We start from the raw sequence: 55322 nt of genomic DNA, 5'->3' as shown, positions 1-55322 counted from the left end.
CCACCCATCCGGACACCCAGCATGAGTAGCTGACATGGGCGCCGGCCGGGACGGAAGGCATGCTCTTCAAACAGCTGGACACCCATGACAAGCCGTCCACGCACGGATCGCGGAAATACAAGGTGCGCGAGACGACCGAGGCCAGCGTCGGCGCGATCACCGGCCCCCTGGCCGCTCCCAGCAGTCTGCTGCTCGGCAGGTACGACGACGGCGGCCGCCTGCAGTACACCGCCCGCACCACCACCCTCGCCCGGACGGCCAGCCCATCGGTCGCCGGGCTACTCGCCCCGGCGCGGCGCGGTCATCCGTGGACGGGCCGGTCGTTGGCCGCCGGGTGGGGCAGCCGGGAAACGCTGAACGTCACGCTGGTGGAACCTGAGCTGGTGGAAGTCGGCGTCGACGTCGCACTCGATGTCTCCGGCCGGCGGCGCTGGCCCGCACGCCTGCACCGTGCCCCCACCCCGACCTCCCCCACCTCACGTCACCGCCGCACTCACGCCTCTCGGCTACACCCGAGTGACGGCAGGGTCGCGGCGTCGTTGTGAGAACGGCGACAGATCGGGATCTGCGCCATCCAAACGCACCACTGTCCAGACATCCCGCCGTCCCGGCGGGGGATGGCCCTGGCCGCGCCCCGCTACCCCGTCGAACTGCGCTGGGAGGGTCCCCGCTGGAACCAGAAGGTGGCCGAACACCTCCGGCGGCCGTGCGCTGCCTGCATCACCGCAGGGTTCGCCGAGCAGAGGACGCCCCGTAGGCGCGGACGCTGTCCAACTCGGCGTGCTCTAGGCGAGGACGATCGCAAGTCCGAAGAGGAACACGGCTGCCGCGAGTTGGTAGTTCAGTGCGGCCCTGCCGTTCATCAGCGCAACCCACTTTGGCATCAATTCTCGGTCCGAATCCCACAGTTCCCGGCGGGACCAGGTGTTGAGAGCCAAAACCAGGTTGCACACCCCGACGAGAACAAGGCCGACGACCGCGTTACCGCTGGACAAAGTCGCTTTCCCCTCGTCGGCGAACAGCACGTCGAGCAAGTATGCCCCGCTCAGGACGTAAGCCGCAGCGGCCGTCCACTCTCCGCGTCTGCTCCAGCGCGCGTCCATCAGAGCCCTGAAACGACGCGGTCCGGCGCCGGGGCAGGCAGGAGACCAGTGATATGACACGACGACGGACCGGCCCCACCGACTTGGCGAAGGCCCTCATCCACGACCGGGACGACGACGCCTGCGTGCGCTGCAGGACATGGCAGGACCTGACCGTCCACCACCGGGTGAACAAGGGCATGGGAAGGGCGCGTGAGCCGTGGATCAACCAGGCTCACAACCTGCTGACTGCCTGCCCGACGGAAGTTGCCGTGTGCGGCGTGTCGGTCGGCGAAGGCGATGTCGTCGGGGTCGACGTCGGCCCAGACGGGCTGGGACAGGGGGATGGCCTCGAGCCCCTCGCTGGTGGTGAGGCGAGGGAAGTGCTGCCAGACAAAGATGCGCGAGGACGGCATCGGCTCGCGGCGCAGCACGGTGGTGCAGCCCTCCCCGCAGACGAAAATGACCCCGAGCTGGGCGGCTGGTTCGCCCACAGGTAGCGGAAGTATCCAAACGCCTCCCCGCTGAGCCACTGAGCCTCGCCGATGAGGAAGGTGCGGGGGCGTATGGCCAGGGCGGTCTTCAGCAGGCGGTCGAACTCGCTGGGGTGGCGCGGTGGTTCACCGGCCAGGTCGAGGGCGGTGAACAGCTCGCAGCGCACCGCGCGGGCGGTGGGCCGGGCCCGGAAGGTGATCTTGCGGACGTCCTCGCCGGGTTCGAGTGCCGCGCAGGCAGATGTGGACAGCGAGCGTCTTGCCGAAGCCGGCGCCGCCGTGGATGCACATCATGGCCCGCGCGGCGACCGTGTCGGAGATGTTCTCCCGGGCGGTGAGCAGGGCACGAGTGGTGACCACGGACGCATCGGGCCGGTCGACGTACTGGTAGGTGGCCGCGATCACGAGGCATCTCCGTCTTCAGCGGGGTCGGGGGCGGTGATGCGGGCGGTGCTTGAAGGGCCGGATGGCGGTGGGGAGCCGGCAGTGAAGGGGCGTTGCTCAAACTCGCAGACGTCGCGCTGCAAGTCGCCGAGCACACGTCGTTCTTCTCGACCTTGATCGGCCTACCAGGTGACCGGAAGTTCACGCACGCCGTAGACCGTCATGGCCGACCGCAGTGGCACTTCCTCGGGCGCGACAGTGAGACGAAGTGCCGGGAAGCGGCGAAGCAGTGCGGGGAGGGCGATGCGCATTTCGGCGCGGGCCAGTCGCTGCCCGAGGCACCGGTGGAGGCCGTGACCGAACGCGAGGTGTCCGGCCGTGGAGCGGGTGAGGTCAAGCGCGTCCGGGTCGGCGAAATGGTCAGCATCCCGGTTCGCCGCGGAAAGTGCGACAGTGACGGAATCGCCAGCCCTGATCAGGCAGCCGTGGAGCTCGCTGTCCTCGAGCGCGACGCGGACCACGTGAGGGATGATCGTGAGGTAACGCAGCAGCTCCTCGACCACTGCAGGGGCGTCTTCCTCCTTGCCGCGGACCTCAGCCAACTGTGCGGGGTTGGCCAGCAGAGCGAAGGTGCCCAGCGCAAGCATGTTCGCCGTCGTCTCATGCCCCGCGATCAGGAGCAGGAGCGCCAGTCCGGCCCTCTCGTCCGCAGCAAGTCCCTCGTGCGCAGCGAGCCCGCTGAGCACATCTTCCTCTGGCCAGGAACGCTTGTGGCGCAGCAGGTCCCGTAGATATGCCATGAGCTCCCTGACCGCCTCTTGCCGGCGTTCCGGTGTGAGGTCGACGTTCAAGAGCGTGGCGGCGTTCCGCTGGAACCCCTGCCTGTCGGAGTAGGGCACCCCGAGCAGTTCGCCGATCACTTGTGACGGGATCGGCAGCGCGAATGCCTTGAACAAGTCGGCCGGGCCCCCGGCGAGCTCCATCGCGTTCAACTGGTCATTGACGATCGCTTCGATCTCCGGTTCGAGGAGCTTTATCCGGCGCACCGTGAAGTCACCGGTGAGTAACCGCCGATAGTGGTCGTGCTCGGGCGGGTCCATGCGGAGGAAGAATCCCGGCGGCACGGGCGCCGTTGCCGGCTGGGCAATCGGTGAGCTCATGTGGTCCGGGCGGACGCTGAATCGAGGATCCGCCAGGATCGCCTGCGCCGCGGCCAAGCTGGTCACCAACCACCCCTGACCACCGTCGGCGTAGGTCATCCGATGGATCGGGCCGAGCCCCTGCCGGCGGCGCAGTTCCTCGGGCGGATCGAACGGGTTCTGGCGGGCCGTGGGCATGACTACTGCCGGGGACGTGCTCTCCATCAGCCGCTCCTCGGTCGGTCTACGGACCTCCCGATAAAACAGCACTCAATGCAAAACGTCAATGAATGCAAAATTACATCGCATGCGGTAAGCGGTAAGGTGCTGTCGTGACCAGCGAACCAGGGCTGCGCCAGCGGAAGAAGATGCGCACGAGGCAAGCGCTCATCGAAGGCGCCCTGCGATTGTTCGCCGAGAAGGGTTACGACCAGACAACCGTGGCGGAGATCGCGGCCACCGCAGACATCGCGACACGGACCTTCTTCAGCTACTTCGACAGCAAGGACGACATCGTCTTCTTCGACGACAGGTCGCGGCTGGAGCGCGCGGTCGAGATCATCGGAGAACGGCAGCCCGGCGAACCGGTGGCCGACCTGCTGCGGCGCGTCATCGACCAGAGTGTTTTCGCGGACACGGACTCGGAGCTGGCGCGGAAGGTCGGCCCGGCTCGGAGACGGCTGATCGCGTCGGTCCCGGCACTTCAGGCGCGCGAACTGCACCTGCTGTTCGACATCCAGCTACAGCTGACCGAAGCGCTCCACCTCGCTTGCCCCGAGCTGGACCTCGTCGAGGCCGCCGCGGCGGTGGGCTCGCTGGTCGGGGCGATCAAGGTCGTCGTCGCCGCATGCCAAAAGCGGGGAGACCGGCCGGAGCAGACCTACAAAGCCGTTCAAAGGGCCACCGACATCGCGATCGACGGCCTCAACTCGCTCCCCCGCCCGGCTTAGCGTGTTCAGCGCACGCGCACTCGGTCGTGGCACGGATAGCGGTGAACGCAGTCGCTGGCCGGTTTTTGAGGCTCGGACGGGTCAGCCTGAGGCTGCGCTCTGCGCCCGGGCGGCCCTGGCGCTGGCGAGCCGGTAGGGGTCAGTGCCGGTTTCGATGATGTTCCCGCCGAAGGTGAGGCGGTCGACGATGGCCGCGCAAAGCCGTGGATCGGTGAATGTTTTTGTCCACCCCCCTTCGTTGGAGGCGATGGCGACGCTGTTCTTCTCCTCACGCTCCGTCAGCACCTGGAACAGCAGCTCAGCGCCGCGACGGTCCAGCTCCATGTAGCCAAGTTCGTCTATGCAAAGGAGATCGACGCGTCCGTAGCGGGCGATGGTCTTGGTCAGGACCTTCTCGTCCGCCGCCTCGACCAGCTCGTTGACCAGCTTGGTGGCGAGTGTGTAGCGGACCCGGAAGCCGGCCATGGCGGCCTCGGTGCCGAGCGCGATCAACAGGTGGGACTTGCCAGTGCCGGAGTCGCCGATCAAGCAGAGCGGCAAGCCCTTCTTGACCCACTCGCAGGTCGCCAGGGTGTGAATGACGGCTGCGTCGACGTTCCCGTTGGCCTCGAAATCGAAGGCCCGCAGGGACTTCTCCCGCGGGAACTGTGCCGCCTTGATGCGCCGTTCGGAGCGGCGGCGGGCCCGGTCGTCGCACTCGGCCATCAGCAGTTCGGCGAGGAACCCCCGATACGACATCTGGTCCCGGGCGGCGGCTTCGGCCAGTTCGGGGAACTGGGCCCGGATAGTGGGCAGCCGGAGCATGCGGCATGCCTGGTCGACGGCGGCGGTCGCGGCCTGTTCGGTCAGCCCGCGATGGCGTTTGAGTGTCACGGCATCTCTTTCTGGATGGCGGGGCGGTCGGCCGACTGCCGTGCTCGCAGCAGCTGGTCGTAGGCCGCGAGCGAGGGCAGCGGCCGGGTGTCGGGGGGCAGCTGGGCCAGCCGCCGTTCGGCCAGCGAGGTCACGTTCGTCCGGCCTGGCTCCGTGCTCCGAAACACCGACCGTTTCAGCGACCGCACGCACATGCCGCGTCGACAGCTCCCCGTCTGCTGCCGCTCCAGCAGACGACGCACCACCAACACCCTCGGCAGCATCCCCCCGGCCGGCTCCTACACCTCATGACCATGCCGGTCCCGCCCCAACACCCCACTGACCAGCATCGCCACAGCGCAGCACCAGACCAGCACCACCGACCCTCACCACCACCAACACCAAACCGACAGCCCACACCCCCTTGCATGTTCTATGCCATACCCCATAAGTTACCGGCAGGTAGCCTGCTCGGCGGGCCACATCGTCGTCGGAAGGGTGTGGGCAGGTGAGTCCGCGCAAGAGTGACAGCCGCGACCGAATGATCCTCAGTGCCGCTGCTCTGCTGCGTGAGTACGGGGCGAGCGCGACCAGCGTGGATCGGGTGCTCGCGCACAGCGGAGCCCCTCGGGGCTCGGTGTATCACCACTTCCCCGGCGGGCGGACGCAGCTCATCGACGAGGCGGTGGCACTGGCGGGGGACTTCATCGCGGGGCTGATCGACGCCGCCATGCAGGTGGATGATCCGGTGGAGGCCGTCGACGCGTTCTTCGCGCTGTGGCGTGACCGGCTCGTGGAGAGCGGCTTCAGGGCCGGGTGCCCGATCGTGGCGGTGGCCGTCGAGACCAACGACGACGCTCCCCAGCTCGCCCGCTCGGCCGCCGCCGTCTTCGCCCGCTGGCAGGAGGCCCTCGCGGGCCTGTTCGTCCGGCACGGCCTGGCCGAGGAACGCAGCCGCAGGCTGGGCGCCTTCATCATCGCCGCGGTCGAAGGCGCGGTGATCATGTGCCGGGCCGAGCAGAGCACCGCCCCGATCGAGGCCGCCGCCACCGAGATCCACGACCTGCTCCGTTACGCCCTGCGCGACAGCCCCGGTGGCGGATCCGGGCCCCGGTCGTAGTCCACAGCCACTTCACCCAGTCAGCTCAGCCCGAAGGAGTCGCCATGCCCACGCTCGACCGTCAGGACAACGTCTTCGTCCTCGACCTCGGGGACGGAGAGAACCGTTTCCACCCCGACTGGCTCACCGCCGTCAGTGCCGCACTCGACGAAGTGGAGAAGGCGGAAGGCCCCCGCGCCCTGGTCACCGCCGCCACCGGCAAGTTCTACTCCAACGGCCTCGACCTGGACTGGCTGTTTGCCCACACCGACCAGCACCAGGACTACGTCGTCTCCGTCCATGAGCTGTTCGCGCGGATGCTGTCCCTGCCGGTCATCACGGTGGCCGCGCTCCAGGGGCACACCTTCGCCGCCGGCGCGATGTTCTCCCTCGCCCACGACTTCCGCGTGATGCGCGCCGACCGTGGCTACTGGTGCCTGCCCGAAGCGGACATCAACATCCCCTTCGCCCCCGGCATGGCCGCCCTCATCCAGTCCCGGCTGGCCCCGCGGACCGCGCACGAGGCCATGCTCACCGCCCGCCGCTACGGCGGTTCCGACGCCCAGGGCGCCGGCATCGTCGACCATGCGGTCACCGAGGACGCCGTGCGCTCCACCGCCGTCGAGATCGCCCAGGCACAGGTGAACAAGGCCGGCGACACCCTCGGCACCATCAAGGCCCGCATGTACGCACCGGCCCTGGCCACCCTGCGCGACACCGCCAACCCGCTCGGCTGACCAGCACCTCACCCACCGCACCAAACCGTGCCCCGGGCGCTTTCCCCAAGGAGCATGTCGCCACCGCCGGCTACACCTGCAACAAGGCCCTGCGGCTGGACCACTACCAAAACGGCGGAGTCCGGCTGACGACACCGCTGCGCCGGGAGGCGGACGGCACCTTGACCCCGATCGACTGGGGCACCGCCACCCGCGAGATCACCGCCCGGCTGAAGACAGTGCGCGACACCCACGGCGGCGAATCGATCTTCTTCTACGGGGGCGGTGGACAGGGCAACCACCTCGGCGGCGCCTACAGCGGCGCCTTGCTGCGCGCCCTCGGTGCCCGCTACCGCTCCAACCCGCTCGCCCAGGAGAAGACCGGCGAGGGCTTCGTCGACGCCCACCTCACCGGCGGACATACCACCGGAGACTTCCAGAACGCCGAAGTCTCCCTCTTCCTCGGCAAGAACCCCTGGCAGTCCCACGGCGTCCCGCGCGCCCGCACCGTGCTCAAGGACATCGCCAAAGACCCCACCCGCACCATGATCGTCATCGACCCGGTGCGCACCGAGACCGCCGACCTCGCCGACATCCACCTCCAGGTCAAACCCGGCACCGACGCCTGGTGCCTGGCCGGCCTCCTCGGCATCCTGGTCCAGGAAGACCTCCTCGACCACGCCTTCCTCACCGCCCGCACCACCGGCGCCGGCACGGTGATCAAGCAGCTCAGAGAGGTGGACATCGCCCGCTGCGCGCAGACCTGCGGCGTGGACGAGGACCTGCTGCGCCAGACGGCACGCAGGATCGGCACCGCCTCCAGCGTCGCGACGTACGAAGACCTGGGCGTGCAGCAGGGCCCCAACAGCACGCTGGTGTCCTACCTCAACAAGCTGACCTGGTTGCTGACCGGGAACTTCGCCAAGCCCGGCGCCATGCAGCCGCACTCGTGGATCGCCCCGCTGGCCCGCTACACCACCCGCCCGCACCGCACCCCCGTCACCGGCGCGCGGATGCCCGGCGGCCTGGTGCCCTGCAACATCATCGCCGAAGAGATCCTCACCGACCAACCCGACCGCTTCCGGGCGATGATCATCGAGTCCTCGAACCCGGCGCACTCCCTGGCCGACTCCGCCGCCTTCGCCAAAGCGCTCGCCGCGCTCGACCTGGTCGTCGTCATCGACATCGCCATGACCGAGACCGGCCGCCAAGCCGACTACGTACTGCCGGCCGCCTCACAGTTCGAGAAGTGGGAAGCGACCTTCTTCACCTTCGAGTTCCCGCACAACACCTTCCACCTGCGCGCCCCGGTCCTCGACCCGCTGCCCGGCACCCTGCCCGAACCCGAGATCTACGCCCGCCTCATCCGCGAACTGGGCGCCGTCCCCCGCAGCAGGCTGACCCTGCTGCGCGCCGCCGCCCGCCTGGGCCGCACCCCGTACAAGCTCGCCTTCGCCGCCCTGGCCGCTCTCGACAAGTCCACCTTCGCCATGGCCCCGTACCTGCTGTACGAGACCCTCGGCCTCAGCCTTCCCGGCGGCGCCCGCGCCGGCGCCGTACTGTGGGCGCTCGCCCAGCGCATCGCCAAGGAGTACCCAGCCGCCATGCGCCGCGCCGGACACCCTGACGCCGACGCCCTGTTCGACGCCATGCTGGGCGGCCGCTCCGGCATCACCTTCACCCAGGACGAGTACGACGACGCCTGGAACTACGTGCCCCACCCCGGCCACCGCATCCCGCTGCCCATCCCCGAACTCCTCGGCCTCCTCGCCGACCTGGACACCACCCCCGCCGTCCACACCAGCGACGACTTCCCCATCGTCCTGGCCGCCGGTCAGCGCCGGGCCTTCACCGCGAACACCATCTTCCGCGACAACACCTGGCGCAAACGCGACCAACAAGGCGCCCTGCGCATCAGCCCCCACGACGCCGAACAACTCGGCCTGTCCGACGGCGCCCTCGCCCAGATCACCACGACCCGCGGCACCGCCCAGGCGATCGTCGAGATCGACGACCGCCTGCAACCCGGGCACGCGGCCCTGCCCAACGGCTTCGGCCTCGACCTGCCCACCCAGGACGGCGACACCGAACGCACCGGCGTGGCCCTGAACACCCTCACCGACCTGTCCTGGCGCGACCCCATCGCCGGCACGCCCTGGCACAAACACGTCCCGGCCCGCATCCAGCCCCTTCCCGCCTGACAACACCCCACCGCGTGCGGCAGCGACACCACCGCATCAGGCGCGAAGACCCATCCTCGGCTGACCTGGTCCATGCCCGAGCCGGGGCTGACTATGGCCATGGACAACTCCGCGCAGCCCCCTGAGCGGGCAGCGGAGCCTTAAGGTGCACGACGACGCCTCGCCCACCCGGAGACCGCCGCGGCGATCACCGGGAACACGTCCCCGGCAGCTCGGCGGGAGCCATCGCCGACCGGTCTCAGCGACTCTCGTGTCGGTTGGGCTCTGTGGCTGACGGCTGTGTCGCTGCCCAACTGGCGAGGAGCTTGAGCCGTTCTTCGGAAGAGCTGCCCGGCTCGGCGCTGTAGATGGTCAGGTCGTACACCGCATGGTCGGACAGAGGCAGGTCCATGGATTGGTACACCAGTTCCAGGCGGCCGACGTCGGGGTGCTGCAGTCGCTTGCTGCCGTAGTGGTGGATGCGGACGTGGTGTGCGGCCCACTGGGTGCGGAACTGGGTGCTGAGCGTGGACAGTTCACCGATGAGCTCGCGCAGGGCCCGGTCGCGAGGTTCGCGACCGGCTTCGGCGCGCATCAGCGCGACGGTGGTCACGGCGGCGGCCTGCCAGTCAACGAACAAATCGGCTGAGCTCGGATCGCGGAAGAGGTAGCGGGCGATGTTCGGACGGCCGCGCCGGTCGACGGTGTCGCTGTCGAACATCGGTGCGTGCAGAGCACGGAACAGCGCGTTGTGGGCGATGACCTCCATACGGCCGTTGCGTACGAAGGCCGACGACTGCGTCATGGAGTCGAGCATCCACTGGACTGGGGGCGGCACGTCGACATCCCTGCGGCGGCGAGGTGCACGCCGGGCGGGACCGGCTGCTCGGGCCAGGTCGAACAGGTATCTGCGCTCGTCCTCGTCCAGTTGCAGGGCCCGGGCGACCGCTTCCAGGACGGGGACGGACGCCTGCATGCGCCCCTGCTCGACCCGGGTGTAGTAGTCGGTGCTGATGGAAGCCAGCAGCGCGACCTCCTCGCGCCGCAGCCCGGGCACTCGGCGTGGTCCGCTGGTGGGCAGTCCGACCTGCTCCGGGGTGATCCTGGCTCGTCGGCTTGTGAGGAAGTCCCGGATGTCGGCGCGGTGGGCGGGGTGGTCGGGGCCGGGGTCCCGGCGACCTGCGCCAATGGCGGCACGCCGCCCGGAAGAGCTCGGCGATGCAGCAGGAGGGCGGCCCGGGATGTCGGTCGGCCCGGGGCCGGCTTCACCAGGCATACGCCTGCGGGGCTTCCCCCGGCCCCGGCCAGATGCGGTCGAGGCGTTCCATGACCTGGTCGTCGAGTTGCACGGACAGTGCGCCGAGGTTGGACAGCAGTTGCTCGCTCGTCGTCGCTCCGGTGACCGTGGTGGAGACGGCAGGGTTGTGCAGCACCCAGGCCAGCGCCACGTGCGCCGGCTTGGCGCCCAGCTCCCGGCACAGCTCTTCGTATGCTTCGAGTTGGCCGCGGTGCGCGTCGATGCGCTCCAGCATCGACTCATCCCGGATGTCTCCCTCGGCGGCGGACTCGAGTGCGCCGGTGAGCAGGCCGGCGTGTAGCGGGCTGTAGGGGATCAGCCCGATCCCGAGGTGGCGCAGTGCGGGGATGAGTTCGAGTTCCGCGGCTCGTACGGCGAGGTTGTACAGGCTCTGTTCGGAGGTCAGGCCGAGGAAGTGCCGTGCGGTGGCGGCTGACTGGGCGAGGGCCACGTCCCAGCTGGCGAAGTTGCTGCTGCCGACGTAGCTGATCTTGCCTTCGCGTACGAGCTGTTCCATCGCCTGCCAGACTTCCTCCCAGGGTGTGTCCCGGTCGATGTGGTGCATCTGGTAGAGGTCGATGTGGTCCGTCTGGAGCCGCCGCAGGCTCGCCTCGCACGCGCGCCGGACATGGTAAGCGGACAGCCGGCGGTCGTTCGGGCCCAGGCTCATCGGCTGGTAGACCTTCGTGGCCAGGACGATGTCGTCGCGGCGCCCGCCGCGCCTCAGCCACCTGCCGATGGTCTCCTCCGAGACGCCGTAGCCCTTGGTCATGTCCGCCGACTGCGGGCCGCCGTAGACGTCGGCGGTGTCGAAGAGGTTGATACCCGCCTCGATCGCGGTGTCCATGACCGCGAAACTGGTCGATTCGTCCACCGTGTAGCCGAAGTCCATCGTGCCGAGGCCGATCCGGCTGACCAGCAGCCCGGAGCGGCCCAAGTGCGCGTACCTCATCTCGTCACTCATGCACCTACCGTCCTTTCGCCAGGGATGCGCCCGGTCCGCGGTTCGGACGAGCAAGGGATGCGCACCAGGACGGCTCGGGGCGTCGCAGGTCGTTACCGTGGCTGCGGATGCTCTGGGGTGTGGTGGCTGGTCAGGGGTTGAGCAGGACCTTGATGGCGCGGCGTTCGTCCATCGCCCGGTAGGCGTCGGCGGCCTGGTCGAGGGGGAGGGTGAGGTCGAAGACCTTGCCCGGGTCGATCTGCCTCGTCCAGATGAGGTCGATCAGCTGCGGCAGGTACTGGCGGACCGGGGCCGGGCCGCCGTGCAGGTGCGCGTGGGAGAAGAACAGCTCCTGGCCGTCGAGCGTGACGTCGTGGGAGACGCCGACGTAGCCGACATGGCCGCCGGGGCGGGTGGCGCGGATCGCCTGGAGCACGGACTCCTGGGTGCCGACCGCTTCGATCACCGAGTGTGCGCCGAAGCCGCCGGTCAGTTCCTTGATCTTCTCGACGCCCTCGTCGCCGCGCTCGGTGACGATGTCGGTGGCGCCGAACTCCAGGGCCAGCTTCTGCCGGGAGGTGTGCCGGCTCATGGCGATGACGCGCTCCGCGCCGAGTTGCCGGGCGGCCAGCACGCCGAGCAGGCCGACCGCGCCATCGCCGACCACGGCGACGCTTTTGCCGGGTCCGGCCTGGGCGGCGACGGCGGCGAACCAGCCGGTTCCGAGCACGTCGGAGGCGGTCAGCAGGCTCGGGATCAGGTCCTCGTCCGGGGTGCTCGGGGTGGCCACCAGAGTGCCGTCGGCGAGCGGGACGCGCAGCCGCTCCGCCTGGGCGCCCATCTCGTTCATCCACTCGCGCCGCACGCAGGAGGTCTGGTACCCGGCGCGGCAGTTCTCGCAGGTGTTGTCCGAGGTGGAGAAGCCGCCGACGACGAACTGGCCGGGCTTGACCGTGGTGACGGCGCTGCCGACCTCCTCCACCACGCCCACGTACTCGTGACCGATCGGGGAGCGTGCCTCGAAGGGCTCGGCCCCACGATAGGGCCACAAGTCCGAGCCACACACACAGGCCGCCGCGACGCGGATGATCGCGTCCGTGGGCTTCAGGATCGTCGGGTCTTCGCGCTCCTCCACCCGGAAGTCACCGGGGGCGTGCATCACGACACCGCGCATGGGGGTTGCTCCTTGCGTACGGGGGGGGGACGGGCCGCGTCGGACGGCCGGACGGGCTGAGTGCCACGTCATCCAGGGAACGCTCGTTTCGCGCGGGCAACCAGTGGCTGTTGAACCATGCACTGGCAGTACATCCCTACGGCCGAGCGGTCGGCGTACGGTCGGAGGCGTGGACAACCGTGACGAAGTCCGTGAGTTCCTCACCTCGCGGAGAGCCAAGATCACCCCGGAGCAGGCCGGGCTGCCGTCCGGCAGCCGACGCCGAGTCCCGGGACTGCGCAGGAGCGAGGTCGCCACGCTGGCCGACGTCAGCGTCGACTACTACGGCAAGCTGGAACGCGGCAACCTGGCCGGCGTCTCCCCCGCGGTGCTCGAATCGGTGGCCCGCGCACTCCAGTTGGACGAGGTCGAACGAGCGCACCTGCTCCACCTGGCCCAGGCTCAAGAAGGCTCCGACACACTCGCCCGCCCCCGGTCACGTTCCAGCCGGCAGCGGGCCCTGCCCATGAACCTGCAGTGGACCCTGGACGCCGTCACCGCCGGGCCCGCGTTCGTGACGAACGGCCGTCTGGACCTGCTCGCCGCCAACCCGCTCGCCCGCGCCTTCTTCGCCGACCTCTACGACAGCGGCACGACACCGCCGAACATGGCCCGCTTCCAGTTCCTGGACCCGGCGGCCCGCCGCTTCTACCCGGACTGGGACCTCATCGCCGACATGACCGTGGACGTGCTGCGCACCGAGGCCGGCCGCAACCCGCACGACAAGGACCTCCACGATCTGGTGGGCGAGCTGTCCACGCGCAGCGACGCCTTCCGCACTCGATGGGGATCCCACAACGTGCGCCGTCACGGCACCGGTGTCAAACGCTTCCACCACGCGGTCGTCGGCGAGCTCACGCTGGCCTGGCACGGCTCGGCCGTGGACGACGAACCCGGTCTCACCCTCCTCATCTACACCGCCGAACCCGGCTCGCCCTCCGAAGAAGCCCTGCGCCTGCTGGCCTCGTGGACGGGTTCCCGGGACGGTGCCGCCCCTACCGATCCTCTGGCGCGGTAGCCGGCCTCACTGGAGGCGCTGCCAGAGCGTTCCCCGATCATCGCGAGGGCCTGGTCGCGGGCAGCGTCCACGGCCTGGTGCTCGGTGTGGTGCCGCCGGCATGCCTTTCCCAGACTGGCCCCTGGAACGAGTGCGCCGCGGCGAGGCGGCGGTCGCCGATCAGGTCTCAGGGGCAGGCGTGGTCCGAGAAGATCTCGATCTTCAGGCCGGCTGCGCGCCGGTGCTGATCTGTTGGGTGAGCTTGAGCAGTTCTTCGACGTGGTAGATCTCGGTGATCTTGCCTTCAACAACGCGGACGATGTCGGTGCCGGTGATGTCGACCGGGTTGATGAAGGCATCGGCGGCGGGGCGGTCGGCGGTTCCTGTCCGCTGTGGCGCCCGGCTGATCTTCCCCGACCAGACGCTCCTGGTCGCCTTCGCCCTGTTCACCACCGGGCTCCTCGCCCGCCACCTCGCCGCCGGCAGGAAGCACCGCCATGCCTGACGCCCGCTACGCCATCGTCGCGGTCCTCGTCGCCGCCACCGTCACCTGGGCCCTGCGAGCCCTGCCCTTCGCCGCCCTCGCCCCCCTGCGCGAAAGCGCACCGTCCAGTACCTCAGCACCCGCATGCCCGCCGGCGTCATGGTGATCCTGGTCGTCTACTGCCTGCACGACCTGCCCGTCACCGAAGCCCGCGCCGCGGCCACGCTCGCCGCACTCGCCGTCACCGTCGCCCTGCACCTGTGGCGGCGCAACGCCCTGCTGAGCATCCTGGGCGGCACCGCCGTCCACGTGACGCTGGCCAGCGCCGCCTTCACTCGCTGAGAAGGACAACCTATTGAGCACTGGCAGCTACTCGAGCCCATCGACGAACGCCGCTACAAGCCCACCGCACACGCGAGCGGGGCATGAGACCCGACGACCAGCACTTCCGCCCGCTGGGCGGCCTGATCGTCCACGCCATCGACCGGTACCTGGCCGGGCGAGCGGACAACGAGCTGGTCGTGTCCCGGATCAGCTTCGACATCCTCGGCCGCCTCGCCCTCGATGAGTGTGAGATCCAGGTCGCAGCCCTTGAAGCGTGTGGGGAATGTGGGGAGTGAAGAGCGCGTGTGAGGGCCCAGCGACCGAAGGTCGCCGGGCCTGGTGATCTCGCGAACTCTGCCGGCGATGGTGGGACGGGCCGCTTCCGGGGTGGCCAGCAGGGCGACGATGGTGACGGGCTGATCGCAGTGCGGGCAGTTCCGGCCAGCTCCGCGCCTGCCGGCGCCGGCCTTGCGGCCGTCCGGACCGGCGGACGGGGCGGCGTCACGCAGGGACGCCGAGCGGCGGGTGCTCGAGCACGCGGGGCTTGTACTCGACCAGTTGGATGCGGCCGTCGAAGGTGCGGTGCTCGATCATCTCGAGGGCAACGTCCGGATAGCCGTCGTAGATGCGTTCCTCGCCCGTGGCCCCGGTGATCACCGGGAACATCACGACCCGGAAGCGGTCGACGAGTCCGGCTCTCAGCAGGGACCGGCACAGGCTGAGGCTGCCGATCGTGCTGAGGAGCCCCGAGCCACTCGACTTCATGGCGCGGACCGCCTCGACGGCGTCGTCGCGGACGAGCGTGGAGTTGGCCCACGTCAGTGGCTCCTCGAGTGAGGAGGAGAACACCACCTTGGACGCTTGCGTGAGCTCGTCGACGGACGCCTCTTCTTCAGGCCTGAACTCGTCTTGGCCATTCGGGACCTCGCCTGCGGCGAAGCCCGACATCAAGCGGTAGGTGTTCGCTCCCATCAGGTAGGTGGCCTCGGGCTGCTCACCGAGCCATGCGAGGTACTCCGGGCCCTCGAGGCCCCAGAACCCGGGCCATCCCTCTCCCGATGCGTGGCCGTCGAGGGAAGTGATGAAGTCGACGAGAAGCTCCGACATGGCGGTGTCCTTTCCTGGGGTGTCACGAGCTTGGACCGGCCGGGAGCCACAAACTCATCGGCCGCGCCGTGGAGTAGCGAGAAAACCCATGACTGCAGCCGATCAGGTCGGTGGAGCGGCACTGATTCGGAAGGCCGGAGACCCACGTGATTGCACTATGCACGCAGTCGGGTAATGATCTCCACGCGATTGAGAACGGCGGTTTGCGTTCTGTCAAAACCCCAACTCAGCCCCACCCGCGAACGGCCCACCACGCTCTACTGGGTGATCGGTGCGGCTTCGCTGCCCGACGTCGACAGCGGGTACTTCATCCACTCACCTGCGACGGCGGCGGAGCACTTCCGGGAGTACGGCCCCGCTCCGATCGACGGCGAACCGATCGCGCTGGTCTTCGCCGGCGACGGCGGGGGTCATCTGTTCGCGCTCGGAGCCAGCGGACGAGTCCGGAAGTCCACCACGGCCTCCTGGTTCGACGACTTCGAGGTCACCGCCTCCAGCTTGCAGGAGTTCGTCGAACAGCTCGGCCGCCGGATCGCAAACCAGACCTGATCATCGGCAGAGGACAAACGGGCCCTGCCCGAGGAGGTCATTCCACAGCTGGGGAATCGCGAGCAGGTGTGGGGACACCCCTGAGCAGGGGGCGGCCAATAGCAAAGAGCGCCATCAGCGTGCCCAGTCCAGCCGCTGGTTCTGACCGGTGTCCGGTTGAGGTCGGTCGCCCGAGCTGGCCAGTGTCTGCCTGGGCATGGCCGGGCGGGTCGTCGCCGGCGGCCTCCGCGGTCGCGATACGGCGGGCACGCTTCGGGCGGTGGTGGGATATGGGCGTCTTTGCATAAGGCCCGTTCACCGGCCCGTTGGAGTTGCCGGCTGCGTCGGCTCATCGACCGGATCACCCTGCCGCGGGCCGGACGGACCCGGGTGTTCCCCACCCAGTACGGGGTGCAGGTCGCCTGCGAGTGGCTGGAGCTGCGGGAGCGGCGGCCGCCGACGGTCGTCGTGGGGTGGGAGGACGGATCGACCGGCCGGCCGTTGCCCGCCCCCCAGGGGAATCCGTTCGCGCAGCCGTTGTGGGAGCAGGGTCACCAGCGCCTCGGACGCGTTCGGCTCTCGGCCGGATGTATTAAGGCAACCCGGCGGACAGGCGCCGCAGCAGCGCGTCTGAGCTGCGGCTGGCACTACTACTCGGCGAGGCCGCCGCTGGAGGGCTGTCAGGGGTGTCCGCCGCAGCCGCAGCCCGTCATGGTTGCCCCCTCACGGGGCGGCGGGGTCTGTGCGGCGGCCTCTTCCACCGCCGCGAGCAGCCGCCGGCGTTCCTCCGGCGGGATCCACCTGCCGTCGACGACCACGCCGTGGATGCGGCGGGTGTTGCGGATGTCACGCAGCGGGTCGGCGTCGAGGACGAGCAGATCGGCAGCCTGTCCGCGGGCCACGGTGCCCACGGCGGGCAGGCCGAGGGTGCGGGCCGCGTCCCGCGTGGCCGCGCGCAGGGCCTCAGCCGGAGTGAGGCCGGCCGCTACGAGCAGCGCCAGCTCGTCGTGGAGGGCGAAGCCCGGGACGAGGTATCCCGTACCGGTGTCGGTGCCCGCCGCCAGCCGCACCCGCGCGCCGTGCAGCTCGCTCACCAGTTGGAGCCGGTGCGCGAAGATCCGGCGGATCTGCCGGTCCTGCTCGGGGGTGCGCCCACCGGTCAGGGCCGCCAGCTGGTCCGGCCAGCTCTCCACCTGCCAGGCGGGCAGGTACTTCCACTCCTCGACCCGGGACGGAACGTCGTCGGGCAGCTCCAGCGTGCGGTGCACGCTGAGCGTGGGGACGATGGCGGTCCCGTCAGCCGCCAGACTCCGGAAGAGGGCGTCCGCCCGGTCCCGGTCGTAGCCCTGCACCGCCCGCCATTCGAGGGGATGCACCTGTTGGAACCAGCTGTGGTAGCGGGACAAACTGCTGGGGTCGCGCGGGTCGATCCGTACGGCGGCCAGGCGGCGCCGTATCTCTTTCTCGTGCCGTGAGGTGGCCAGGAGCAGCGCGTGCAGGTGTTCGATGGTGCGGTGGCCGGTTGCGCTCGCCTCCGCGATCCGTACGGTGTCGGGGCAGTGCCCGAGGTGAGGGATGCCCTGGCGCCGGGCCTCGTCCGCGATAGCGAAGTAGGCCTCGCGGGACAGGCGGGAGTACACCTTGACGAAGTCCGCGCCCTCGCGCTTGACCCGCCGTACGGCGCGCCGGGCCTCGGCCGCGTCGCGCACCTCGATGGTTGGGCCCACGTCGGCCGCCCACAGTGAGGGCGCACCGTCGACGATGGGGCTGCCGACCACCCAGCGGGGGCCGAGCAGTGCACCGCTGCGGATCTTCTCGCGCCACTCGTGGTGGACCGGCTGGCCCCGCATCTCCCGGACCGTGGTGACGCCGGCGAGGGCGTACAGCGCCGGGATCACTGTCTCCGGGCCGTCGCTGTGGGTGTGCGCCTCGATCAGTCCCGGGATCAGGTACTTGCCGGTCAGGTCGACCGTGCGGGTGTCCGGGTGAAGCCGGGTGCGCGCGCTCGGGGCGAGGCCGGTGATGCGGCCGCCCTCGACGACGACCGTCATGCCGGGGGCCGGCGGTGCTCCCGATCCGTCGATCACGGTGACGTGGGTGAGCGCTAACGGGCCGCTGTCGGCGCCGATTCCGGCCCTCGTCCCGGCCGCGCGTGCCGTGTCGGCGGGCGCCGTGCTTGTCAGTGCCGCACCCGTCACGACGGCGGCCCCGGCCAGGAACCCTCGTCGGTCCAGGCCGCGATGTGCCCCAACTGTTGCTTCGGACATGCTGTTTCCCCTCCTGCTTGTGACCCCGTCGGCCGTGTCCGCCGACCCCCACGACTCTGGCGGACACAGGGCGATAGGACAGTGCGGCCAGACGGTGTGTATGAGGGTGTTGCTGGGACCACCGGGGGCCTCCCCGGCGGGGGCCGACGAGCCCGGCGTGGTGCGGACGCGATACAGAAGCTGCCGCCGTGGCCGTCCTCCTCGGCAGGGGCTCGTGCGGCGCCTCGAGCAGACACTTTGGATCCCCAACGAGGGCGTCTGGCAGCGGATCCTCTTTGCGCGTGAACTGCAGCCGCCGTCGGGTCAGTTGATGTTCAGCGAGAGTGGGGAGCTTGCCCCACGGGATGGGGGCCGTGACAGCAGGCCAGTGGTTGCGACCGTGCCTACTTGCGCACGTGGAAGCGCAGCATGGTGACCCCGCCCGACTGGACGTTGCTGAACGGTTCCAGGTCGATCCGGTCGAGGCCCGGCGGCGCGAAGCGGACGCCGTCGCCGAGCAGCACCGGCAGCACGTACACCAGGATCTCGTCGACGAGGCCGTGCTGCAGGCACTGGGCGGCCACGTCGGCGCCGAGGATCTCCAGGTTCTTGTCGCCGGCGGCGCGGCGTGCCGTGGCCACGGCTTCCTGAATGTCGCAGGTGAGGAAGGTGACGTTGGGGTCCGGCTCGTCGGGCGGGCGGTGGGTGAGGACGAACTGCGCCCCGCCGTCGTAGTCGGTGTTCTCGTCGGACATGTGCTTGCCGACCTCGTACGTGCCCCGGCCGATGAGCATGGCACCCGTGGCCGCCATGACCTCCGGGAACGTCGCCGACGTCATGTGCTCGAAGATCCAGTCCATGGTGTGGCCGGGACCGGCGATGAACCCATCGAGGGACATCACCCTGTTCACGACCACTTTGCCGGTGCTCGCATCCGTCATGCGTCTTCTCCAAGCAGGTGGAGGGCCGGGATCGCATCATAGGTCGGTGAGCAACATCTTCTCCGGCGGTAGCCACGACCTGGACCTGTCCAATGGCGCCACCGCGGTGTTCATCGACGTGCTGATGCTGGCCGTGTCCGATCTCGCCACCGAGGACTGGGACTTCCGCTTCGCGGCGCTGCTGACGCTGCAGGACCAGAACGTCATGGGGCGCGGTGCCGTCGGGTTCGACCTGGCGGAGTTCGACTGGGGTGCGACGGAGCGGGAACGCGCCCGCGCGAAGGACTTCGTGCTGCGTGCCACGGCACTCGCGGCGAGCGGACATCGCTGGAGCGAGCTGGGCTACCACCCGCCCCGCGTGCATGACTACCTGCACCGCTTCACGACCATGGTGGAGTCCTGCACCCCGCCCGCCGGCAGCAGCGCCGCACGCGGCTTCCCCGGCCCGGACGAGGCCGCGATGGCCTCGTGCGTGCGCCACCGCGTCCTCAGCGCGCTCCCGCTCTGGGAGGGCTGCTTCCTCTGCAATCGGCCGCACTACTAGCCCGGCTCGATTCCACATAAGGCGAGCCCTGCCTGCGGACTTCCCGCCCTGGCGCACGGTCTGGGGATTCATGACCCGCTGGGCAGCCGCCGGCATCATCGGCCAGATCCGGGATTAGCTGGCGGGGCGGATCCGCCGAAACATGGGCAGAGGCCCCGACCGGTGGCCACCGTGATCGACTCCCAGAGCGTGAAGGCCGCAGAGACCGTCTCCAAGGCCACCCGCGGCTACGACGCGGGCAAAAAGATCAATGGCCGCAAGCGCCACCTGGTCGTCGACACCCGCGGCTTGCCCCTCATGGTCATCCTCACCCCGGCCGACCTGTACGACGCCGCAGCCGCAAGGGAAGTCCTCTTCCGCCTGCGCCTGGCGCCGTAGGCGCAGCACAGGGCGAGGAAGCGGCGGTTGCGCAGCAGCATGCGTGTGCCGCTCCACTGCCGGGTGCGCACTCGGCCGGGGATGTGCTGCGGCATCAGCCATACGTGTCCGGCCAGGACGAGGACGAAAGCGGCGGCTCCGGCGAGGCAGGCGGCGCGGAAGTCCACGGCGAGCAGCAGGACGCCGAGCAGCGGGCCGACGAAGGCCCCGGCCTGTCCGGCCGCGCTCAGCAGAGCCAGCACCCGAGTGCGTGAACCGTGGCCCTCCTCCTCCCAGATCACTGCCTGCCGGGCCACTTCGGACTCTGCCGGGGCGAACAGCGCGGTGGCGAAGCCGATGAGGAGCACCGCGCCGATCACCGTCCAGGTGGGTGGTGGTTACCTGGTCTTGAACCGGTCCGGACGCACGAAGTCCAGGCCTTCGATGGTCTGCTTGCCGAGCGCCTCGTGTGCGGCGATGTGGCCATAGCCGGTGGCCATTTTGAAGCCTTTTCCGGAGAATCCGGTGGCGCAGTAGATCCTGCTGTTCTCGTCCAGCCAGCCGAGGAGAGGGTGCCTGTCGTCGGTGAAGAGGTCGGGGAAGGCGTCGGAGCGCACGATGGTGGGGGTGAGGCCGGGGAAGAATTCGGTGACGATATCGGTGACCCTTGCGATTTCTTCCCGGGTGAGTTCCCTGGGCACGGAGTCCGGGTCGGGGGTCGCCCTTGCACGCCCGGACAGCGGTCCGTCCACCGATGCCTTGACCGTCACGCCGTCGACGGCGGGTGCGCCGTACATGGAGCGATCCTCGTACCACCGGCTGAAGATGGGGAAGTTCTCCGGCGAGAACTGCGTGCCGTCCTGGGCGATGAACCAGGTCAGGACGATCCGATGGGTTTCCGTGACGGCCTTGAGGTGGTCGGGCATGAGCCTTCGGGACCAGCCGCCGGAGGCGACGATGACCTTCTCGAACGTCCAGGTTCTGTCGCCCGAGGTGACGACCACGCCGTGGTCGGTTCCGGTGATGCTGTCCACGGGTGTGTTCTGAAGGACGGTGGCGCCGCCTGCCTGGGCCGCCGCGACAGCGGCGCTGACGGCGCGGTCGGTGCGCAGAACGCCGGCGTGGGGGTCGAAGATGGCACAGTCGTCGGGGCGGAGGTTGTGCTGGGGGTAGCGTTCCGCCAACTCCTCCCGGCTGAGGACGCAGTGCTCGGCTCCGGTGACGCGTGTGGCCTCGAGGAGGCTGTTGATGTAGCTGCCGTTCGCGGTCCCGATGGACAGGCCCCCGGTAGTGGTGAGGATGTCCTGCCCGGTTTCCGCTTCGAGCTCGGCCCACAGGTCGCGGGAGCGTTCGATGATGGGATAGTAATCGGGTCTGCCGAGGTAGATCATGCGGAACAGGCGGGTGTCTCCGCCCACGGCACTGCGGCCGTGGGCGGGGGTGGCGGCCTCGAAGCCCACTACCGAGTCGGACAGCCGGGAGGCCTGCCACAGGGCCATGCTTCCGATGCTGCCCAGGCCGATGACTGCGAGTTTGGCGTCCATGAGAGCAGTTTCCTTTTCGCTACTCGTGAAGTCCGGCGAGCCTGCTGCCGAATCTGGCCAGGAGTGAGGTCTTGCTGGAGCCCCTGCGCTCTTCCCACTGGTCGGCGATACCGAAGAGCCGGTACATGGCGTGAACGCCCAGCCAGCGTATGGGTTCCGGTTCCCACTTCCGTGCCTGGTAGCCGACCCAGGGAAGGGTGGTCCGTTCGGTTTCCTTCTCGAAGGCGAGCTCCACGAGAGTCCTGCCGCCGACGTAGGCCGAGGTGACACCGTGTCCGGCGTAGCCGGTGGACGACCCGATCCCGGACGCCGGGTCCCAGTGCACGCCGCCGTTCCAGTCCCGCGTGACGCCCAGGACTCCCGACCAGGCGTGTTCCACCTCGAAGGGGATTCCCGGGAAGAAGGAACTGAGCTTCTGCGAGATCAGGTCGACGGTGGATCGGGCGGTCGCACCGTCTCCCCCTGTGCCGGACCCGAAGCGGTAGGGGACACCGCGGCCCCCCATGGCGATACGGCCGTCCGACGTCCGTTGGGCGTAGATGAACGTGTGCGCGGAGTCGTTGAGGCACTGGGGCCCGTCCCAGCCGATCTGTTGCCATGCCTCCTCCGGCAGAGGCTTGGTCACGATCATCGAGGAATTGACCGGGATCAGGCTCCGGCTGCCCAGCAACCGTCCCGAATAGCCTTCGGTGCAGATGAACGTCCTGGCCGCGGTGACACGGCCGTTGGCCAGGGTGAGGGTCTTGTCCGCGACGCTGTCCACGCGGCTGCCCTCGTAGATCCTGACCCCCATGGAGGTCAGGGTCTCGGCGAGGCCGTAGACGAGCTTCGCGGGATGGAACCGCGCGCAGTGCTTGTAGAAGAGCCCGCCGTGGACGGTGGAGATGTTGATCCGGGACCGGAACTCGTCCCGGTCGAGCATATGGACTTCGTCGTCGGTCAGCCCGTACTTCAGGTCGGCATCACGCCTGGTGACCAGCCGGCCCAGCCCCGCCTGAGTGTGGGCGGCGACGAGCGCGCCGCCCTTGTGCTGATCGGCGTCGATACCTTCGGCCTGGAGGATGTCCAGGACCGCGTCGACGCCGGCGACGAACTCCTGCTGCAGGGCCCGGCTCGCCTCCAGCCCTCCCCCGGCGCGGGCGAAGGTGGCACGGTTTCCCGGAGGCATTGCCGAGAGCCAGCCGCCGTTGCGTCCTGATGCGCCGTAGCCCAACTGTTCGGCCTCGAAGACGGCGACCGAGAGCGACGGTTCGAGCTTCTTGGCGAAGTACGCCGCCCAGAGGCCGGTGTAGCCGCCGCCGACAATGGCCACGTCGACGGAGTCCTGGCCAGTGAAGCGGGGGAACGAGGGCCTCTTGTCGGCCAGTTGGGCCACCCAGAAGCCGAGCTCTCCGTTTCGGGGTGGTGCCGCAAGGGCGTTCATGGTGTGTCCTTCATCTGTCTCTGGAAATCGCGTGGGCCGCTGCTGGAAGGCGGTGTGGCCGCCGTCGACGGGGTGCGTTGCCCCGGTGTGATGTACGAGGACTCCGACGACGCGAGGAACAGGACGGCGTCGGCGATCTCCTCGGGAGTGGCGAGGCGCTGGAGCGGGATCTGCCCCTCACGCTCACGGCGGGTGGCCTCTGGGTCGTACCTGCGCCGGAAGGACGCCTCGATGACTCGGCCGACGCTGTCTTGCATCGCGTCGGCCAGCAGGATCTGCACCGGGGTGTCGATCGTGCTGGCCGAGGGCGTCGCGTGCGTCTTGAAGCCGGGCCACCGCCGCACTGCTCATGATTGGCCCGCCGCTACACAGCGGTGCAGATGACCTGGATCTCGACAGGGGTGTTGAGAGGCAGCCCGGCGACACCGATCGCGGTGCGGGCGTGGCGTCCGTTCTCACCCAGTACCTCGATGAGCAGTTCACTGGCCGCGTTGGCGACCTGCGACTGCTCACCGAAGTCCGGCGTGCTGGCCACGAAGACCAGCATCTGCACGATCCGGACCCGGTCAAGGTCGCCCACCGCCTGCACGGCGGCGGCGAGCGCGTTGAGCGCGGCATGGCGTGCGAGCTCCTGCGCGGTCTCCAGCTCCACGTCCCGGCCGACAACGCCCTGACTCAGCAGCTCGCCGTCCTTGAACGGGAGTTGGCCGGAGAGGTGGATGGCGGAGCCCACCGCCCGGTGGGGCACGAGGTACATGGTGCCGGCGAGGACGGGTAGCTTCAGCCCCAGGGCCTGGAGCCTTTCTGAAGCCGAGTCACCCTTGACGGTTCGAGGCAGGGGCTGGCTCATGCCGCCACCGCCTTGCTGAGGATCATTTTTCTCGGTTCTCCGCTCGGGCGTCAGGGGCGCGGCAGGCCGAAGAGGACCGGGAGGTCGGCGATGTCGGTGATCCGCTCGTAGCCGAGCCAGTGCTCGTCGTGCTCGAAGCCGCGGTCGACGTACACCTTGTTCTTGATGCCCATGATGGCCGCGGAGCGATGGTCGTACATCGGGCTCGCGGAGACGTGCACGAGCTCGTCGGGTGTCACGCCGAGCTTGTCAAACATGTACTCGAACGCGCGGAGTCGCGGCTTGTAGACGCCCATCTCCTCGGCGCTGATGATGACCTCGAACGGGGCCTTGAGGTTCTCGGCGAGGCGCACGGCATGGGCGGTGTCGCTGTTCGTGATGATGACCAGCGGGACCGCCTCGGCCAGGCGGTTCAGCGCCTCGGTGACACCGGGGTACGGGCCCCAGGTGGGGATGCGCTCGTACACCGCCCGCGCCTCGTCCTCGCGGTACTCGAGACCGACGCTGCGCGAGGCGCGTTCCATGGAACGAGCGACGACCTGGTGGAACGGCTGGTACGCGCCCGTGCACTCGTCGATCCGGTACGCCTTGCAGATCCGCAGGTACTCATCGGCGAGCTCGGCCGGCAGTCGGTCGCCCAGGACCTCACGCATCGTGTCGTTGATGCTGAACTTGATCAGCGTTCCGTTCATGTCGAACGTCACGAACTTGGGCTTGACGTCGAATACCACTGGTCCTCCTAGTGCTTCAGTGGAGCAGCCTGGCGCTCTGGTCGAATGTCGACCGGGTTGGTCGATTGTCGACTAAATCAGGCTCGAGTGTCAACAGCGTCAGAGGAGTGCATCGGACAGAGCCGGCGCTGATCCACTTCCGCGTGAACGAGGTGATCCGCCGGGTCGGGCGCAATCGGCTCTCGGCCGAGGTCGCCTCCGAGTTCATGCGGACCGGCAACCAGTACCGGATCGACGAGCGCCTCGGCGAGTGCAAGCCGTGCCACCAGGTCGTGGTCCACTCGCTGGAACGGACCATGCGCAGGTTCGGCGTGGAGTACCCGGAGAGCGAGGGTCCGGCGGTGTACGAGGGGATTCCCATGTGAGGGGGCGTACCCCGGTGTCAGCGTAGGTGCGTAGGTACTGGAGACGCTTGGCCGAGGAGTGCCCCTTGGTGATCGTGATGAACGCCGACGACGCGCATGCGATCGCCGACGTTGCCGATCTCCCCGTCACGTTGCGCAGGACTCGGGACCACGGCTTGGAGTGACACCGGACCTTGAAGAAGGCGATCCCGCGACCCACCAGGGCAAGGTGTACAAGCGCCGGGTGCGGCTCATCGAGCAGGCCGCGACAACGTGACCGGCCAGCCAGGTGCTCGGCTTCTCAGTAAGAACCTGGTACCGACTGGACGAAGAAGGCCGAAGAGTCGGCGTCCGGAGACGCGAAGGTGCTGTGTCGCGCGTCCTGGGACGCCGATCCCCGGACCGCCGCGCTCCTTGGCCGGCCGCATCCCGCTGCAGGTCCACAAGCACCCGCGTCCGGACCGGCATCGGCCTGACAGTCAAACGGCACCCCTCGAGACGCCGACCTGTCGCCGCGACCCGTGAGCCGGATGGGGCACCGCTGTGCATTCAGTGAGCTCCGTGCCAGATAACCAACTTGAGGTGTGGACGCAAAACCAGCGGGGGTATAGTCGACAAACGACCACATGGGTCGACAAGACTGTGGGAGGGCGCCGGGGTGGACCACAAGTTCGAGTGGCAGGAGCAGCGGATGACGACGCCGGACGGCGTCTACCGCACACTGCGTGCCGCCATCCTCGATGGGACCGTACCTCCTGGTGGCCAGCTGCGGGAGGCGCACATCGCCGCGGATCTCGGGATCAGCCGGTCCCCGCTGCGCGAGGCGCTGACCAAGCTGGAGGAGGAAGGGCTCGTCGTAAAATTCCCCTACCGTGGGGCGTTCGTCGTAGAGGTGAGCGCTCGCGAGGTCGCCGAGATCGACTCGGTCCGGCTACGTGTCGAACCGTACGCCGCGGAGCTCTCGGCCGAAGCACTGCGCGGTCCTGAGCGGCCGCAGTTGCTGCAAACCGTGGAGGATCTCCGCCGGGCGATGGAGAAGGACGACATCCCGGCCAGCATCGACGCGCACCTTCGATTCCACAGGCTCTTCTACGATCTCTCGGGGCACGGCGTTCTGCAGAGTCTCTGGAACGGCTGGGAGACCAAGCTGCGCCTCCACCTCAGCGTCGATCACCGCACTTACAGCGACGATCCCCATCAATTGGTCGTCGAGCACGAGAGGCTGGCCGCGGTTGCCCTGGAAGGCGACACCGACGCGTTCCGCCAGGAACTTGCTGCCCACTTCCCCATGGGGCTGGGGGCCCAGACGGGAGAGCCAGGGGGACGCGCGCCCCGGCATGCATGAGGCCATGCCGACGTGCGTGAAGTGTCCAAGCCCGCTCGCCGCCGTGACGTTGTAGACCAATGCCCGAAGCAAGCATCAAACTCGCACCGTTCACGCGTTCTTTTAGCGGATCTTGACTGAGGGTTGCCAGCCACCGGCACGGTGGAGCGGGTAGGGAGTGGGCGTTTACGGCTGCGCGGTCAGCTGCGCTGGCGGGTCCGTTCTCAAGGAGAGGGCGGGTCGTGCGGCCTTCTGTCATACGCGCGGCTTCTCCCGCGGAGCAGGTGGCGTCGACTCCCGTGCGCCGATCACCCCGGGAAAACCTTCAGCTGAGTGTCGTCGGCAGGCGTGGATCTCCGGCTCCATGCCGCGTGGGCCGCGTGAGTGCAGGAACCGGTCTGCACAGCGCCGGCTGGTGACGACGTCTCGCCGGGTCCCTCCGTCGATTCAATCTCCCACCCGCGCGCGCACCAGACCGCCGTCTCCCGTCCGGGAAAGGCAACCTCATTCAGCGAAGTGGACGCGAAGCGATACAGCTCGGTGCGACTGGTGCCGTTCAGGCATGTCACCGCCATCACCGGTTCTGCCCCTGGCTTCGGCCCGCTGGGCGAAGCGCCGGAATCCGCAGGTCGGCGGCGGTGGCTCCGTGACCAGGCGGCTCAACTAGCCCCACCGGGGCTCCTCGTGCACCGCCGACTCGGCGAAGATCATCTGGATCCTCGTACCGGAACGCGTAACGCTTGATCCCTACACCACGACGCGGACGCGACCCCCGCTCCCTGGATCTTGCGGTTCCCGGCACGCCGTCGGCCACTGCCCTGAGGACGCTTCACCTCCCTCGGCGCGGCGCTGCGTCCGTCCGTATCGCGGCACGCAGGGTGGTATGCCACACCTGCGATATGGCCAAGACGGCGAACTGACCGCGTGGTGCGCTTGTCGCACCCGCATCACCGGTCGCCGAATGCGCACTGTCCGTACGAGTATGCGTTCTTGGCCTGCCCGGACGCCGCCCTCTGATCGCTGCCGCAGCGTCCGGGCCTCAGCACATGCTCGTCCATGCCGAACCGGATGAGACCGGTGAGCCGGGTCGCGCGTCGACCTTCGCTTCCAGCCGCACGTGGTGTCCGAGGTCGCATCGAGGCTGAGTTTGTATTGACAGTACTCAACAGCCCCTCATATGGTCGACAAACGACAAGGGTGGCGGTTTTAAGCCACCGTGCGGCGTTATGTCGCCACTGTTACTCGAGAGGAGAGCCGAGTACAGATGATCAAGATTCAGACGAAGCGGGTTCTCGTGGACAACTGCGTGGGCATGTGTCCCGTTCCGTCCACGGAGGCGGCGCGATGAGCCGGTCCGTGGCTTCGGCAGCGGACACCGGCTCGGCCTCCGACCGGCTCCAGGCCTTGGGTCTGGCCCTTCCCGAGCTCCGTGAGAACCCGTACTACGTGCACCACCGGAGTGTGGACTCCAGCATCTACATCTCGGGCCAACTGCCTTACCAGGACGGCTGGTTGCTGGGTCAGGGCATTGTCGGCCGGAACGTCGAGCTGGAGACGGCGCGGGAGTTCGCGCGCCATGCCGCGCTCAACTGCCTCGCCGCCGCTGTGCAGGCGGTGGGTGATCTGGAGCGGGTCCGGATCGTGCAGATGTTGGTCTTCGTAGCCAGCACACCGGACTTCGGTGAGCAGTCGCAGGTCGCCAACGCGGCCAGTGAGCTCCTCATCGAGGTGCTGGGTGAGAACGGACGGCACGCGCGCACGGCGATCGGCGTCGCCGGGCTGCCGGTCAACAGCCCGGTCGAGATCCAGATGGTCTGCACCGCGGTGTAGGGCGGGACTGACGGCGGTGTACGCAAGCGCGTGATGTCGCGGGTCGCGCGTGTTCGCAGCAGAGGGGAACCAGCACCCGCGCCCCCTCCCCGATCATTCAGGCACAACCACAAGGAGGGCAGCGTGAACCGGCTGCAACGAGCGCTCGACGCTCTTGTCGAGCGGATCGACACCCCCGCTCCGATCGTCCTGGTCGACGTCATGCAGGGCAACATCGACCGCATTCAGGGCTTCGCCGACCAGCACAACCTCAAGGTCAGGCCGCACGTCAAGACACACAAGTGCGTGGAGATCGGCCGACGCCAGATCGAGGCCGGTGCGGTCGGGATCACCGCGGGCAATGTCGGTGAGGCGGAGGTCTTCGCCGCGGCCGGCTTCGACGACATCTTCCTCGCCTACCCGATCTGGGCCGCGGGATCGAAGAAGCCCCGGATTCGCCGGCTCGCCGAGTCCGCCCGGCTGCGGGTCGGCGTCGACAACGTCGCGGCGATCGAGGCCCTCGCCGACGCGATGGGAGACGAACCGGACCGGCTGCAGGTCGTGGTCGAGGTCGACTGCGGCGCTCGTCGTTCCGGGGCGCCGCCCGAGCTCGCGGGCGACCTCGCGCTCGCCGCCCGCAAGCGCGGTCTGGTGCCGGTGGGCGTCTTCACCTATCCCGGTCACGGCGGCGCCGGCCCCGACGCTCGCCGGCGCGCCGCGCAGGACCAGGAGGCCGCGCTCACCACCGCGGTACGCAGCCTCGAAGGTGTCGGGGTCACCGTAGAGGTGGTCAGCGCCGGCTCCACGCCTACCCTCGAGTTCTCCACGAGCGGCGTGATCACCGAGATCCGTCCCGGCGAGTACGTCTTCGGCGATCTGAACAACGCCCGGCTGGGCTCCTGCACGGAGGACCAGATCGCGCTGTTCGTCGCCGGCACCGTGGTCAGTGACTGGGTCCCCGACCAGGTCATCGTCGATGTGGGCAACAAGGCCCTCAGCAAAGAAGGAAGCCCCGAGATCGGCTACGGCGGCATCGCCGGCACGAAGGCGGTCCTATCCAAGGTCAACGAGTACCACGGGTTCCTCCCGCTGCAGGACGGCGAGTTCCGCCCCAGCGTCGGCACCGTCGTCCCCGTGGTGCCGAACCACGTGTGCCCGGTCGTCCTCGGTTTCGAGGAACTGATCGTCACCGACAGCACGGGCACGTCGCTGGAGCGGTGGCCGGTCGACGCCCGCGGATTCCTCAACTGACCGGTGCCGGGGACAAGAGCCCCTGGCCATGCCCGCAACCCGACCGACCTTGCCCGTAAAGGAGTGCCTGACATGAGACTCAACAAGGTCACGGCCCTGGTGACCGGCGCCAGCAGTGGCATCGGAGAAGCCGTCAGCTCCCACTTCCGCCGCGAGGGCGCGCGACTACTGCTCACCGGCCGCAGGGAGCGACTGGAAAGCGCTGAGCCCGACGACCTGTACGTTGCCGGGGACCTCAACGACGAGGCGTTCGTCGAGCGCCTGGCCAAGCAGGCAGCGGAGTCCTTCGGCACCGTCGACGTCGTCGTCCTCAACCACGGCCTGCAGGCCGTCAGTCCGCTCACCAAGATGGCCTGCGACGACGCGAAGAACGTGCTGGAGAGCAACCTGCTCAGCGCGTTCCTGGTGATGAAGCACTTCGCACCGCTGATGCCCGAGACTGGTGGCTCGTTCGTCTGCGTCAGTTCCCGGCTGGGCATGGTCGGCATGTCCGGGCAGGTCCTGTACTCCGCCGCCAAGGGGGGCCTCATCATGCTCGCCAAGGGCGCAGCGATCGAGTGGGCCCCGCGCAACATCCGCGTCAACGTCGTCGCTCCGGGTCTGACCGCCACTCCGATCATCGAAGCGTCGTTCCAGCGCAGGGCGGACCCCGAGGGCTACCGCCAGGAGCGCGAGAGCCAGATCCCGCTCAACCGCCTCGCCACCCCTGAAGAGGTCGCTGACGCGGTGCTCTTCTTCGCATCGTCGGAGTCGTCGTACGTGACCGGATCAGTCCTCACCGTCGACGGCGGCTACACCGCCTTCTGAAAACTTTGCTGGGCATCACCACCAGCAATGGGGGCTGCACGACCTGTCGTCTGTCTCGCCTTCTGCCTCGGACGACCACCGATTGCGGCATGAACGATCGAACACGCGTCGAGCGCGTCCCCCATTCGCCGCACTCGAACGGTGCCACCCACACTGCGCCCATGCCGAGACCGCATCCGTGCCACCCGGCCACCCCGCACCAGCCGCGACACGTCGCCGGTCTCCGCACACCGACCGGGCCACGCCCACGAGTGCGTGCCAGACGCCGCTAGGCAAGGGCTCATCGATCGTGGCCGCGGCTACCAACTCCTCAAGCTCAAAAGGAAAGACATGTCGCTCCTGAAGGCCATCGACACCCATCCCTCCTTCGCGCCGCGCGAGTCCGGCCCGCTCCCGGAACGCCTGATTTCCGGCAACCCCACTTTCAGGACCTGGGCCCAGGACGTCGCCCGTGGGGAGACGATCCATACGGGCATCTGGGAAGCGACCCCCGGCGAGACCCGCTCGATCAAGGGCGAGACCTTCGAGTTCTGCCACATCCTCTCCGGCGTCGTCGAACTCACACCCGAAGGCGGCGAGCCGGTGTTCTACAAGGCCGGCGACAGCTTCGTCATGAAGCCGGGCTACGTCGGCGTCTGGAAGACCATCGAAACCGTGCGCAAGATCTACGTGACCGTGACGTGACGCCGATGCGGCGCGACCCGATCATCTTCGAGACCTCTCGCGAAGCTACCCGCTGAGCAACGTCGGCGCGGCCGATGGACCGCTCGGCACGTCCCTCAATCGCAGGTTCCACTTCGCCTCACCCCTCACTAGAGCCCTCATGCTGCGGCTCTGGTGAAGACCTCTTCTAGCCGACGTCGCTCCCACGACAAGGTCGTCAGGGATCTCGATCCACGGCGAAGCCGCGCCCAAAGCGGCGATCGGCAAACGCAAGCGGACGGTGCTCTGTCGGCGTTCGCCGCGCTGCACCATCCCCCCCCGCAGCCCGCGAGGTAAAGCCCCCGCACAGCTGGTCCCACGCGTCCCCAAATGAGGAGTATTGCCATGAGTGATGCCCAGATCGGTCGTAGAGCGCTCCTGCGCGGAGCAGGCGGCATCGCCGCCGTCGCCGCTCTTCCCTCCCTCGCCGCCTGCGGCACCGGCACCAGCCGTACCTCGGCCAGCGGTGGTAAGGGCGCCGGCAAGACGGTGGTCGTCCGTGACAGCGGCGGTTCCTACGGCGCGGCCCTGCAGAAGGCGATCTACACGCCGTTCACCCAGGAGACCGGCATCCAGGTCAAGGTTCTGAACCTGGACGACGCCCCGCTGCTGGCGCAGATCAAGCAGGGCCGTCCGCAGTGCGACCTCATCAACAACTCGATGATGTCCCACCTGAAGTATGTGAAGCAGGATGCCCTGGAGGCGCTGGACCTCGACCGGGTCAAGAGCGTGAAGAGCGCGAAGATCCCCGAGGCCCAGATCACCGAGCATGCCATCGGCCACGCCTTCTACGGCCAGTGCATCGCCTACCGCACGGACGCGTTCGGCGGTAAGAAGCCGGAGTCGTGGGCGGACTTCTGGGACACCAAGGCGTTCCAGGGTGCCCGTGCGATGGTCCATCCGGACGGTGACCTGCCGGAGCTGGAGTTCGCGCTGCTGGCCGACGGTGTGCCGATGGACAAGCTGTACCCGCTGGATGTGGACCGCGCCTTCAAGGTGCTGACCCGGCTGCGGTCGAACATCAAGAAGTTCTGGGACAGCGGCCCGCTCCCGGGTGTGCTGCTGAGCCGCGAGGAGGTGACGATGTCGACCGTCTGGGACGGCCGGCTGGCTGATCTTCAGAAGCAGGGTGTTCCTGTGGAGCGGCAGCTGAACGGTATGCGCCGTCAGTTCTCGGGTTATGCCATCGCCAAGGGCGCGGCCAACGTGGACAACGCCTACAAGCTGATGGACTTCTCACTGCGGGCTGAGAGCCAGGCCAACCTGGTCAAATTCTTCCCGTCGAACCCGTCCTCGCCGGTGGCCTACACCAAGCTCTCCGAGGAGGAGCGCAACGCGTCCGCAGGTGCGCCGAAGTACTACGACAAGGGTTTCGACGCGGACATCGACTGGTGGCTGAAGAACGAATCGGCCATCACCAAGCGCTGGCTGGAGTGGGCTCGTGGCTGAATTCGATGTGGTGACACCGTCCGTCGAGGTGGCCGACGCCAAGCCGGCCACCGCGACCGGCAAAGCTCTGTCGGTGGTGGCCCTGCGCAAGACCTACGGGGACGTCGTCGCGGTCGACGAGGCGTCCATGGAGATCGCGGCCGGAGAGTTCGTCACCTTCCTCGGCGCCTCCGGATCGGGCAAGACCACGACCCTGATGATGATCGCCGGTTTCTGCGAACCCGACTCCGGCAGCATCACCGTCGGGGACCGCGACGTCACAAAGCTCGCGCCGCAGAAGCGGGGCCTGGGTTTCGTGTTCCAGCAGTACCTGCTGTTCCCGCACATGACCGTGAGCGAGAACGTCGCCTTCCCGCTCACCCTGCGCGGAGTGCCGAAGGACGAGATCCGCAGGCGGGTCGGGGAGACACTGGAGATCGCCGGTCTGTCCGGGTTCGGCGGCCGCAAGCCGCGTGAGCTGTCCGGCGGCCAGCAGCAGCGTGTGGCCCTGTGCCGGGCGCTGGTATACCGCCCGCCGGTGATCCTCATGGACGAGCCGCTGGGCGCGCTGGACAAGAAGCTCCGCGACCAGCTGCAGGTCGAGATCAAGACCATCCAGCGGGAACTCGGCCTGACCGTCATCTACGTGACGCATGATCAGGAAGAGGCCCTGGTCATGTCGGACCGCATCGCGGTGATGCGCAACGGCCTGATCGAGCAGTTCGACACCCCCCGGGAGCTGTTCGAACGCCCGAGGACTCCGTTCGTGGCGGACTTCCTCGGCGCGGCCAATTTCCTGTCCGGCCGCATCGAGCAGCACACCGACGAGCTCTCCCTGGTCCGCCTCGATGCGTCCGGCGGCCTGATCACGGCACGGCGCCACCAGCTGGCCTCCGGTACCCCGGTCAGGGCCGCCGTTCAGCCGGGCCGGCTGCGGGCCTGCGCCCCCGACGACGGTTTCTGTACCGGCACGGTGGAGACCGCCACCTACGTGGGCACGCTGGTGCGGGCGGGGGTTCGGGTCGACGGCAAGGAGGCGCCGCTGCTGCGCCTGGAGGTCCCGGCCGGCCGGGGCCCTGTCACCGGGGAGCGGATCGGAATCACCGCCGATCCCGAGGACGTCAACCTCTTCCCCACCGAACAGGCAGGGTGAGCCATGGCCGCCACCCTCACTGCGGGGGCCCCCGCCCGTCCGCGCAAGCTCCTGGCCTCGCGCAAGACCCGGGCCGGCATCCTCTACGCGCTGCCGGTCGTCGTCTATCTGCTGGTGCTGTTCGTCTACCCGATCTTCAGCACCCTGCTGCTGAGCCTGAAGGACGCCCACGGATCGTTCACCCTGCACTGGTACGCCGACGCGCTGACCGGGGTCAACCTGTCGGTCCTGTTCACCACGCTGCGGATCTCCGCAGAGACGGCGGTGCTCAGCCTCGTCTTCGGGTTCGTCCTTGCCCAGGCGATCTCCCGGCTCAAGCCCCTGTGGGCGGGACTGGCGATGCTGGTCGTGGTGGTGCCGCACTTCGTCAGCGCGCTGGTGCGTACCTACGGCTGGATCATCCTGCTGGGTGACAAGGGCCTGGTGAACGAGACCCTGACCGCCCTGTCGGTCCCCGGAACGCCGTTCCAGCTGCTCTACAACGAGCTCGGTGTGGTCATCGGTACCACCTCCATGATGCTGCCCTACACCGTGCTGCTGCTGTACGGCGTGATGCGCGGCGTGGACCGCCGCCTGCTGGCGGCCGCGTCCAGCATGGGCGCCGGACGCGTGACCATCTTCCGCCGGATCTACCTGCCGCTGGTCGCCCCCGGCCTGGCCAGCGCCGGACTGCTCAGCTTCATCCTCTCCCTGGGCTACTACATCACCCCCGCCCTGATGGGCGGCCCCAACCAGACGATGATCGCCACCCTCATCAACCAGCAGGTGACGAAGGAAAACCAGTGGAACGGGGCGGCCGCCCAGGGCGTCATCCTGCTGCTGCTCACCTTCGCCGGACTGCTGCTGGTCAAGCTCGTCAGCTCCATCGGCGCCAGCCGCAAGAAGAGGAGCGCGTCATGATGGAACTGCGCAAGACCATCGCCGGGCGGGTCGCTCTCACGGCGGTCGCCACCGTCATCCTGCTGTTCCTGGCCCTGCCGATCGTCGTCATCCTCGTCACCTCCTTCAGCAACAACGCCTTCGCAGCTTTCCCGCCCGAGGCATGGACGCTGAACTGGTACAAGGCACTGTTCGCCGACGGCAGCAAATGGCCCGCCGCGCTCTCCCTGAGCGCTCTGGTCGCAGCCCTGAGCACCGTCTTCTCCCTCATCATCGCTGTGACCGCGGCGACCGCTCTGGTCCGCAGTGAACTCCCGCTGCGCTCGGCGGTCTTCGCCCTGGTCCTCGGGCCGCTGGTCATCCCGCAGATCGTCACCGCACTCGGGCTGTTCCTGCTCTTCGAACCGGCCGCGATGCTGGGCAGCCCCCTCGCCATCGCCCTCGGCCACACGGTGCTGGCCGCGCCGATCGCAGTGCTCATCCTGATCGCGACCCTACGCGGGATCGACGAGCGCCTCGAGGACGCCGCTGCCAGCATGGGCGCCGGCCGCCTCACCATCGCCCGGCGCATCACCTTCCCCCTCGCCGCCCCCGGCATGATCGCCGCCGCGATCTTCTCCTTCATCACCAGCTTCGACGAGTTCTACATCTCCCAGTTCCTCTCCTCGGTCGACACCGTCACCCTGCCGGTCCAGGTCTACAACTCCCTCACCTTCGACATCGACCCCAGCGTCACGGCAGTCAGCGCCATCCTCATCGCCTTTGCCATCCTCGCCCTCGGCCTCGTCGCCCTGGTGCGCTGGCTCGGCTCCGGACGGCAGAACTCCCTTCTCTCCGTCGAGAACACGGTCGGCGTCGCCAATCCCGGAGGCGAAGCCGTATGACCACCCACCGATCGTGCTCTCTCAACACACCATCCTGCGATCAGCGAAAGAGCCACGCGCATGACTGACTCCCTCACCGCTCCCTCAGGGGAGTCGGCAGTCCTGGAATCCGTCCCCCGTGGCTTCCTGGCCCACGACTGGCAACCCGCCACCGGCGGTCGCACCTTCGAGGTGCGCAACCCCGCAACCGAAGAGGTCATAGCAACTGTCGCCGACTGCGGCGCGCAAGACGCGCTGAAAGCGCTGGAAGCTGCGGCCGCGGCCGCCGATCGGTGGGCCTTCACCAGCCCGCGGGACCGGGCGACCGTCCTGCACCGGATCACCGACGCCATGACCGAACACCGCGAGCGGCTGGCCCGGATCATCACCCTGGAGATCGGCAAGACGATCACGGAAGCCCGGGGCGAGGTCGACTACGCCGCGGCCTATTTCCGCTGGTACGCCGAGGAGGCGGTCCGCCAGCACGCGCGCAGCACTCCCTCCCCGGACGGCAGGAGTCACATCGTCACCGTCGCCGAACCGGTCGGGCCCTGCCTGCTGATCACTCCGTGGAACGTGCCGCTGGCCATGGCTGCCCGTAAGGTCGCCGCCGCCCTGGCCGCCGGCTGCACCGCCGTGCTCAAACCGGCCGCGCTGACCCCCTTGTCCTCCCTGGTGCTGGGGGAGCTGGCGCGTGAGGCCGGTGCGCCCGCGGGTGTCCTGACCGTGATCACCAGCAGCGACGCAGCAGCCGTCACCACGGCTCTGCTGGCCGACCCCCGGCTGCGCAAGGTGTCCTTCACCGGGTCCACCCCGGTCGGCAGGCTGCTGCTTCAGCAGAGCGGTGCGCGGGTGCTGCGCACCTCGATGGAGCTTGGCGGCAACGCGCCGTTCCTGGTCTTCGACGACGCCGACCTCGACCTCGCGGTCCGCGAAGCGATGATCGCGAAGATGCGGCTGGGCGGCCAGTCCTGTGTCGGCGCCAACCGGTTCCTGGTCCAGGAGCAAATCGCCGACGCGTTCGCCACTGCGATGGCCGAACGGATGGCCGCCACCCGGGTGGGGCCCCCGGGCCGGGAGGGCACCGAGCTCGGTCCGCTGGCCGACCACCGGGCGGTGGACAAGGTCCGCCACCTCGTCGAGGACGCCGTGGCCCGTGGTGCCGTCGTCATCGGCAAGGCGGACGTCCCTGACGGGCCGGGCCACTACGCCGCCCCGACCGTGCTGGACCACGTCCCCGCCGACGCCGCGATCATGCATGAGGAGGTCTTCGGCCCCGTCGCCGCCATCCACCGGTTCGCCACCGAGGCCGAAGCCATAGCGGTGGCCAACAACACCGAGCACGGCCTCGCGTCGTATGTGATGACGTCCCACATCGACCGCGCCCGCCGGGTCGCCGCCCGTCTGGAGGCCGGAATGGTCGGCATCAACCGCGGCCTGGTCTCGGAGGTCGCGGCACCCTTCGGCGGGGTCAAGCAGTCCGGCCTCGGCCGCGAGGGCGGGCCCGAGGGCCTCCACGAGTACCAGCAGCTCAAGTACCTGTCGATGCCCGGCTTCCACACCTGAGCAAGCCGACACGAGCGCGGGGCTCGCCCACGTGCCGGCCGGGCAACGCAGTGACCGGGATGATGACCCGTTCCGCGACGTCCACCAGCGGCGCGGCCGAATCCGCCCCGGGAGACCACCAGTCTCCGGCGGCGGTCCTGATACCGCCGTTCTGGTCGCCCGGACGGCGCTGTCAAGCAGTTCCCGCCGCTGGTGCCTGGCTCGCAGTGCTTGGTCACCGATGGCAGGGGGCATTCTGCAGAAGCTGGGCAGGTGTCTGGGGCGTCAAGCTGCCACAGCAGCCTGGTGGGGAGCTTCGGTTCCTCCTCACCGGGCTGCCCTCTTGTCGGCGTAGGCACGAACGTGCACAACCACGCCCGGCGTCCAGAGGCTCGACACGCGTTGCGCTGCCGCCTCTGATCCCGGGCAGGGCACATCCTGAGCATGATCAGCAACCAACACGCACCATGCTCCGCAGGAACCCACGGCACCCGCGATCCGCGTGCCGTGGGTGCCGCTATCTCCACCGACTTCATGAAGGAGACGGTCGACCGTGGACGCCATCGACGAGAAGATCATCGCCGAGCTGACCCGCAACGCCCGCATCTCGCACTCCGAGCTGGCCGACAAGGTGCTGCTGTCCCGCAATGCGGTGCGCCAGCGCATCGAACGGCTGGAGCGCCAGGGCCACATCGCCGGATACACCATCGTTCGCGCGGGCGACGAAACCGGCAATGTCGTCTCGGCGCTCGTACTCGTCTACCGCCAGGACCGCATGCGCGGAGGCGACGTCCTGGCCGCGCTCAAACGCATCCCGGAGGTCGTCATCTGCGAGATTCTCAGCGGCGACTTCGACATCATGGTGCGCCTGGAGGCGGCCTCGCTGGAACGCGTACGAGTCATCTGGGAGGACATCGCCCAGATGCCCGGCGTTCGGGACACGGTCACCGCGCTCACCCTGTCCAGCGTCGTCAACCGCCCGAGAGGAGGGCGGAGTTCTACGGCACAGGGGTGAGCAGCGCCGTTGCCTCTTCCCTGGCCGGCAGCCCGCGCTGGACCACGAGGTCCACCACGTCCGCCCCAGTGACCAGGGCCACCTCTGTCGCGGTCCATGCGGCCGATGGCAGGCTCAGCTGCCCACGGCCTCTTGCTGACAGTGATCGTCTCTGCTGCGGAGGTCCGGTGCCCTCCCGCGCTGGGATACGAGCCGCTTGCCGCCGCGAGGGCGCGCGATCCGCAACCCTGCCCGCGCGGACGCCTCGGCGTCGAACTCACGCTCAGAACACTGTGGACCTGAACCGGGTGCGGCGTTCGGCCGCGAGGACGTCGGCGTGTTGGGCGACCGGCCGGCGGGCCTGCCCGGTCTCGCAGGCCAGCAGCAGTGCCAGGGTCCACTCGTCGCGCAGGTCGATCGGCGGTAGAACCTGCGGTCGGCAGGCAGGCCGCATGTGCGGCCGAAGGCGTTGGGCCAGGGGACCGTGGGCCTACCGCGAAGCTGGGTTGCAGTTCCCAATGACGTGGCCGTTCGCGGGTACGCCGCCGACCCTCGCCGCATGGGCGGAAGCCGGCTCGCGGGTCAGATGGAGCAAGGATGAGCCAGGTCACGCCATAGCGGAGCCATCCGGGCGCGGACGGCGTTACCTCGTGCACAGCGATCCGGTGCTCCCGCTGCGCCTGGCCAGCCCGGTGCTGGCCATCCTCTCCGCCAAGGCGTACGCGGAGGACGGCACCGCCAGCCCGGTCGGCACCGGAACCGGCCCCTTCGAGGTCACGAAGCTCACCGGCAAGTCCAAGGCCACGCTCGACCGTTACGACGGCTACTGGGGCGGCAAGGCCAAGGCGCCTGGCGTCGACGTCACCTGGATCGCCGACGGCACCGCCCGCGCGGGAGCCCTGCGCGGCGGCGACGTCGACATTGTCGAGTGGATCCCCACCTCCCAGGCGAAGCTGCTGGAGCGAACACCCGTCACGAAGTTCCCTCCGTACGGACCGACAGTCTCATCATCAACACCGGCAGCGGCATCTTCACCGACCCCGCGCTGCGCGCGGCGGCCCGCGAGGCCGTGGACGGCTCCGCGCTCGTCGACTCGATCTTCAGCGGGTACGCCGACCCCGGGAAGGGCCTGTTCGGACCCGCCGTGTCCTGGGCGGCTGACAAGCGTGTCGAGGTCACCGGCCGTGCCAAGGCCGCGACCACCGCACAGGTCCGGTCCAGGACGAAGGGCAAGGTCCTGCGTCTGGCCGCCTTCACCAACCGCGCGGAGCTGCCCGAGGCCGCCTCCGTGCTGCAGCAGCAGCTGGAGCAGGCCGGGTTCACCGTGAAGCAGGACGTACGGGAGTACACACAGATGGAGGCAGACCTCCTCGCCGGCAAGTACGACGCGCTCGTCTTCTCCCGGGTGGTGCTCCTCGACACCGGCGACGCGGTCGCCTACCTGGCGAGCGACTACAAGAGCGACGGCGTGTACAACATCGCCCGTCTGAAGGACGCCAAGGTGGACCAGGCCATCAAGTCCGCCGCAGAGGAGGGCGACGTGACAAAGCGGCAGCAGAAGATCATGGCCGCCGAGGCGCAGATACTGCGCACCGACGCCGTCGTACCGCTGGTCCACGAGAGGGTCGTCCAGGGCATCGCCACCGACGTCGAGGGTGTGCTCCTCGACCCGCGCTAGCGCTCCCTGATCGACGTGGACACCCACCTGAAGTAGCGGCCGATGAGCGTCATGTCGGCCGGTACCGAGGCGCGCCCGTCCCGGTGGCGCGCGGGCCTCGGTCGCCTCACCGCCGGGGTCGCGCTGCCGACGGCGGTGGCCCTGCTGCCCTGGCTGGCCGGCAACGACCCCGCGCTGTCCTACGGGCCCGTTCCGCCAGCCAGGATCCGACTCCGGAGGGGCCGGCTCCCGTTCGGGAGCAACTGGAGCTGACGAGGAGCCGTTCGGGCATCTCGCGCAGTGGCTGGGCGGGTTGCCACAGGGCGACGCGGGCACGTCCTGGGTGTCAGGTGAGGCGGTGCTGCCCCAGGTGGCGAGCGCCTTCGAGGTATCCGTCACGCTGATGCTCGGGGCGCTCGTCGTCACCATCGCGGTCTCCGCGCTGGTCAGTGCCCGCATCCTGTATCTCGGCTCCCGGCGACGACCGCACCAGGCGACAGGGGCCATAAGCGTCGCCGTCCTCGGGGCGCTGCCCAAGTTCCTGCTCGCCTCATTCCTTGCCACCATGTGCGGAGTGTGGCTGGGCTGGTTCCCCTCCAGCGGCTGGGAGGGACCGGTACGCCGATGTCGATGGTGCTGCCCTCACTCGCCCTCGGTCCACCCCGGCCAGCAGGGTGGTGCCGGAGACGCTGTCGGGCGAGCCGTTCTGGGCCGCTGCTTTGCGGGCGGAGTGGGTAGCCAGCCAGATGAACCCTGAGGGTTTTCCAGAGGCCGGGGGACATCGTCGCCGTCTGAAACCGGCTCGCGTTCCTGGCCGAGACCGGGAAGATCACCGCCCAAATGCGCGGTCAGGGCCGTACGCTACGCGGCGCGGTGCTGACCCGTGTCCGTGCCCTCGGACTGACGCATCCGGGACAGCCGCTGGTCGGTCTGCCGACCGACTTCCGGCTCCAGCGGGCCCAGGGGTTCGCGCTCGGCGCGGAAGGCGGTCATTGGACCACTTCGCTGATGTGGTTGACGCAGACGACCTTGGGCTGGGTCATCTCCTCGAAGGCGAAGCGCACGCCTTCGCGGCCCATGCTGCCGTACTTGAATCCGCCGAACGGCATGGCGTCGAAGCGGTAGTCGGACGAGTCGTTGATCATGACTCCGCCGGCTTCCAGCAGCCGGGCCGCGGTCAGGGCGCGGTCCAGGCGGGAGGTGAAGATGCCCGCATGGAGGCTGTAGTCGATGGCGTTGGCCTGCTCGATGGCGTCCTCGAAGGACGTGAACGGCTGCAGCACGACGACCGGGGCGAACACTTCCTCCTGCCAGATCGAGCAGGTCGCCGGGACGTCTTCCAGGACGGTCGGCGCGTACAGGGCGCCGGTGGCGTCGTTGCCGCACAGCAGCGCCGCGCCCTCGGCCACCGCCGTGTCGACCTTGGCCCGGGTGGCGGCCGCGGCCTCCGGGGTGATCATGGGGCCGACGTCGGTGCGCTCGTCGAGCGGGTCGCCGACGCGCAGCAGCCTGGTGCGGGCGACGAAGGCGTCGCGGAAGCGCTCGTAGACCTCGTGGGCGATGAGGATCCGCTGGGTGCCGATGCAGTTCTGGCCCGCGGCCCAGAACGCGCCGGAGACACAGGAGGCCACGGCCTCGTCCAGGTCAGCGTCGTCCATGACGATGACCGGGGCGTTGCCTCCAAGATCCATGGCGAGCTTCTTCAGGCCGGCCGTGCGGGAGATGGCCTCGCCGGTGGCGAATCCGCCGGTGAAGGACACCATGCGCACGTCGGGGGCGGCCACGATCGCGGCGCCGATGTCGGCATCGCCGTTGACGACGGTGACGATCTCCTCGGGCAGGCCCGCCTCGATGAGGGTGTCGACCAGGCGCAGCGCGGACAGCGGTGTCAGAGCGGACGGTTTGAGGATGACCGCGTTGCCGCCTGCGATGGCCGGGCCGAGTTTGTGGACGACCAGGTTGAGGGGGTCGTTGAACGGGGTGATGGCGGCGATGATGCCCAGCGGTTCGCGGGTGAACCAGCCCTGCCGTTTCTCCGAGCCCTCGTAGGAGTCGAAGGGGATGACCTCGCCGGCGTTGCGCCGCGCCTCGGCCGCGGACAGGGACAGGGTGTTGACCGCGCGGGCGACTTCCTTGCGGGCCTGGGTGATGGTCTTGCCGGCCTCGCTGACGATCAGCTGGGCGAAGGACTCGGCGCGCCGCTCGACCAGATGGGCGGCGCGTTCCAGGACCGCGGCCCTGGAGGCGCGGGACAGCGCGGCGGCGGTGCGGCGCCCGCACCTGGCCTGCTGCAGGATGCTACCGGCGGCGCCCGCGTCGACGGTGGGCACCGAGGCGATGACCTCGCCGGTGTAGGGGTTGTGCACGGGCACCGTGTCGGTGCCCAGTTCGATGCCGGGCGGCACGGCGGTGTCAGACACGGTGCGTCTCCTGGAGGACGGGGCGCGTGGGCGCGGTGTCGTCGTCCGCGTGGCGCTGGTGGATGGCGATGATGTCCGACAGCAGGGCGTAGGCGGTCTCGATGCGCCCGGCGCCCGGCCCGGACACCGTGACCGTGCCGAGGAGGTCGGTGTGGAAGGCGACCGCGTTGACCGGGCCGGAGATACCGGCGAGCGGGTGATGGGCGGGCAGGGCGAGCGGGGCGACGCGGGCATCGACGCTGCCGTCCTCGTGACGGGTGGCGGAACCGACCAGCTTCCAGCGCAGCCCCTTGGAGGCGGCGTCCCGCACCTCGTGGGGAGTGATCGCGGAGATGCCCTCGCAGAAGACGTCCTCGCGGCGCAGGTCGGCGCCGAGGACCTCGTTGGCCAGGATCATGACCTTGAGCTGGACGTCGTGGCCCTCGATGTCGGCGGTGGGGTCGGCTTCGGCGTACCCGAGCTCTTGGGCCTCGGCGATGGCTGCCGAAAGGTCGATGCCCTCTGCGAGGCGGCCCAGGATGTAGTTCGAGGTGCCGTTCATGATGCCCTGGACGCCGGTGATCTGAAGGCCGCCGAACATGCGCTCGGCGGTGCGCAGGACGGGGGTGCCGCTGAGGACCGAGCCCTCGAACTCGAAACTGACACCACGCTCGGCAGCCAGTTGCTTCAGTGCGCGGCCGGCGAGTGCGACCGGTCCCTTGTTGGTGGTGCACACGTGCTTGCCCGATTCCAAAGCCCAGCGCACATGGGAGAGGGCCGGCTCGCCGTCGGCGGGGTTGGTGAACGTCGCCTCCACGACGATGTCGGCTGGGACCTCGCGGATCACCCACTCGTTGCGCGGATCCGCGCTGCCGCCGGCGTTGCCCGCGAAGCTCAGCTCCCCGGGCTCGGCGGCCACCAGCGGCGCCAGATCGATGCCGTCGGTGTCCACCAGGGAACCGGCCCGCAGATCGGTGATCGCCACCACCCGCAGGGCGAAGCCCAGTTCCTCGGCCAGGCGCTCCCCGCTCTGGGATATGAGCTCGGCAAGCGCGCGGTTGACGCCGCCGAACCCGATGAGGGCGAGATCGTATCGGCCCATGAGATCGCTCCTTCACTGTCCGCCGCCTTCACGGTGCGGCTGCTTAAGAGCCTCGCTTCCGCGCCTGTCACCTGCTCCATGCCGCAATGGCCACACGGCATGCCGATCTGCACCGTTGTGATGACGGTTCGCCCACCCTGGGTCCGGCGACTCACGGGGCCGTGCAGTGACGGCAAAGCGGTGACCACTCCCGCACGCACGGGGCGCTCTTCGCCGCTTCCTTCTGATTTTCCGGGCCGGTTCTCGCTACAGGCCCACGACGGCGGCCAGTTGGGATCGGAGGGTGCCGGCGTGGGGCTGCAGGGTGCCGTCGAAAGCGGCGGATCCGATGGTGAAGGCGTCGGCTCCGGCTGATGCGAGTGCCTGTATCTGGTCGGTGCTGGTGATGGAGCCGGCGACGACCAGGCGGCCGGTGGTGGCGGCGCGGGCGGCACGGACCAGATCGAGAGGGTCGGCATCGGTGGCGCGGTAGGCGAGGAGGTCGACGCCGGCGCAGCCGGCGGCCTCGGCTCGTCGGCAGTCATCGGTGATGCGGTCCGCGGTGCCGGCCAGGCGGGTGGGGTGCCCCAGGGGCTCTCCGGCGAAGGGCAGGTAGCCGATGGATGTGCCGTGCAGGACGTTGAGGGTCTCCTCGATCCAGGTGCCGCCCATCAGCCAGTCGACGCCGAGTTCGGTGGCCGTCCGTACTGAGGCAAGTGCCTGGTCCCGGTGGGTGCTGACGACTTCGAGGTAGGTGGTGGCGCCCATGTTTTTGATGCGGGTGTGGAGCTTGGAGAGGGTGTCGGGGTCGACACCGATGTCTTTGAATCCGATATGGGTGATGCCGAGGTCCTCGATGGTGTCGAGGACCTCGAGGCAGTCCGTGACGGTGCGGTCGTCGCGAGTGAGCATGAAGATGAAGTCCATGGCGTCTTTCGGTTCCTTTTCCGGGGCTGATGTGTTCGGTGGGTCAGGGGCGGGCCGGTGCCCCTGAGGACAGGCGGTCGGCATGGGTCAGGGCGGCGAGCAGACTGGTGTGGTCGGCCGTGCCGAGACCGGCGATGTCGAAGGCGGTGCCGTGGTCGACGCTGGTGCGGACGAACGGCAGGCCGATGGTGATGTTGACGCCGTGTTCGATCCCGAGGTACTTGACGGGGATGAGGCCCTGGTCGTGGTACTGGGCGACCACGGCGTCGAAGGCTCCGGCGCGGGCTCGCATGAAGACGGTGTCGGCGGGCCAGGGTCCGCTGGCCTGGATGCCTTCGCTCTGGGCGCTCTGGATGGCGGGGGTGATGATGTCCAGGTCCTCGCGGCCGAAAAGGCCGTTCTCCCCTGCGTGGGGGTTGAGGCCGGCGACGGCGATGCGGGGGGCGGGCAGGCCGCTGCGCTGGAGCGTGCGGTGGGTCAGGCGGATGATGTCGAGTACCCGCGGGGTGGTGATCGCGTCGATCGCGGTGCGCAGTGACTGGTGCACGGTGACCAGGACGATCCGCAGTTCCTCGGTGGCCATCATCATCGCGTAGTCCGTGGTGCCGGACAGGTCGGCGAGGATCTCGGTGTGCCCGGGGTAGGGCACGCCGGACAGGCGCAGCGCTTCCTTGTTGATCGGCGCGGTCACCAGAGCCCGTATCTCCTGGGCCATCGCGAGCTGGATACCGCGGCGGACGTACTGGAAGGAAGCCGCTCCGGCTCGGGCGTCGAGTGTGCCCCAGGGCAGGTCGGCCGGAAGGCCGTTCTCTGCGAGGACGTCCACCGTGCCGGGTGCGAACTCCGCCTCATCGACCGATGAGATGGGGCGGAGTGCGAGCTGGGTGTCGGCGATCTTGTCGGCGCGGTCGAGGACGTCCATGTCGCCGATGACGATGACGGGCACGGTGCGCCGGGGATCGGCGCACGCTTTGAGGGTGATCTCGGGGCCGATGCCACAAGGGTCGCCCATGGTGATGGCGATCGGGGTCATGTGTGCTCTCCTGGGTCGGGGCGTTGTCGGATGAGGTGGCACAGGCGCAGGAGCAGGGCGTCGTCGCCGAAGCCGCCTGCCTTGATCAGCACGGGAAGAGGGAGGGGGCCGGTCAGGGATCCGCGGACGACGCCGGGTTCGGGTTCGTCGAGCAGGTCGATGCCGGTAGCGCCGAGGGGCTGGAGCACGGTAGTGGCCGTTTCTCCCCCGGTGATGACGAGTGCGTCGACCGTGTGGTCTTCGCTCAGCGCCTTGACGACCGTTGCCTGGGAGCGGGCCAGTACTTGTGCGGTCTGGGCCGTGTGGCGTTCATCGGGTGTCCGCAGGGTGAGGATGGGGGCTGTCAGGCCTCGCAGCGCCTCCACGGCCGGGGCCGGATCGGCGCTGACGGTGATCCCCTGGACGTCCGCCCTGGTGTGCAGCGTGGCCAACTGCCGTCGGGTCGCCGGGTTGGTGCTGCCGACCACGATCAGTGGACGTCGGGCCGGGGTCGGCAGTGATGCGGTGCTGCCCGTAGCGCGTGCACACCCTCGGGCCAGGGCGGCCGCCAGACCCGGGGAGCCGACCCACAACACGTCGTCAAGCCGCGGCACCGCTGCCACCAGACGGTCGAGGTCGCCGTCTTCGGCGGCGGAGCAGACGATCAGGTCACCGTTTTCGATCAGATCGGGCAACTCGGCTGCGCGGTCCGGCTGCACGAGAACGGCCTCCGGGAACAGCATGGCGAGGTCCGAGCAGCGCACGGGGTGTACCGGGTCGCGGGCGTAGTCGCTCTCGTGGACCGGCACGCCCCGCACGTACTGGACACCCTCCACCGTCACTCTGCCCTCAGCGGGAAAGGCCGGAGCGATGACGACGGCCCGCCTGCGCGATCCCGCCCATGCGGCCCGGACCTCTGCCGCGACATGACCGCGCAGAGTGGAATCCACCGTTTTGAACAGCAACTCGGAGTCGGCGAACAGGCGGGCCGCCCGCCGCGTACGCGAAGCGGCGGCCTCCTCGTCCAGCACCCGGCTCCCCAGGTCGACCGCGCTCACGCCCACGGCGGGCCGAGGCACGCTTGCTGGGGTGGTGAGCAGGATCCGGGCGTCGTGGCCTGCCTGGCGGAACGGCGCGGCACCGTCCCCTGCGCTGGTGAGGTCGTCCGCCAGGATGGCAATTTCCTGCCGTACGCCGTTGCGGGATGTCATGCCTCACCTCTCCGTCAGCCGCTCTTCGCTGTGACCAGATCAATAGTCGTTCAGATGAAAGGGCAGGACAAACGATTCATTCTCACAAGACCTGTGAGTACAATTCACGCATGCGTTGGCCGGACCTTCCTCCTCTGAATACTCTGCTGCCTTTCGAGGCGACCGTCCGGCACGCGAGCATGACCGCAGCGGCGCAGGAACTGCACGTCACGCACGGCGCGGTGAGCCGGCAGGTGCAGAACCTGGAACGGTCCCTTGGAATATCGCTGTTCGAGCGACAGACACGCGCCCTGCGTCCGACCCCGCAGGCACGACAGCTGGCGGCCGTCGTCCGGGATGCGCTCGATCAGATCGATGCGGCAGCCCGGCAGATCTCACACCGCACCCCCGCAGGACCGCTCACCCTCTCGTGTGAGCCCACACTCCTGATGCGATGGCTCATTCCCCGGCTCCCCGATCTGGCCGTGAACGTGCCGGACGTCGCTGTCCACCTGTCCGCAGGCGGCGGCCCCGTCTTCTTCGAGCGGGACGACATCGACCTCGCGATCCGTCGAGACGACTTCCCTTTCCCCGAAGAGGCGACGAGCCGGACCCGCTTGTTCGCAGAGCGGATCGGACCCGTCTGCCGGCCCGAGCTCGCGGCACGCCTGACCGGCGCCGGTGTGTCGCAGGTAGCCCTTCTGCACACCGACACACGACCGCAGGCGTGGGACGACTGGCGACGCATCACCGGCATGAAAGCAGAGCCCGCCTCCCAGCAGACCCTGGAGCACTTCTACCTGACCCTCCAGGCCGCCGCGGCCGGCGTCGGGGTCGCCATCGCACCGTATGCCGTCGCGCGCGACGACCTGGAACGAGGGCAACTCGTCGCACCCTTCGGTTTCGTCCCCGACGGCACCAGCTACCACCTCCTCAGCCGTCAATCACCCGAGCAGGACGGACGCGTCCGCCGGCTGACGGCATGGCTGCGGGCGAAGACGAGCCAGCTCGAAAACGATTCCTAGGGCATTCCCAGGACACGTTTCCGGTGTATCGGGGACAGGCGTATTCAGAACGCCGTGTAGCCGCCGTCCACGGGAAGCACGGCGCCGGTGACGTATGACGACTCGGGGCAGGCCAGGAAGAGGACCGCATCGGCGACCTCTTCGGGGGTGGCGAGCCTGCGGAGCGGGATGGAGTCCTCCCTCACGCGCCGGTAGGCAGCGGCATCCGGTCGTCGCTGGAACGAAGCCTCGATGATCGGCGTCGCGGTCAGACCTGGCGCCACCACGTTGACGCGGATGTTGCGGGAGGCCCATTCCATGGCAGCGCCGCGCGCGAGTGCGATGAGGCCGCCCTTGGCCGCGGAGTACAGGGTCTGGTTCGGCATGCCGACCATGCCGAGGCGCGAGCTGACGCACACGATCGACGCTCCCGGCTCGGGAGCCAGCGGCATCAGGTGTTTCATGACCAGGAACGCGCTGAGCAGGTTGCCGTGGAGCACGTCGCGCGCGGCGTCGTAGGTCATCTCTTCGAGCGGGCTGGACGCCTGCAGTCCATGGCAGAGGACGACCACTCCCACGTCCCCCAGGTGGTTCGCTGCTCGGGCGGCGAGTTCGCGGACGAAGGCCTCGTCGTTGAGGTCGCCCGGGAGGTAGAGGTCCTCCGGATGGTTTTCGGGCAGCTCGGGCCGCCGTCCGGTCAGCAGAAGATTCGCCCCCTCCCGGCGGAAGTGGGAGGCCACAGCCTGACCGATCCCACTCGATGCACCGGTGATCACGGTGTTGACGTCCTGGAGTCTCATGTTCGTTCCGATCCAAGAAGTGGTGGGTTCGTCGTCGAGCGTGGGCTGTCTGTTCACGCCAGTGCCTGGCCGCGGCCTGCGACGGTTTCGGGCTGCAGCAGGTCCGCGAGCGTCTGGGCAGACAACAGGCCTCTTTCCAGGACGAGTTCCGCGACTCCCCTGCCGGTGGCGAGGGCTTCCTTGGCGATGTCGGTGGCGGTGGTGTAGCCGATGTGCGGGTTGAGGGCGGTGACCAGGCCGATGGAGTTCTCCACGCTCGCGCGCAGCGCCTCGGTGTTGGTGGTGATGCCGGACACGCACCGCTCGGCCAGGATCAGGCAGGCGTTGCGAAGGTGCGTGATGCTTTCCGACAACGAGTGAAGGATGATCGGCTCGAAGGCGTTGAGCTGGAGCTGTCCGGCCTCGGCGGCCATGGTGATGGTGACGTCGTTGCCGATGACCTCGAAGGCCACCTGGTTGACGACCTCGGGTATCACCGGGTTGACCTTGCCGGGCATGATCGACGAACCGGCCTGCACGGGCGGGAGGTTGATCTCGCCGAGGCCGGCGCGCGGGCCGGAGGACAGGAGCCGCAGGTCGTTGCAGCTCTTCGACAGCTTGACCGCGATGCGCTTCAGCACGCCGGACACCTGCACGAACGCGCCGCAGTCCTGGGTCGCCTCCACCAGGTTGGCGGCGGTGACCAGCGGCAGCCCGGTGATCTCGGCGAGGTGACGACGGGCGGCCTCGGCGTACCCGGCGGGGGCGTTGAGGCCCGTCCCGATCGCCGTCGCGCCCAGGTTGATCTCATGGACCAGCTCGACTGCCTCGGCCAGGCGGCTGCGGTCCTCGTCGAGCATCACGGCGTACGCCGAGAACTCCTGCCCCAATGTCATCGGCACCGCGTCCTGAAGCTGGGTGCGGCCCATCTTCAGGACGCCACGGAACTCAACGGCCTTTGCCGCGAAGGCGTCCTGAAGGGCGGCCATGGACTTGAGCAGGCCGTGCGCCGAGCACACGGTCGCGATCTTCACGGCGGTCGGGTAGACGTCGTTCGTCGACTGACCGAGGTTGACGTCCTCGTTGGGGTGCAGATGCTGGTACTGGCCCTTGCTGTGGCCGAGCAGCTCCAGGGCCCGGTTGGCGACGACCTCGTTGGCGTTCATGTTGGTCGAGGTGCCGGCGCCGCCCTGAATCACGTCGACGACGAACTGGTCGTGCAGCTTGCCGACGCGGATCTCCTGGCAGGCCGCGACGATCGCGCTCGCCTTTCGCGGCTCCAACAGGCCCAGTTCCTCGTTGGCGAGGGCGGCGGCCTCCTTGACCGCGGCCAGGGCGTCGATCAGATGCGGGTAGGCGGAGATCGGAGTGCCGGTGATGGGGAAGTTCTCGGTGGCGCGCAGGGTGTGAATGCCCCAGTACGCGTCGGCGGGGACGTCCCGGTCTCCGAGCAGGTCGTGTTCGCTGCGGGTGACTGAGGCGGTCATGGCGGGAGGGGCCTTCTTTCTCGGAGCACTTCAGGCATGGGTTCAAGGGCGGCAGCATCACTGCGCGCTCGGCCCTGTCGCCGCGGATCAGCAGCCGAGCAGCTTCGGCAGGCCCGTCAGGTCGGGCAGCTCGTCGTAGGGCTGGTAGTCGGCGCTGCCCGGGCGGCCGTAGCGGTTGATCCACACGCGGCGCTTGAGGCCGAGCCCGCGGGTCGGGATGAGGTCGTACTCCCAGCCCTGGGCGGTGTGGATGACCTGGGACGGCTCGACACCGATGGCGTGGAAGGCGTGCTCGAAGGTCTGCCGGTCGGGCTTGTAGGCGCCGGCCTGCTGGGCGGTGATGACGTGGTCGAACTCGACGCCGATGTTCTCGACGTTGCGTGCGATCAGCTTGTCGTCGGTGTTGGAGATGATGGCGATCTCGTACCTGGTCTTCAGCTGTCGCAGGGCGTCCGGGACCTCCGGAAAGGGGCCGAAGGTGGGGACGGCCTCGACGAGGGCGTCGCCGTCGCACTCGCGGTACTCCAGGCCGTGCAGGCGCATGGCGTTTCGCAGGCTGGAGTGCAGGATCTCGTGGTAGGGGCGGTAGGCCTCCAGGACGGCCTGGAAGCGCATGACGCGGAAGTCGTCGAGGAACTCGTCGACTTCCAGGTTGTCCAGGTCCAGCCGGCCGGAATCGGCCAGGATCTTCAGAGTGGTGGGGCCGAGCTGGAAGTCGATCAGGGTGCCGTAGGCATCGAAGGTGACGATCTCTCGCACGGAGTGCAGCCTCGATTCACGGGTTTCGGGGAGCTTGGGCTCAGACGATGCGTTCGCCGGGGGCGACTATCGCGTCGAGTGCGGTCAGGTCGGCCGCGTCGGGGACCCAGTCGGCCGCCGCCGCGTTGGCCGTGACCTGCTGCGCAGTCATGGCGCCGCAGATCGCGGAGGCGACCGCGGGGAACGCGGCCAGGGCGCCCACGGCGACCTGGAGGAGGGTCAGGCCGCGCTCGGTGGCGTACGCGGTGAGGGCCTCGACTCGGTCGAGGGCGGCGTCGGTGAGCCAGCCCTGTCGCCAGGACAGCCGGCTGCCGGGCGGGGGTTCCTCGCCGCGCCGGTACTTGCCGCTGAGCAGGCCGTTGGCCAGCGGGTAGTACGGAAGGAGGCCCACGCCGTGGCGAAGGCAGGCAGGGATCAGGTCGTTCTCGGCCTTCCGGTCGAGCAGGTGATAGCGGGCCTGGGTGGAGACGAAGGCACCGGTGAGCCGCTCGGCCGGAAGGTTGGAACATCCGAGATACCGGATCTTGCCCTCGGCCACGAGTTCCTCCAGCGCGGCGACCGTCTCCTGAAGCGGGGTGAGGCCGTCGGGCTCGTGGTACTGGTACAGGTCGATCCGGTCGGTGCCAAGGCGGCGCAGGGAAGCTTCGACGGCATACCGGATGTAGGGGCCGGCACCGCGCCGGCCGTACAGGTCGGCCTCGGTACTCATCTGCATACCGAACTTCGTGGCGAGGACGACGTCGTCACGGTGGCCCTTGAGGGCGGCGCCGAGGAGGCGTTCGCCGTCGCCGCGCGAGCCGCCGCCCTCGCCGAGTCCGCCGTACACGTCGGCGGTGTCGAACAGTGTGATGCCCGCGTCGAGGGCGGCGTGGACGACGGCCTTCGTACCGTCCTCGTCGAGGCGGCTGCCGAAGTTGTTGCCGCCCACGCCGACCACCGACACGGTCGGGCCCCGCTTTCCGATGAGGCGGTACCTCATGCTCAGTTCCGGAATCCGATGCAGACGTTCTTCGTCTGCAGGTAGCTGGACAGGCCCTCGAGACCCTTCTCCCGACCCCAGCCGCTGTGCTTGTAGCCACCGAAGGGAAGCTCGACGCCTGTGCCGACACCGGTGGCGTTGACGAAGACCTGACCGGCCCTGATGCCCTCCGCCAGACGCATCGCCTTGTCGATGTCGCGGGTCCACACATAGGAGGCGAGGCCGTACGGACTGTCGTTGGCGATCTCCAAGGCCTCGGCCGCGTCTTCGAACTCGATGACCGTGACGACAGGACCGAAGATCTCCTCACGAGCGCAACGGGCCTGGTTGTCCAGTCCGGTCAGCACGGTCGGCTCGACGTAGTAACCGTCGGCCAGCTCAGGGTCCGCGGGGGCGCCTCCGCCGGCCCGCGCGACGGCGCCCTCCTCCCGCGCCAGTTCCAGGTAACCGAGGACCCGGTCCCGCTGCCGCGCGGCGACCAGGGGACCGACGTCGGGGTCGGTGAGGCCCGGACCGACACGCAGGGAGGCGGCGTGCGCGACGAGCTTCTCCAGGAACTCCTCGGCGCCGCGCTGGAGCAGCAGCCGGGTTCCGGCCGAGCAGGTCTGCCCGGCGTTGCCGAACGCGGAGGCGGCCACGGCTTCGAGCGCCAGGTCGAAATCGGCGTCGGCGAAGACGACGACCGGGGACTTGCCACCCAACTCCGTCACGGAGGGCACCACGTTGGCGGCGGCGGCCTGCGCCACCTTGATGCCGGTCGGCACGGAGCCGGTGAAGGTGACCTGGTCGATGCCGGGGTGGCCGGCCAGGGCCGCGCCCGTCTCGGCGTCGCCGGGGACGACGTTCAGGACACCTGGCGGAAGGCCGCACTCCAGGGCGATCCTGCCGATCTCCAGCGGGGTGAGCGGTGCCTCCGGGGAGGGCTTGAGGACTACCGTGCAGCCTGCGGCCAGCGCCGGGGCGGAGCCCCGGGCGGTGTTCTGCAGCGGGTAGTTGAACGGGATGATCTGGCCGGAGACGCCGATGGGCTCACGGACGGTGTAGTCGATCAGACCGGGTCCGAGCGGGATCGTCGTCCCGCCGAGCTTGTCGGCGACGCCCGCGTAGAACTCGAAGTAGCGGGCGGCCGCCTCCACGTCTCGCCGGGCCTGGCTGAGCGGCTTGCCGACGTCCTGGCTCTCCAGCCGGGCCAGCCCTTCACCCTGCTCGCGGATAGCCTCGGCGATCCTGTGGAGCAGCCTGCCCCGGTCGGCGGCGCGCATCGCCGCCCACTCGGGTGCCGTGAAGGCCGCGCGCGCCGCCGCCACGGCCTGGCCCACCTCTGCCTTGCCGGCCAGCGCCACGTGGGCGATGGCCACGCCGTTCGACGGGTCGATCGCGGTGAACGTGCGGCCGTCAGCGGCCTGCACCTGCTTGCCGTCGATCAACAGGTCCACGTGCTTCGCCTGCTCGCGTTCGCCGGTCACGGCCGGATCTCCCCTTCAACGGCGCCGAAGATGACGACCTCGTCGCCGGGGCGCACGGTCCGGATACGGCGGACCCACAGCACGATGCCGTCCTGCGGGGCCGACACCTCTTCGAGGGTGTTGCCGTAGTGGTCGGTGATGGTGGCGATCCTGTCGCCTTCCTTGCAGGTCTCCCCCGGCTCGGCGTGAGCGACGAAGAAGCCGCCGGCGGCGGAGCGGGCGAAGGTGCCGGAGACCGTCGTGTAGGAGTCCCGCAGCTCCGCCTCGCCGTCGATCATGCCGAGGCGGCACAGGATGTTGCGGATCGAGTCCATGTGGTGCGCGACGTTGACCTCGCGGTACGTGGCGCCACCGCACTCGATGGTGATGGCGGGCTTGCCGGCCTCGAGGACGGGATGGCGGATCGTGCCGCCCCACTTGCCGCCCTTCCAGACCAGTTCGTGCCCGGCCGCGAGGGCGATGTCCGTCGCCAGGTCCTCGTAACCTCCCTGGAGGATGACCAGCGGGGCGATCTCGCCGTAGGCACCGCCGGTGTGCAGGTCGACCACGGCATCGACGGCGGGGACGACCTGCTCGACGAAGGTGGCGGCCAGACGCTGCGAGTACGAGCCCTCAGCGTCCCCCGGGAAGATCCGGTTGAGGTTCAGGTGGTCAAGGCCGCTGGCGCGGGCGGCCGCCTCGAAGGCGGGGGTGTTCATACAGGGGATGCCGACGACAGTGCCGCGCAGGGTGGCGGGGTCGATCTCGGCGAGGACGCGGCGGATGGCCTCCTGGCCGTCGTACTCGTCGCCGTGCACGCCCGCGTCCACGCACAGGACCGGGCCGTCCTCGGTGCCGTTGACGACGATGAGAGGTATGCCGAGCTCAACGCCGTAGCTGCTGGTGCCGACCGGGATCAGACCCTGGGCGCGCTCGCCGGGGGCGACGGTCAGCGGACCGATGGAGTACATGTGGTTCCTTTCCAGAACATGCGTCAGATGCGAGCCGACGCTTCGGCGAGGCGGGACGACGAGGTGGTCTTCCTCGCGGAGCCGAGCGATTCGTGGGCGGCCATGGTCAGCAGCAGGTGCCACTGAGCAGTGGTGGTCATACGGCCTCGCCCCCAGGAGTCGCGACGCCCACCGTGTTCTCGACCGACAGCAGGGAGTCCTGCCGTCCGGAGCCGAGCCAGCGGACCAGGGCCACCAGGGCGAGGGCGAGGATGGCGAAGGCGATGAGGATGGCGCTGATCGCGGTCACGCTGGGGTCGATGTCGAAGGTGAGGGAGTTGTAGACCTGGACCGGCAGGGTGACGGTGTCGACGGAGGAGAGGAACTGGGAGATGTAGAACTCGTCGAAGCTGGTGATGAAGGAGAAGATCGCCGCGGCGATCATGCCGGGCGCGGCGAGAGGGAAGGTGATGCGCCGGGCGATGGTCAGCCGGTTCGCGCCCATGCTGGCGGCGGCGTCCTCGAGGCGTTCGTCGATGCCGCGCAGGGTGGCGATGAGGATGAGGACTGCGATGGGTGAGGCGAGCACGGTGTGGCCGAGGGCGATGGCGAGCGGGCTGCCCAGCATCGCGGCGGGTTCGAAGAGGAGGAACAGCCCGAGTGCGGTGACGATTTGCGGGATGAGCAGGGGGCCGAGGACCAGGGCGTAGACCGCGGAGCGCAGCGGGAGTTCGCTGCGGGTCAGGGCGGTCGCCGCGCTCACGCCGATGATCAGCGAGAACACGGTGCTCAGACACGCGACGAACGCGCTGAGTGTCAGGGCGGCGGGCCATTTGCTGCCGTCGGCGAACAGTGCCTTGTACCAGCCCAGCGTCCAGGAGTCCGGGGGGAAGGCGGCGAAGGCGTTGCTGCTGAAGGAGGTGACGAGGATGACGACGATCGGCAGGGCCAGGAACAGCAGGATCACGGTGGCGACCGCTGTCAGGGCGATCCGCCCGGCGAGGGTCTTGCGCAGCTCCATCATGAGTTGCTCCTCTTCCTGCGGCTGGCGCCCAGGGAGCTGACGAGCTTGACCAGCAGCAGCCCGGCAAGGGTGAGCAGCAGCAGGATGACGCCCTGGGCGGCCGCCCCGTTCCACTGGTTTTCCTTCGTCACCTGCTGGTTGATCAGGGTGGCGATCATCGTCTGGTTCGGTCCGCCCATCAGGGCCGGGGTGATGTAGTAGCCCAGCGACAGGATGAAGCTCAGCAGTCCGGCACTGGCCAGCCCGGGAGCCACCAGCGGCAGGTAGATCCGGCGGAAGATCGTCACGCGTCCCGCGCCCATGCTGGACGCGGCGGCCAGCAGGCGGCGGTCCACGCCGCGCATCACCCCGTACAGCAGCAGCACCGTGTACGGCAGCATCATCGAGGTCGTGCCGATCACCACACCGAGCTCGTTGTAGAGCAGCCGGAACGGCGCTCCTGGTACCGCCATAGCGCCCAGGGTCTCGTTGACCAGGCCCTTGTCACCCAGCAGGATGATCCAGCCGTAGGTGCGCACCAGGGCGCTGATGAAGTGCGGCACGACCACGATCAGCATGGCCAGTGCCGCCCACAGGGGCTTGAGCCGGGAGATCGCGTTGGCCAGGAGGAAGCCGAAGACGAGGCTGAGCAGCGCCGTTTCGGCGGAGATCCGCAGCGTGGTGAACAGGACGGAGAGGTTGACGCCCGTCAGCGCATCGGCGTACCAGTGCAACGTGAATGACCCGTTGGCGTTCTTCAGGCTGAGGAACAGTGTGCTGAAGATCGGGTAGACGAACAGCACCAGCAGGTAGACGACGACCGGCAGTGCGTAGAGGATCCCGGCCCGGGTCTTGCGCGAGGCCAGGAGCTTGCGCGGTGGCGCGGGTGCTTTGGTGGTGAGGGTGGCGGCCATGGCTCACCCTGCCTGTTCGGTGGGGAAGAGGTTGACGTCGTCGGGGTCGGTGGTGATCCCGACCCGCTCGCCGGCGACGGGGCCCCGGCCGGCCGGTACCTCCAGGCGCAGCAACGGTGCGTCACCGCCGTCGATCCGCACCCCCGCGCGGACCAACGTGCCCACGTAGGTGGCGGTCTCCACCGTGCCGGTACAGAAACCGTCATCGGTGG

The 55322-nt window shown here is 68.9% G+C and carries 55 protein-coding genes and 5 pseudogenes; 27 read left to right on the top strand and 33 right to left on the bottom strand.

The genetic code is table 11. The annotated features are described in order from the left end of the window. Window positions 1-59 precede the first annotated feature (59 nt). The gene (locus ABFX81_RS41735) at window positions 60-545 is read left to right on the top strand and encodes a hypothetical protein (protein ID WP_346139681.1); all 486 of its coding nucleotides are present in this window, start codon (window positions 60-62) and stop codon (window positions 543-545) included. Between the two features lie 240 nt (window positions 546-785). On the opposite strand, the gene ABFX81_RS41730 is transcribed toward ABFX81_RS41735, so the two are convergent. Beyond that, window positions 786-1034 carry a hypothetical protein gene (locus ABFX81_RS41730; protein WP_346139680.1) on the bottom strand — a complete coding sequence of 83 codons (249 nt, stop codon included), beginning with the start codon at window positions 1032-1034 and terminating at the stop codon, window positions 786-788. Window positions 1035-1156: 122 nt separating this feature from the next. On the opposite strand from ABFX81_RS41730, the gene ABFX81_RS41725 reads away from it, so the two are divergent. Next, a complete protein-coding gene (locus ABFX81_RS41725) occupies window positions 1157-1582 on the top strand; it encodes a hypothetical protein (protein WP_346139679.1) in 426 nt (141 codons plus the stop codon). Between the two features lie 120 nt (window positions 1583-1702). On the opposite strand, the gene ABFX81_RS41720 is transcribed toward ABFX81_RS41725, so the two are convergent. Together ABFX81_RS41720 and ABFX81_RS41715 are read right to left on the bottom strand one after the other, a co-directional pair. Beyond that, window positions 1703-1981, bottom strand: coding sequence for a hypothetical protein (locus ABFX81_RS41720; RefSeq protein WP_346139678.1), 279 nt, complete (start codon window positions 1979-1981; stop codon window positions 1703-1705). Window positions 1982-2142: 161 nt separating this feature from the next. Beyond that, window positions 2143-3324, bottom strand: a complete 1182-nt coding sequence (locus ABFX81_RS41715) for a cytochrome P450 (protein WP_086849790.1) — start codon at window positions 3322-3324, stop codon at window positions 2143-2145. Window positions 3325-3431: 107 nt separating this feature from the next. Between ABFX81_RS41715 and ABFX81_RS41710 the strand changes: the two genes are divergently transcribed. Further along, window positions 3432-4049, top strand: a complete 618-nt coding sequence (locus ABFX81_RS41710) for a TetR/AcrR family transcriptional regulator (protein WP_346139677.1) — start codon at window positions 3432-3434, stop codon at window positions 4047-4049. Window positions 4050-4130: 81 nt separating this feature from the next. Here ABFX81_RS41710 and istB read toward each other — a convergent pair whose 3' ends face one another. After that, window positions 4131-4922, bottom strand: a complete 792-nt coding sequence (gene istB, locus ABFX81_RS41705) for an IS21-like element helper ATPase IstB (RefSeq protein ID WP_086849792.1) — start codon at window positions 4920-4922, stop codon at window positions 4131-4133. Then, window positions 4919-5164: a hypothetical protein gene (locus ABFX81_RS41700; protein WP_346139676.1), complete on the bottom strand. Its 246-nt coding sequence runs from the start codon at window positions 5162-5164 to the stop codon at window positions 4919-4921. The genes istB and ABFX81_RS41700 overlap by 4 nt, the downstream gene beginning before the upstream one ends. A 245-nt stretch (window positions 5165-5409) precedes the next feature. Here ABFX81_RS41700 and ABFX81_RS41695 point away from each other — a divergent pair, with 245 nt between their 5' ends. The 3 genes from ABFX81_RS41695 to ABFX81_RS41685 are packed head-to-tail and all read left to right on the top strand — an operon-like array spanning window position 5410 to window position 8917. Beyond that, the gene (locus tag ABFX81_RS41695; RefSeq protein ID WP_346139675.1) at window positions 5410-6021 is read left to right on the top strand and encodes a TetR/AcrR family transcriptional regulator; all 612 of its coding nucleotides are present in this window, start codon (window positions 5410-5412) and stop codon (window positions 6019-6021) included. Window positions 6022-6065: 44 nt separating this feature from the next. Continuing rightward, complete coding sequence (locus ABFX81_RS41690; RefSeq protein ID WP_086849796.1) at window positions 6066-6737, top strand: enoyl-CoA hydratase-related protein; 672 nt, start codon at window positions 6066-6068, stop codon at window positions 6735-6737. Next, complete coding sequence (locus ABFX81_RS41685) at window positions 6734-8917, top strand: molybdopterin-dependent oxidoreductase (protein ID WP_346139683.1); 2184 nt, start codon at window positions 6734-6736, stop codon at window positions 8915-8917. The genes ABFX81_RS41690 and ABFX81_RS41685 overlap by 4 nt, the downstream gene beginning before the upstream one ends. A 238-nt stretch (window positions 8918-9155) precedes the next feature. Here the strand turns inward: ABFX81_RS41685 and ABFX81_RS41680 are convergent, their stop codons facing one another. The 3 genes from ABFX81_RS41680 to ABFX81_RS41670 all read right to left on the bottom strand — a co-directional run bounded on the left by ABFX81_RS41680 (window position 9156) and on the right by ABFX81_RS41670 (window position 12310). Next, window positions 9156-10085, bottom strand: a complete 930-nt coding sequence (locus ABFX81_RS41680) for a helix-turn-helix domain-containing protein (protein WP_346139682.1) — start codon at window positions 10083-10085, stop codon at window positions 9156-9158. A 76-nt stretch (window positions 10086-10161) separates the two neighbouring features. Beyond that, window positions 10162-11157, bottom strand: a complete 996-nt coding sequence (locus ABFX81_RS41675; RefSeq protein ID WP_346139674.1) for an aldo/keto reductase — start codon at window positions 11155-11157, stop codon at window positions 10162-10164. Between the two features lie 130 nt (window positions 11158-11287). Then, window positions 11288-12310 carry a zinc-dependent alcohol dehydrogenase family protein gene (locus ABFX81_RS41670; RefSeq protein ID WP_346139673.1) on the bottom strand — a complete coding sequence of 341 codons (1023 nt, stop codon included), beginning with the start codon at window positions 12308-12310 and terminating at the stop codon, window positions 11288-11290. 169 nt (window positions 12311-12479) lie between these two features. Between ABFX81_RS41670 and ABFX81_RS41665 the strand changes: the two genes are divergently transcribed. Continuing rightward, window positions 12480-13367 (top strand): helix-turn-helix transcriptional regulator, encoded by an 888-nt coding sequence (locus tag ABFX81_RS41665; protein WP_346139672.1) that lies wholly within the window; start codon window positions 12480-12482, stop codon window positions 13365-13367. Window positions 13368-13568: 201 nt separating this feature from the next. Here ABFX81_RS41665 and ABFX81_RS41660 read toward each other — a convergent pair whose 3' ends face one another. Next, a complete protein-coding gene (locus ABFX81_RS41660; RefSeq protein WP_346139671.1) occupies window positions 13569-13796 on the bottom strand; it encodes a hypothetical protein in 228 nt (75 codons plus the stop codon). Between the two features lie 47 nt (window positions 13797-13843). Between ABFX81_RS41660 and ABFX81_RS41655 the strand changes: the two are divergent. Both ABFX81_RS41655 and ABFX81_RS41650 read left to right on the top strand, forming a co-directional pair. Then, window positions 13844-14172, top strand: a pseudogene (locus ABFX81_RS41655) (branched-chain amino acid transporter permease). 12 nt (window positions 14173-14184) lie between these two features. Beyond that, window positions 14185-14414 (top strand): annotated as a pseudogene (locus ABFX81_RS41650) (thioesterase family protein); the annotation flags it as partial. Window positions 14415-14655: 241 nt separating this feature from the next. Here ABFX81_RS41650 and ABFX81_RS41645 read toward each other — a convergent pair. Then, window positions 14656-15261 carry a dihydrofolate reductase family protein gene (locus tag ABFX81_RS41645; protein ID WP_044577946.1) on the bottom strand — a complete coding sequence of 202 codons (606 nt, stop codon included), beginning with the start codon at window positions 15259-15261 and terminating at the stop codon, window positions 14656-14658. 264 nt (window positions 15262-15525) lie between these two features. On the opposite strand from ABFX81_RS41645, the gene ABFX81_RS41640 reads away from it, so the two are divergent. Continuing rightward, entirely contained in the window at window positions 15526-15810 is a 285-nt protein-coding gene (locus tag ABFX81_RS41640; RefSeq protein WP_346139670.1) for a hypothetical protein, read from the top strand. 659 nt (window positions 15811-16469) lie between these two features. Here the strand turns inward: ABFX81_RS41640 and ABFX81_RS41635 are convergent. Both ABFX81_RS41635 and ABFX81_RS41630 read right to left on the bottom strand, forming a co-directional pair. Beyond that, window positions 16470-18056, bottom strand: a complete 1587-nt coding sequence (locus ABFX81_RS41635; protein ID WP_346139669.1) for an amidohydrolase family protein — start codon at window positions 18054-18056, stop codon at window positions 16470-16472. A 383-nt stretch (window positions 18057-18439) separates the two neighbouring features. After that, window positions 18440-18976, bottom strand: coding sequence for a dihydrofolate reductase family protein (locus ABFX81_RS41630; RefSeq protein ID WP_086851971.1), 537 nt, complete (start codon window positions 18974-18976; stop codon window positions 18440-18442). 46 nt (window positions 18977-19022) lie between these two features. On the opposite strand from ABFX81_RS41630, the gene ABFX81_RS41625 reads away from it, so the two are divergent. Both ABFX81_RS41625 and ABFX81_RS42360 read left to right on the top strand, forming a co-directional pair. Further along, window positions 19023-19520, top strand: a complete 498-nt coding sequence (locus ABFX81_RS41625; RefSeq protein ID WP_086851970.1) for a hypothetical protein — start codon at window positions 19023-19025, stop codon at window positions 19518-19520. A 22-nt stretch (window positions 19521-19542) separates the two neighbouring features. Next, window positions 19543-19889: pseudogene (locus tag ABFX81_RS42360) on the top strand (transposase); the annotation flags it as partial. Here ABFX81_RS42360 and ABFX81_RS41615 read toward each other — a convergent pair. The 6 genes and pseudogenes from ABFX81_RS41615 to ABFX81_RS41590 all read right to left on the bottom strand — a co-directional run. Then, window positions 19889-20266 (bottom strand): annotated as a pseudogene (locus tag ABFX81_RS41615) (MFS transporter); the annotation flags it as partial. The pseudogenes ABFX81_RS42360 and ABFX81_RS41615 overlap by 1 nt on opposite strands. A gap of 9 nt (window positions 20267-20275) precedes the next feature. Continuing rightward, window positions 20276-21421, bottom strand: a complete 1146-nt coding sequence (solA, locus tag ABFX81_RS41610) for an N-methyl-L-tryptophan oxidase (RefSeq protein ID WP_086851967.1) — start codon at window positions 21419-21421, stop codon at window positions 20276-20278. Between the two features lie 19 nt (window positions 21422-21440). Beyond that, window positions 21441-22844, bottom strand: a complete 1404-nt coding sequence (locus ABFX81_RS41605) for an NAD(P)/FAD-dependent oxidoreductase (RefSeq protein WP_346139668.1) — start codon at window positions 22842-22844, stop codon at window positions 21441-21443. Beyond that, complete coding sequence (locus ABFX81_RS41600; protein ID WP_346139667.1) at window positions 22841-23188, bottom strand: SDR family oxidoreductase; 348 nt, start codon at window positions 23186-23188, stop codon at window positions 22841-22843. The genes ABFX81_RS41605 and ABFX81_RS41600 overlap by 4 nt, the downstream gene beginning before the upstream one ends. A 20-nt stretch (window positions 23189-23208) precedes the next feature. Then, window positions 23209-23694, bottom strand: a complete 486-nt coding sequence (locus ABFX81_RS41595) for an Atu1372/SO_1960 family protein (RefSeq protein WP_086851966.1) — start codon at window positions 23692-23694, stop codon at window positions 23209-23211. Window positions 23695-23744: 50 nt separating this feature from the next. Then, window positions 23745-24425 (bottom strand): haloacid dehalogenase type II, encoded by a 681-nt coding sequence (locus ABFX81_RS41590; protein ID WP_086851965.1) that lies wholly within the window; start codon window positions 24423-24425, stop codon window positions 23745-23747. A gap of 107 nt (window positions 24426-24532) precedes the next feature. Between ABFX81_RS41590 and ABFX81_RS41585 the strand changes: the two genes are divergently transcribed. The 14 genes and pseudogenes from ABFX81_RS41585 to ABFX81_RS41515 all read left to right on the top strand — a co-directional run bounded on the left by ABFX81_RS41585 (window position 24533) and on the right by ABFX81_RS41515 (window position 39454). Next, window positions 24533-24790 (top strand): hypothetical protein, encoded by a 258-nt coding sequence (locus tag ABFX81_RS41585; protein WP_086851964.1) that lies wholly within the window; start codon window positions 24533-24535, stop codon window positions 24788-24790. 637 nt (window positions 24791-25427) lie between these two features. Further along, window positions 25428-26114, top strand: a complete 687-nt coding sequence (locus ABFX81_RS41580; RefSeq protein WP_086851963.1) for an FCD domain-containing protein — start codon at window positions 25428-25430, stop codon at window positions 26112-26114. A gap of 1335 nt (window positions 26115-27449) precedes the next feature. Further along, complete coding sequence (locus tag ABFX81_RS41575; protein ID WP_346139666.1) at window positions 27450-27923, top strand: RidA family protein; 474 nt, start codon at window positions 27450-27452, stop codon at window positions 27921-27923. A 123-nt stretch (window positions 27924-28046) separates the two neighbouring features. Then, on the top strand, window positions 28047-29153 hold the full coding sequence (locus ABFX81_RS41570) for an alanine racemase (protein WP_086851961.1): 1107 nt from the start codon (window positions 28047-28049) through the stop codon (window positions 29151-29153). A gap of 72 nt (window positions 29154-29225) precedes the next feature. Next, window positions 29226-29960, top strand: a complete 735-nt coding sequence (locus tag ABFX81_RS41565) for an SDR family oxidoreductase (RefSeq protein ID WP_086851960.1) — start codon at window positions 29226-29228, stop codon at window positions 29958-29960. A gap of 330 nt (window positions 29961-30290) precedes the next feature. Beyond that, window positions 30291-30644 carry a cupin domain-containing protein gene (locus ABFX81_RS41560; RefSeq protein ID WP_086851959.1) on the top strand — a complete coding sequence of 118 codons (354 nt, stop codon included), beginning with the start codon at window positions 30291-30293 and terminating at the stop codon, window positions 30642-30644. A gap of 363 nt (window positions 30645-31007) precedes the next feature. Further along, complete coding sequence (locus ABFX81_RS41555; protein ID WP_086851958.1) at window positions 31008-32111, top strand: extracellular solute-binding protein; 1104 nt, start codon at window positions 31008-31010, stop codon at window positions 32109-32111. Further along, window positions 32104-33243, top strand: coding sequence for an ATP-binding cassette domain-containing protein (locus ABFX81_RS41550; RefSeq protein WP_086851957.1), 1140 nt, complete (start codon window positions 32104-32106; stop codon window positions 33241-33243). The genes ABFX81_RS41555 and ABFX81_RS41550 overlap by 8 nt, the downstream gene beginning before the upstream one ends. Window positions 33244-33246: 3 nt before the next feature. Continuing rightward, a complete protein-coding gene (locus ABFX81_RS41545) occupies window positions 33247-34143 on the top strand; it encodes an ABC transporter permease (protein ID WP_346139665.1) in 897 nt (298 codons plus the stop codon). After that, window positions 34140-35006 carry an ABC transporter permease subunit gene (locus tag ABFX81_RS41540; protein ID WP_086841495.1) on the top strand — a complete coding sequence of 289 codons (867 nt, stop codon included), beginning with the start codon at window positions 34140-34142 and terminating at the stop codon, window positions 35004-35006. Before ABFX81_RS41545 ends, ABFX81_RS41540 begins: the two co-directional genes overlap by 4 nt. Window positions 35007-35066: 60 nt before the next feature. Further along, window positions 35067-36551 carry an aldehyde dehydrogenase family protein gene (locus ABFX81_RS41535; RefSeq protein ID WP_086841497.1) on the top strand — a complete coding sequence of 495 codons (1485 nt, stop codon included), beginning with the start codon at window positions 35067-35069 and terminating at the stop codon, window positions 36549-36551. A gap of 532 nt (window positions 36552-37083) precedes the next feature. After that, complete coding sequence (locus ABFX81_RS41530; RefSeq protein ID WP_086841499.1) at window positions 37084-37545, top strand: AsnC family transcriptional regulator; 462 nt, start codon at window positions 37084-37086, stop codon at window positions 37543-37545. Window positions 37546-37976: 431 nt separating this feature from the next. Continuing rightward, a pseudogene (locus tag ABFX81_RS42355) lies at window positions 37977-39202 on the top strand (ABC transporter substrate-binding protein). A gap of 42 nt (window positions 39203-39244) precedes the next feature. Then, on the top strand, window positions 39245-39454 hold the full coding sequence (locus tag ABFX81_RS41515; RefSeq protein ID WP_346139663.1) for a hypothetical protein: 210 nt from the start codon (window positions 39245-39247) through the stop codon (window positions 39452-39454). A 588-nt stretch (window positions 39455-40042) separates the two neighbouring features. Here the strand turns inward: ABFX81_RS41515 and ABFX81_RS41510 are convergent. The 6 genes from ABFX81_RS41510 to ABFX81_RS41485 all read right to left on the bottom strand — a co-directional run bounded on the left by ABFX81_RS41510 (window position 40043) and on the right by ABFX81_RS41485 (window position 45811). Beyond that, complete coding sequence (locus tag ABFX81_RS41510) at window positions 40043-40174, bottom strand: hypothetical protein (RefSeq protein WP_346139662.1); 132 nt, start codon at window positions 40172-40174, stop codon at window positions 40043-40045. Continuing rightward, complete coding sequence (locus ABFX81_RS41505) at window positions 40171-41601, bottom strand: aldehyde dehydrogenase family protein (RefSeq protein ID WP_086841501.1); 1431 nt, start codon at window positions 41599-41601, stop codon at window positions 40171-40173. Before ABFX81_RS41505 ends, ABFX81_RS41510 begins: the two co-directional genes overlap by 4 nt. After that, entirely contained in the window at window positions 41594-42682 is a 1089-nt protein-coding gene (locus ABFX81_RS41500) for a homoserine dehydrogenase (protein WP_086841503.1), read from the bottom strand. Before ABFX81_RS41500 ends, ABFX81_RS41505 begins: the two co-directional genes overlap by 8 nt. A gap of 246 nt (window positions 42683-42928) precedes the next feature. Beyond that, complete coding sequence (locus tag ABFX81_RS41495; protein ID WP_086841505.1) at window positions 42929-43588, bottom strand: hypothetical protein; 660 nt, start codon at window positions 43586-43588, stop codon at window positions 42929-42931. 43 nt (window positions 43589-43631) lie between these two features. Continuing rightward, complete coding sequence (pdxA, locus tag ABFX81_RS41490; RefSeq protein ID WP_346139661.1) at window positions 43632-44621, bottom strand: 4-hydroxythreonine-4-phosphate dehydrogenase PdxA; 990 nt, start codon at window positions 44619-44621, stop codon at window positions 43632-43634. Next, window positions 44618-45811 carry a four-carbon acid sugar kinase family protein gene (locus tag ABFX81_RS41485; protein WP_086841507.1) on the bottom strand — a complete coding sequence of 398 codons (1194 nt, stop codon included), beginning with the start codon at window positions 45809-45811 and terminating at the stop codon, window positions 44618-44620. The genes pdxA and ABFX81_RS41485 overlap by 4 nt, the downstream gene beginning before the upstream one ends. Here ABFX81_RS41485 and ABFX81_RS41480 point away from each other — a divergent pair. Next, entirely contained in the window at window positions 45805-46815 is a 1011-nt protein-coding gene (locus ABFX81_RS41480) for a LysR substrate-binding domain-containing protein (protein ID WP_346139660.1), read from the top strand. The two genes, ABFX81_RS41485 and ABFX81_RS41480, sit on opposite strands and share 7 nt — an antisense overlap. 44 nt (window positions 46816-46859) lie before the next feature. Here ABFX81_RS41480 and ABFX81_RS41475 read toward each other — a convergent pair whose 3' ends face one another. The 9 genes from ABFX81_RS41475 to ABFX81_RS41435 form a co-directional block, all read right to left on the bottom strand. Continuing rightward, complete coding sequence (locus ABFX81_RS41475; protein ID WP_086841511.1) at window positions 46860-47594, bottom strand: SDR family oxidoreductase; 735 nt, start codon at window positions 47592-47594, stop codon at window positions 46860-46862. A gap of 53 nt (window positions 47595-47647) precedes the next feature. Further along, window positions 47648-49060 carry an aspartate ammonia-lyase gene (aspA, locus tag ABFX81_RS41470; RefSeq protein WP_086841513.1) on the bottom strand — a complete coding sequence of 471 codons (1413 nt, stop codon included), beginning with the start codon at window positions 49058-49060 and terminating at the stop codon, window positions 47648-47650. A gap of 87 nt (window positions 49061-49147) precedes the next feature. Further along, the gene (locus tag ABFX81_RS41465; protein WP_086841515.1) at window positions 49148-49819 is read right to left on the bottom strand and encodes a haloacid dehalogenase type II; all 672 of its coding nucleotides are present in this window, start codon (window positions 49817-49819) and stop codon (window positions 49148-49150) included. Between the two features lie 40 nt (window positions 49820-49859). Beyond that, complete coding sequence (locus ABFX81_RS41460) at window positions 49860-50798, bottom strand: aldo/keto reductase (protein WP_086841517.1); 939 nt, start codon at window positions 50796-50798, stop codon at window positions 49860-49862. Window positions 50799-50800: 2 nt separating this feature from the next. Continuing rightward, a complete protein-coding gene (locus ABFX81_RS41455; protein ID WP_086841519.1) occupies window positions 50801-52264 on the bottom strand; it encodes an aldehyde dehydrogenase family protein in 1464 nt (487 codons plus the stop codon). Beyond that, window positions 52261-53214, bottom strand: coding sequence for a succinylglutamate desuccinylase/aspartoacylase domain-containing protein (locus tag ABFX81_RS41450; protein ID WP_086841522.1), 954 nt, complete (start codon window positions 53212-53214; stop codon window positions 52261-52263). The genes ABFX81_RS41455 and ABFX81_RS41450 overlap by 4 nt, the downstream gene beginning before the upstream one ends. A gap of 136 nt (window positions 53215-53350) precedes the next feature. Then, the gene (locus ABFX81_RS41445; RefSeq protein ID WP_086841524.1) at window positions 53351-54217 is read right to left on the bottom strand and encodes an ABC transporter permease subunit; all 867 of its coding nucleotides are present in this window, start codon (window positions 54215-54217) and stop codon (window positions 53351-53353) included. Further along, on the bottom strand, window positions 54214-55110 hold the full coding sequence (locus tag ABFX81_RS41440; protein WP_086841526.1) for an ABC transporter permease subunit: 897 nt from the start codon (window positions 55108-55110) through the stop codon (window positions 54214-54216). The genes ABFX81_RS41445 and ABFX81_RS41440 overlap by 4 nt, the downstream gene beginning before the upstream one ends. Window positions 55111-55113: 3 nt before the next feature. Further along, a partial coding sequence (locus tag ABFX81_RS41435) for a TOBE domain-containing protein (RefSeq protein WP_346139659.1) occupies window positions 55114-55322 on the bottom strand: 209 nt, incomplete at its 5' end.

Origin of the sequence: Streptomyces coeruleofuscus (assembly GCF_039532725.1) — a bacterium.
GTDB classification, from domain to species: domain Bacteria; phylum Actinomycetota; class Actinomycetes; order Streptomycetales; family Streptomycetaceae; genus Streptomyces; species Streptomyces coeruleofuscus.
This window is presented reverse-complemented; position numbering and strand designations above follow the sequence as displayed.

What these genes read in the sequence shown, in the direction of transcription:
- ABFX81_RS41735 (WP_346139681.1), top strand. Translation starts at nt 60, where the DNA reads ATGCTCTTCAAACAGCTGGACACCCATGACAAGCCGTCCACGCACGGA.
- ABFX81_RS41725 (WP_346139679.1), top strand. Translation starts at nt 1,157, where the DNA reads ATGACACGACGACGGACCGGCCCCACCGACTTGGCGAAGGCCCTCATC.
- ABFX81_RS41715 (WP_086849790.1), bottom strand. Translation starts at nt 3,324, where the DNA reads ATGGAGAGCACGTCCCCGGCAGTAGTCATGCCCACGGCCCGCCAGAAC.
- ABFX81_RS41690 (WP_086849796.1), top strand. Translation starts at nt 6,066, where the DNA reads ATGCCCACGCTCGACCGTCAGGACAACGTCTTCGTCCTCGACCTCGGG.
- ABFX81_RS41675 (WP_346139674.1), bottom strand. Translation starts at nt 11,157, where the DNA reads ATGAGTGACGAGATGAGGTACGCGCACTTGGGCCGCTCCGGGCTGCTG.
- ABFX81_RS41670 (WP_346139673.1), bottom strand. Translation starts at nt 12,310, where the DNA reads ATGCGCGGTGTCGTGATGCACGCCCCCGGTGACTTCCGGGTGGAGGAG.
- ABFX81_RS41645 (WP_044577946.1), bottom strand. Translation starts at nt 15,261, where the DNA reads ATGTCGGAGCTTCTCGTCGACTTCATCACTTCCCTCGACGGCCACGCA.
- ABFX81_RS41635 (WP_346139669.1), bottom strand. Translation starts at nt 18,056, where the DNA reads ATGTCCGAAGCAACAGTTGGGGCACATCGCGGCCTGGACCGACGAGGG.
- ABFX81_RS41630 (WP_086851971.1), bottom strand. Translation starts at nt 18,976, where the DNA reads ATGACGGATGCGAGCACCGGCAAAGTGGTCGTGAACAGGGTGATGTCC.
- solA (WP_086851967.1), bottom strand. Translation starts at nt 21,421, where the DNA reads ATGGACGCCAAACTCGCAGTCATCGGCCTGGGCAGCATCGGAAGCATG.
- ABFX81_RS41605 (WP_346139668.1), bottom strand. Translation starts at nt 22,844, where the DNA reads ATGAACGCCCTTGCGGCACCACCCCGAAACGGAGAGCTCGGCTTCTGG.
- ABFX81_RS41595 (WP_086851966.1), bottom strand. Translation starts at nt 23,694, where the DNA reads ATGAGCCAGCCCCTGCCTCGAACCGTCAAGGGTGACTCGGCTTCAGAA.
- ABFX81_RS41565 (WP_086851960.1), top strand. Translation starts at nt 29,226, where the DNA reads ATGAGACTCAACAAGGTCACGGCCCTGGTGACCGGCGCCAGCAGTGGC.
- ABFX81_RS41560 (WP_086851959.1), top strand. Translation starts at nt 30,291, where the DNA reads ATGTCGCTCCTGAAGGCCATCGACACCCATCCCTCCTTCGCGCCGCGC.
- ABFX81_RS41555 (WP_086851958.1), top strand. Translation starts at nt 31,008, where the DNA reads ATGAGTGATGCCCAGATCGGTCGTAGAGCGCTCCTGCGCGGAGCAGGC.
- ABFX81_RS41545 (WP_346139665.1), top strand. Translation starts at nt 33,247, where the DNA reads ATGGCCGCCACCCTCACTGCGGGGGCCCCCGCCCGTCCGCGCAAGCTC.
- ABFX81_RS41540 (WP_086841495.1), top strand. Translation starts at nt 34,140, where the DNA reads ATGATGGAACTGCGCAAGACCATCGCCGGGCGGGTCGCTCTCACGGCG.
- ABFX81_RS41535 (WP_086841497.1), top strand. Translation starts at nt 35,067, where the DNA reads ATGACTGACTCCCTCACCGCTCCCTCAGGGGAGTCGGCAGTCCTGGAA.
- ABFX81_RS41515 (WP_346139663.1), top strand. Translation starts at nt 39,245, where the DNA reads ATGAGCGTCATGTCGGCCGGTACCGAGGCGCGCCCGTCCCGGTGGCGC.
- ABFX81_RS41510 (WP_346139662.1), bottom strand. Translation starts at nt 40,174, where the DNA reads ATGACCGCCTTCCGCGCCGAGCGCGAACCCCTGGGCCCGCTGGAGCCG.
- ABFX81_RS41500 (WP_086841503.1), bottom strand. Translation starts at nt 42,682, where the DNA reads ATGGGCCGATACGATCTCGCCCTCATCGGGTTCGGCGGCGTCAACCGC.
- ABFX81_RS41495 (WP_086841505.1), bottom strand. Translation starts at nt 43,588, where the DNA reads ATGGACTTCATCTTCATGCTCACTCGCGACGACCGCACCGTCACGGAC.
- pdxA (WP_346139661.1), bottom strand. Translation starts at nt 44,621, where the DNA reads ATGACCCCGATCGCCATCACCATGGGCGACCCTTGTGGCATCGGCCCC.
- ABFX81_RS41480 (WP_346139660.1), top strand. Translation starts at nt 45,805, where the DNA reads ATGTCATGCCTCACCTCTCCGTCAGCCGCTCTTCGCTGTGACCAGATC.
- ABFX81_RS41485 (WP_086841507.1), bottom strand. Translation starts at nt 45,811, where the DNA reads ATGACATCCCGCAACGGCGTACGGCAGGAAATTGCCATCCTGGCGGAC.
- ABFX81_RS41475 (WP_086841511.1), bottom strand. Translation starts at nt 47,594, where the DNA reads ATGAGACTCCAGGACGTCAACACCGTGATCACCGGTGCATCGAGTGGG.
- aspA (WP_086841513.1), bottom strand. Translation starts at nt 49,060, where the DNA reads ATGACCGCCTCAGTCACCCGCAGCGAACACGACCTGCTCGGAGACCGG.
- ABFX81_RS41460 (WP_086841517.1), bottom strand. Translation starts at nt 50,798, where the DNA reads ATGAGGTACCGCCTCATCGGAAAGCGGGGCCCGACCGTGTCGGTGGTC.
- ABFX81_RS41450 (WP_086841522.1), bottom strand. Translation starts at nt 53,214, where the DNA reads ATGTACTCCATCGGTCCGCTGACCGTCGCCCCCGGCGAGCGCGCCCAG.
- ABFX81_RS41445 (WP_086841524.1), bottom strand. Translation starts at nt 54,217, where the DNA reads ATGATGGAGCTGCGCAAGACCCTCGCCGGGCGGATCGCCCTGACAGCG.
- ABFX81_RS41440 (WP_086841526.1), bottom strand. Translation starts at nt 55,110, where the DNA reads ATGGCCGCCACCCTCACCACCAAAGCACCCGCGCCACCGCGCAAGCTC.